At 71.7% G+C, this 55,930-nt stretch carries 53 protein-coding genes, 4 tRNA genes and 2 pseudogenes (2 of these 59 cut by a window edge); 36 read left to right on the forward strand and 23 right to left on the reverse strand.

The genetic code is table 11. The annotated features are described in order from the left end of the window. Together SD460_RS28290 and SD460_RS28295 are read right to left on the reverse strand one after the other, a co-directional pair. Positions 1-845, reverse strand: the 5' portion of a protein-coding gene (locus tag SD460_RS28290) for a sugar transferase (RefSeq protein WP_290056498.1). Its footprint begins 682 nt before the window's first position; only the first 845 of its 1,527 coding nucleotides appear in the window; its start codon is at positions 843-845; its stop codon lies beyond the left edge, outside the window. A 745-nt stretch (positions 846-1,590) separates the two neighbouring features. After that, a tRNA-Val gene (locus SD460_RS28295) sits at positions 1,591-1,662 on the reverse strand. Positions 1,663-2,054: 392 nt separating this feature from the next. Here SD460_RS28295 and SD460_RS28300 point away from each other — a divergent pair. The 4 genes from SD460_RS28300 (at position 2,055) to SD460_RS28315 (ending at position 2,835) form a co-directional block, all read left to right on the forward strand. Next, entirely contained in the window at positions 2,055-2,480 is a 426-nt protein-coding gene (locus SD460_RS28300) for an SsgA family sporulation/cell division regulator (protein WP_033293569.1), read from the forward strand. 112 nt (positions 2,481-2,592) lie between these two features. Next, a tRNA-Gly gene (locus SD460_RS28305) sits at positions 2,593-2,665 on the forward strand. A 23-nt stretch (positions 2,666-2,688) separates the two neighbouring features. After that, a tRNA-Cys gene (locus SD460_RS28310) sits at positions 2,689-2,759 on the forward strand. Between the two features lies 1 nt (position 2,760). Continuing rightward, positions 2,761-2,835: transfer RNA gene (locus SD460_RS28315), tRNA-Val, on the forward strand. Positions 2,836-2,883: 48 nt separating this feature from the next. Here the strand turns inward: SD460_RS28315 and SD460_RS47015 are convergent. Beyond that, entirely contained in the window at positions 2,884-3,036 is a 153-nt protein-coding gene (locus SD460_RS47015; RefSeq protein WP_438860615.1) for a hypothetical protein, read from the reverse strand. 399 nt (positions 3,037-3,435) lie between these two features. Here SD460_RS47015 and SD460_RS28325 point away from each other — a divergent pair. Together SD460_RS28325 and SD460_RS28330 are read left to right on the forward strand one after the other, a co-directional pair. After that, positions 3,436-3,567, forward strand: a pseudogene (locus SD460_RS28325) (Lsr2 dimerization domain-containing protein); the annotation flags it as partial. A 9-nt stretch (positions 3,568-3,576) separates the two neighbouring features. Continuing rightward, complete coding sequence (locus tag SD460_RS28330) at positions 3,577-3,963, forward strand: hypothetical protein (protein ID WP_318306967.1); 387 nt, start codon at positions 3,577-3,579, stop codon at positions 3,961-3,963. A gap of 97 nt (positions 3,964-4,060) precedes the next feature. Here the strand turns inward: SD460_RS28330 and SD460_RS28335 are convergent, their stop codons facing one another. Beyond that, a complete protein-coding gene (locus tag SD460_RS28335; RefSeq protein ID WP_290056496.1) occupies positions 4,061-4,375 on the reverse strand; it encodes an ArsR/SmtB family transcription factor in 315 nt (104 codons plus the stop codon). 104 nt (positions 4,376-4,479) lie between these two features. Between SD460_RS28335 and SD460_RS28340 the strand changes: the two genes are divergently transcribed. Beyond that, positions 4,480-5,331 (forward strand): NAD(P)H-binding protein, encoded by an 852-nt coding sequence (locus SD460_RS28340; RefSeq protein ID WP_290056495.1) that lies wholly within the window; start codon positions 4,480-4,482, stop codon positions 5,329-5,331. 16 nt (positions 5,332-5,347) lie between these two features. Here the strand turns inward: SD460_RS28340 and SD460_RS28345 are convergent, their stop codons facing one another. Next, on the reverse strand, positions 5,348-6,064 hold the full coding sequence (locus tag SD460_RS28345; protein ID WP_318306968.1) for an SDR family oxidoreductase: 717 nt from the start codon (positions 6,062-6,064) through the stop codon (positions 5,348-5,350). Between the two features lie 129 nt (positions 6,065-6,193). Between SD460_RS28345 and SD460_RS28350 the strand changes: the two genes are divergently transcribed. Then, complete coding sequence (locus tag SD460_RS28350; RefSeq protein WP_290056493.1) at positions 6,194-7,123, forward strand: AraC family transcriptional regulator; 930 nt, start codon at positions 6,194-6,196, stop codon at positions 7,121-7,123. A gap of 11 nt (positions 7,124-7,134) precedes the next feature. On the opposite strand, the gene SD460_RS28355 is transcribed toward SD460_RS28350, so the two are convergent. Together SD460_RS28355 and SD460_RS28360 are read right to left on the reverse strand one after the other, a co-directional pair. Further along, positions 7,135-7,383 (reverse strand): NAD(P)-binding domain-containing protein, encoded by a 249-nt coding sequence (locus SD460_RS28355; RefSeq protein ID WP_290056492.1) that lies wholly within the window; start codon positions 7,381-7,383, stop codon positions 7,135-7,137. Positions 7,384-7,634: 251 nt separating this feature from the next. Continuing rightward, complete coding sequence (locus SD460_RS28360; RefSeq protein ID WP_290056490.1) at positions 7,635-8,630, reverse strand: alpha/beta hydrolase family protein; 996 nt, start codon at positions 8,628-8,630, stop codon at positions 7,635-7,637. A gap of 151 nt (positions 8,631-8,781) precedes the next feature. Between SD460_RS28360 and SD460_RS28365 the strand changes: the two genes are divergently transcribed. Together SD460_RS28365 and SD460_RS47020 are read left to right on the forward strand one after the other, a co-directional pair. Further along, positions 8,782-9,387: a TetR/AcrR family transcriptional regulator gene (locus SD460_RS28365; RefSeq protein WP_290056489.1), complete on the forward strand. Its 606-nt coding sequence runs from the start codon at positions 8,782-8,784 to the stop codon at positions 9,385-9,387. Positions 9,388-9,608: 221 nt separating this feature from the next. Further along, positions 9,609-9,779 (forward strand): annotated as a pseudogene (locus tag SD460_RS47020) (IS5/IS1182 family transposase); the annotation flags it as partial. Positions 9,780-9,805: 26 nt separating this feature from the next. Here the strand turns inward: SD460_RS47020 and SD460_RS28375 are convergent. Both SD460_RS28375 and SD460_RS28380 read right to left on the reverse strand, forming a co-directional pair. Next, on the reverse strand, positions 9,806-12,907 hold the full coding sequence (locus tag SD460_RS28375; RefSeq protein ID WP_290056488.1) for an NACHT and WD40 repeat domain-containing protein: 3,102 nt from the start codon (positions 12,905-12,907) through the stop codon (positions 9,806-9,808). 434 nt (positions 12,908-13,341) lie between these two features. Then, complete coding sequence (locus tag SD460_RS28380) at positions 13,342-14,313, reverse strand: AraC family transcriptional regulator (RefSeq protein ID WP_290056487.1); 972 nt, start codon at positions 14,311-14,313, stop codon at positions 13,342-13,344. Between the two features lie 80 nt (positions 14,314-14,393). On the opposite strand from SD460_RS28380, the gene SD460_RS28385 reads away from it, so the two are divergent. Further along, positions 14,394-15,407 carry a zinc-dependent alcohol dehydrogenase family protein gene (locus SD460_RS28385; protein ID WP_290056486.1) on the forward strand — a complete coding sequence of 338 codons (1,014 nt, stop codon included), beginning with the start codon at positions 14,394-14,396 and terminating at the stop codon, positions 15,405-15,407. A 24-nt stretch (positions 15,408-15,431) separates the two neighbouring features. On the opposite strand, the gene SD460_RS28390 is transcribed toward SD460_RS28385, so the two are convergent. After that, positions 15,432-16,055: a TetR/AcrR family transcriptional regulator gene (locus SD460_RS28390; protein WP_290056485.1), complete on the reverse strand. Its 624-nt coding sequence runs from the start codon at positions 16,053-16,055 to the stop codon at positions 15,432-15,434. A gap of 103 nt (positions 16,056-16,158) precedes the next feature. On the opposite strand from SD460_RS28390, the gene SD460_RS28395 reads away from it, so the two are divergent. Beyond that, on the forward strand, positions 16,159-16,932 hold the full coding sequence (locus SD460_RS28395) for an SDR family oxidoreductase (protein WP_290056484.1): 774 nt from the start codon (positions 16,159-16,161) through the stop codon (positions 16,930-16,932). Positions 16,933-17,523: 591 nt separating this feature from the next. Here SD460_RS28395 and SD460_RS28400 read toward each other — a convergent pair. Then, positions 17,524-18,609, reverse strand: coding sequence for an alcohol dehydrogenase catalytic domain-containing protein (locus SD460_RS28400; RefSeq protein ID WP_290056483.1), 1,086 nt, complete (start codon positions 18,607-18,609; stop codon positions 17,524-17,526). 95 nt (positions 18,610-18,704) lie between these two features. Here SD460_RS28400 and SD460_RS28405 point away from each other — a divergent pair, with 95 nt between their 5' ends. Further along, positions 18,705-19,607, forward strand: coding sequence for a LysR family transcriptional regulator (locus SD460_RS28405; RefSeq protein ID WP_318306969.1), 903 nt, complete (start codon positions 18,705-18,707; stop codon positions 19,605-19,607). On the opposite strand, the gene SD460_RS28410 is transcribed toward SD460_RS28405, so the two are convergent. Further along, positions 19,570-20,736: an NAD(P)/FAD-dependent oxidoreductase gene (locus SD460_RS28410; RefSeq protein ID WP_290056481.1), complete on the reverse strand. Its 1,167-nt coding sequence runs from the start codon at positions 20,734-20,736 to the stop codon at positions 19,570-19,572. The two genes, SD460_RS28405 and SD460_RS28410, sit on opposite strands and share 38 nt — an antisense overlap. A gap of 85 nt (positions 20,737-20,821) precedes the next feature. Between SD460_RS28410 and SD460_RS28415 the strand changes: the two genes are divergently transcribed. From SD460_RS28415 to SD460_RS28425, 3 genes are all read left to right on the forward strand, one after another. Beyond that, positions 20,822-21,310, forward strand: a complete 489-nt coding sequence (locus SD460_RS28415) for a MarR family winged helix-turn-helix transcriptional regulator (protein ID WP_290056480.1) — start codon at positions 20,822-20,824, stop codon at positions 21,308-21,310. Between the two features lie 118 nt (positions 21,311-21,428). After that, a complete protein-coding gene (locus SD460_RS28420) occupies positions 21,429-23,360 on the forward strand; it encodes a LamG-like jellyroll fold domain-containing protein (RefSeq protein WP_290056479.1) in 1,932 nt (643 codons plus the stop codon). Between the two features lie 116 nt (positions 23,361-23,476). Further along, positions 23,477-24,988 carry an FAD-dependent oxidoreductase gene (locus tag SD460_RS28425; protein WP_318306970.1) on the forward strand — a complete coding sequence of 504 codons (1,512 nt, stop codon included), beginning with the start codon at positions 23,477-23,479 and terminating at the stop codon, positions 24,986-24,988. Between the two features lie 50 nt (positions 24,989-25,038). Here SD460_RS28425 and SD460_RS28430 read toward each other — a convergent pair whose 3' ends face one another. Next, positions 25,039-25,209, reverse strand: coding sequence for a hypothetical protein (locus tag SD460_RS28430; protein WP_318306971.1), 171 nt, complete (start codon positions 25,207-25,209; stop codon positions 25,039-25,041). 85 nt (positions 25,210-25,294) lie between these two features. Here SD460_RS28430 and SD460_RS28435 point away from each other — a divergent pair, with 85 nt between their 5' ends. Further along, complete coding sequence (locus tag SD460_RS28435) at positions 25,295-25,888, forward strand: GNAT family N-acetyltransferase (RefSeq protein WP_290061546.1); 594 nt, start codon at positions 25,295-25,297, stop codon at positions 25,886-25,888. A 231-nt stretch (positions 25,889-26,119) separates the two neighbouring features. On the opposite strand, the gene SD460_RS28440 is transcribed toward SD460_RS28435, so the two are convergent. Continuing rightward, complete coding sequence (locus tag SD460_RS28440; protein ID WP_290061544.1) at positions 26,120-27,238, reverse strand: acyl-CoA dehydrogenase family protein; 1,119 nt, start codon at positions 27,236-27,238, stop codon at positions 26,120-26,122. Positions 27,239-27,410: 172 nt separating this feature from the next. On the opposite strand from SD460_RS28440, the gene SD460_RS28445 reads away from it, so the two are divergent. The 14 genes from SD460_RS28445 (at position 27,411) to SD460_RS28510 (ending at position 39,878) form a co-directional block, all read left to right on the forward strand. Then, positions 27,411-28,520 (forward strand): LLM class flavin-dependent oxidoreductase, encoded by a 1,110-nt coding sequence (locus tag SD460_RS28445; RefSeq protein ID WP_290061542.1) that lies wholly within the window; start codon positions 27,411-27,413, stop codon positions 28,518-28,520. Beyond that, a complete protein-coding gene (locus tag SD460_RS28450) occupies positions 28,517-29,188 on the forward strand; it encodes an alpha/beta hydrolase (protein ID WP_290061541.1) in 672 nt (223 codons plus the stop codon). Before SD460_RS28445 ends, SD460_RS28450 begins: the two co-directional genes overlap by 4 nt. Positions 29,189-29,196: 8 nt before the next feature. After that, positions 29,197-29,619, forward strand: a complete 423-nt coding sequence (locus tag SD460_RS28455) for an RrF2 family transcriptional regulator (protein WP_290061540.1) — start codon at positions 29,197-29,199, stop codon at positions 29,617-29,619. A gap of 10 nt (positions 29,620-29,629) precedes the next feature. After that, entirely contained in the window at positions 29,630-30,058 is a 429-nt protein-coding gene (locus tag SD460_RS28460; RefSeq protein ID WP_290061539.1) for a cupin domain-containing protein, read from the forward strand. 3 nt (positions 30,059-30,061) lie between these two features. Continuing rightward, positions 30,062-30,787 (forward strand): DsbA family oxidoreductase, encoded by a 726-nt coding sequence (locus SD460_RS28465; RefSeq protein ID WP_290061538.1) that lies wholly within the window; start codon positions 30,062-30,064, stop codon positions 30,785-30,787. 101 nt (positions 30,788-30,888) lie between these two features. Continuing rightward, positions 30,889-31,857, forward strand: coding sequence for an ABC transporter substrate-binding protein (locus SD460_RS28470; protein WP_290061537.1), 969 nt, complete (start codon positions 30,889-30,891; stop codon positions 31,855-31,857). Further along, complete coding sequence (locus tag SD460_RS28475; RefSeq protein ID WP_290061536.1) at positions 31,854-32,627, forward strand: ABC transporter permease subunit; 774 nt, start codon at positions 31,854-31,856, stop codon at positions 32,625-32,627. The genes SD460_RS28470 and SD460_RS28475 overlap by 4 nt, the downstream gene beginning before the upstream one ends. Before the next feature lie 9 nt (positions 32,628-32,636). Then, positions 32,637-33,605: an aliphatic sulfonate ABC transporter substrate-binding protein gene (locus SD460_RS28480; protein ID WP_318306972.1), complete on the forward strand. Its 969-nt coding sequence runs from the start codon at positions 32,637-32,639 to the stop codon at positions 33,603-33,605. Next, complete coding sequence (locus SD460_RS28485; RefSeq protein WP_318306973.1) at positions 33,602-34,300, forward strand: ABC transporter ATP-binding protein; 699 nt, start codon at positions 33,602-33,604, stop codon at positions 34,298-34,300. The genes SD460_RS28480 and SD460_RS28485 overlap by 4 nt, the downstream gene beginning before the upstream one ends. After that, positions 34,297-35,766, forward strand: coding sequence for an FAD-dependent oxidoreductase (locus SD460_RS28490; RefSeq protein WP_318306974.1), 1,470 nt, complete (start codon positions 34,297-34,299; stop codon positions 35,764-35,766). The genes SD460_RS28485 and SD460_RS28490 overlap by 4 nt, the downstream gene beginning before the upstream one ends. Then, positions 35,763-36,116 (forward strand): 4Fe-4S dicluster domain-containing protein, encoded by a 354-nt coding sequence (locus tag SD460_RS28495; protein ID WP_290055628.1) that lies wholly within the window; start codon positions 35,763-35,765, stop codon positions 36,114-36,116. The genes SD460_RS28490 and SD460_RS28495 overlap by 4 nt, the downstream gene beginning before the upstream one ends. After that, positions 36,113-37,171, forward strand: a complete 1,059-nt coding sequence (locus tag SD460_RS28500; protein WP_318306975.1) for an LLM class flavin-dependent oxidoreductase — start codon at positions 36,113-36,115, stop codon at positions 37,169-37,171. The genes SD460_RS28495 and SD460_RS28500 overlap by 4 nt, the downstream gene beginning before the upstream one ends. Then, entirely contained in the window at positions 37,168-39,390 is a 2,223-nt protein-coding gene (locus SD460_RS28505) for a molybdopterin-dependent oxidoreductase (protein ID WP_318306976.1), read from the forward strand. The genes SD460_RS28500 and SD460_RS28505 overlap by 4 nt, the downstream gene beginning before the upstream one ends. Then, positions 39,390-39,878, forward strand: a complete 489-nt coding sequence (locus SD460_RS28510) for a flavin reductase family protein (protein ID WP_290055625.1) — start codon at positions 39,390-39,392, stop codon at positions 39,876-39,878. The genes SD460_RS28505 and SD460_RS28510 overlap by 1 nt, the downstream gene beginning before the upstream one ends. Positions 39,879-39,881: 3 nt before the next feature. Here SD460_RS28510 and SD460_RS28515 read toward each other — a convergent pair whose 3' ends face one another. The 5 genes from SD460_RS28515 to SD460_RS28535 form a co-directional block, all read right to left on the reverse strand. Continuing rightward, positions 39,882-41,591 (reverse strand): dipeptide ABC transporter ATP-binding protein, encoded by a 1,710-nt coding sequence (locus SD460_RS28515; RefSeq protein ID WP_318306977.1) that lies wholly within the window; start codon positions 41,589-41,591, stop codon positions 39,882-39,884. Then, a complete protein-coding gene (locus SD460_RS28520) occupies positions 41,588-43,258 on the reverse strand; it encodes an ABC transporter substrate-binding protein (RefSeq protein ID WP_290055623.1) in 1,671 nt (556 codons plus the stop codon). Before SD460_RS28520 ends, SD460_RS28515 begins: the two co-directional genes overlap by 4 nt. A 10-nt stretch (positions 43,259-43,268) precedes the next feature. After that, complete coding sequence (locus tag SD460_RS28525) at positions 43,269-44,264, reverse strand: ABC transporter permease (RefSeq protein ID WP_290055622.1); 996 nt, start codon at positions 44,262-44,264, stop codon at positions 43,269-43,271. Continuing rightward, entirely contained in the window at positions 44,264-45,187 is a 924-nt protein-coding gene (locus SD460_RS28530) for an ABC transporter permease (RefSeq protein WP_290055621.1), read from the reverse strand. The genes SD460_RS28525 and SD460_RS28530 overlap by 1 nt, the downstream gene beginning before the upstream one ends. A gap of 216 nt (positions 45,188-45,403) precedes the next feature. Next, positions 45,404-46,600, reverse strand: coding sequence for an acyl-CoA dehydrogenase family protein (locus tag SD460_RS28535; RefSeq protein WP_290055620.1), 1,197 nt, complete (start codon positions 46,598-46,600; stop codon positions 45,404-45,406). 380 nt (positions 46,601-46,980) lie between these two features. On the opposite strand from SD460_RS28535, the gene SD460_RS28540 reads away from it, so the two are divergent. After that, the gene (locus SD460_RS28540) at positions 46,981-47,523 is read left to right on the forward strand and encodes an SRPBCC family protein (RefSeq protein ID WP_290055619.1); all 543 of its coding nucleotides are present in this window, start codon (positions 46,981-46,983) and stop codon (positions 47,521-47,523) included. Further along, positions 47,520-48,695: a zinc-dependent alcohol dehydrogenase gene (locus SD460_RS28545; protein WP_290055618.1), complete on the forward strand. Its 1,176-nt coding sequence runs from the start codon at positions 47,520-47,522 to the stop codon at positions 48,693-48,695. The genes SD460_RS28540 and SD460_RS28545 overlap by 4 nt, the downstream gene beginning before the upstream one ends. Positions 48,696-48,880: 185 nt before the next feature. On the opposite strand, the gene SD460_RS28550 is transcribed toward SD460_RS28545, so the two are convergent. Then, positions 48,881-49,894 (reverse strand): AraC family transcriptional regulator, encoded by a 1,014-nt coding sequence (locus SD460_RS28550; protein ID WP_290055617.1) that lies wholly within the window; start codon positions 49,892-49,894, stop codon positions 48,881-48,883. Between the two features lie 107 nt (positions 49,895-50,001). Here SD460_RS28550 and SD460_RS28555 point away from each other — a divergent pair, with 107 nt between their 5' ends. After that, on the forward strand, positions 50,002-50,388 hold the full coding sequence (locus SD460_RS28555; protein WP_290055616.1) for an STAS domain-containing protein: 387 nt from the start codon (positions 50,002-50,004) through the stop codon (positions 50,386-50,388). A 4-nt stretch (positions 50,389-50,392) separates the two neighbouring features. Here SD460_RS28555 and SD460_RS28560 read toward each other — a convergent pair whose 3' ends face one another. Continuing rightward, the gene (locus SD460_RS28560; protein ID WP_318306978.1) at positions 50,393-51,514 is read right to left on the reverse strand and encodes a hypothetical protein; all 1,122 of its coding nucleotides are present in this window, start codon (positions 51,512-51,514) and stop codon (positions 50,393-50,395) included. Between the two features lie 108 nt (positions 51,515-51,622). Here SD460_RS28560 and SD460_RS28565 point away from each other — a divergent pair, with 108 nt between their 5' ends. Both SD460_RS28565 and SD460_RS28570 read left to right on the forward strand, forming a co-directional pair. Beyond that, positions 51,623-51,895: a hypothetical protein gene (locus SD460_RS28565; protein ID WP_290055614.1), complete on the forward strand. Its 273-nt coding sequence runs from the start codon at positions 51,623-51,625 to the stop codon at positions 51,893-51,895. 59 nt (positions 51,896-51,954) lie between these two features. Next, positions 51,955-53,544 carry an alpha-amylase family protein gene (locus SD460_RS28570; protein WP_290055613.1) on the forward strand — a complete coding sequence of 530 codons (1,590 nt, stop codon included), beginning with the start codon at positions 51,955-51,957 and terminating at the stop codon, positions 53,542-53,544. A 100-nt stretch (positions 53,545-53,644) separates the two neighbouring features. Here SD460_RS28570 and SD460_RS28575 read toward each other — a convergent pair whose 3' ends face one another. Both SD460_RS28575 and SD460_RS28580 read right to left on the reverse strand, forming a co-directional pair. Further along, positions 53,645-55,270, reverse strand: a complete 1,626-nt coding sequence (locus SD460_RS28575; protein ID WP_318306979.1) for a glycoside hydrolase family 13 protein — start codon at positions 55,268-55,270, stop codon at positions 53,645-53,647. 28 nt (positions 55,271-55,298) lie between these two features. After that, positions 55,299-55,930, reverse strand: partial view of a DUF2267 domain-containing protein gene (locus tag SD460_RS28580; protein WP_318306980.1) — the 3' portion only. 88 nt of this gene lie beyond the right edge of the window; only the last 632 of its 720 coding nucleotides appear in the window; its start codon lies off the right edge, out of view — the gene reads right to left on this strand; it ends in the stop codon at positions 55,299-55,301.

Raw genomic sequence — 55,930 nt, forward strand, 5'->3', positions numbered from 1 at the left:
ATCAGCACCGGCGCCACGACCATCTCCGCGCCGGTCCCCTCCATGTCCCAGGCCAGCCGCTGCAGGCGCTTCGGCGTCCAGTACTGGTCGGCGGTGATCGCCACGACCCGGTAGCCGCCGCGGCGCACGTGGCGGGACAGCTCCTCGAGCCGCCCGACGACCGGGACGCCGTCGATCTCGCCGCTGTCGCGCTCTTCGCCGTGGCCGCTGAAGGTGCAGGCGGCCTCGACGCGCCAGCCGACGTGCACTTCCGAGCGGGTGCGGGCGATCAGGTCGGCGACCGTCTCCGGGCTGCCCGCGGCCATCACCGGCAGCAGGCAGAGCCCCTTGGCGCGCTTGCGGTGCAGCACCTGGCGCAGCAGGTACCGCTGCGGGAACGCGACGAGCGCGATGGCGGGCACGACGACGAACACCCAGACCTGGACCTCGAGCGCACCGAACAGCAGGCCGCCGAGGGCGACCAGGACGGCGGCGGTGAGGAAGCCCCGGCCCAGCGTGCGGTACTCCTCCGCGCCTTCGCCGAGCACGCGCGGGCTCCAGGCCCGGCTGACCGGCAGCGAGACGAAGACGGCGAGCATGGTGCCGAAGGCGTGCATGTCGTGCGGGGCAACGCGATCGATGACGAACGCGCTGATCGCGATCACCAGCAGCGTGATGAACACGTCGCTGCCGATGACCCAGGCTCTGTATCTCGCTTCCCAGGCCGCGGGCAACGCCTTGGGGGACGGCGTCGTGGCCGGCTCGCCCGGCTGCTCACCCCTCTTGGCGGGACGCGGGATGGCCTGGAGGTCGATGTGCGGCGGTGGCTGGCTCACCGTGTACGAAGGCCGCACCGACTCTTCCATCTGACCTCCCGTGAACAAGGATTCGGTTGATCTCACAGGCACGCTGCGTCACCGGAAGTGATTTCGGAGCGTCATCACGACTCGGCTTTCGCGCGTGGCCCGGAGAGGCTTCACACGGCAAGGTATCGGCGACTCTCTCAGCATCGTTACAAGGATTTCCAGCCACATGCTGCGCCACTTCCCCGCCAGAAAATGGCCGCAAGATAACAAGATGATGACGATGGGTAATAGCGCGTATCCCCACAAAAATCACGTTCCGTAGCCAAAAAGGGCGATACCCGCACCCGGGTGGACCAGGCGCCGCCGAACGGCCGAGCGGCCCCGGGAAATCTACTGTGGACACTGCGCCCGCGCCGTGGTCCACAGTGGACCCGGCGGGCGGCGGGACGGCGTCGCGCGGACGGCCCGTGAGCGGACGGTCACGTTCGTCGCCGGACCGGGTCGCGCCCCGGTTTTTGTCGCACGTGCCCCGCCGGACCGGTCACCGGCACGTGCCGAGGATCACATGGGCCCTCCCGCGGGGCGTGGTTCGACAGAAATCCGCCGCGGCGGCAGGTTTCGGACGCAGTTCCGGCGCCCCCTCCCGACCGGGGGTCGAACCGCTCTACCGAACAGATACGGCCGGCCTGAACGGACCGTTCACTCCGGTTCGCCGTCCGACGGGAAAGCCGAGCCGACCTGCGGGCGCGAGAAACGCCGAAGGCCCCGGACGGGTGAGTCCAGGGCCTTCGGCGTCGCGCTGATGTGGGCGATACTGGGATCGAACCAGTGACCTCTTCGGTGTGAACGAAGCGCTCTCCCGCTGAGCTAATCGCCCGCTCGCGGTGTTGCCGGAACTTTAGCGTACGACTTCCGGGCGCCTGCAAACGGGTGGTCCTCGCCGACCACACTCCGCTTACCGGCGAGTACGGAACGAACAACCCCGAGCTAGCCGGGGTCGTCCGGACCGGGGGCCGCCCGACACCACGTTCGACACCCGTGCGACGGTGCTATCGCCCGGCGACTAAACCGCGCAGTATGGACGCGTGGGCCCTCGCGGGGCGCGCGGTCAGACGCGTGCCGCGAGGTGGTCACGGACGGCAGTACGGGGGCTCATGAGCCTGAACGGGTGATCTGCGGCGCACCCGCGACGGATCGGGCCTCCTCATGCGTCCCACTGGTGACGCCCTCGGCCGGGCCGGGCCGGGAAGGGAGACGAAGGGTAGGACGATGCGCAACGATCACGTGACGCTCCGCTCGACGGCGGTCTTCGACCTGCTGGCGCCGCGGACTCCCGCGGTTCCGGTCAAGGTGGAGCTGCGCTACGACACACGCGACCCGTACGCGGTCGTCGCCGCCTTCCGCACCGGCCGCGCCGGCTGGGTCGAGTGGGTGTACGCCCGCGACCTCCTCGCGGACGGCCTCCTGGCCGACGCGGGTGACGGGGACGTCCGCATCCGCCCCAGCGTCGAGGACCCCGAGTCCGTGCTGATCGAGCTGAACTCGCCGTCCGGGCACGCCATGTTCGAGGCGTCCGCCCAGGAGCTGGCCGACTTCCTCGACCGCACCTACGACGTGGTCCTCCCGGGCAACGAGCACCTGTGGGTCGACGTCGACGACGCGCTCACCCACCTCATCCCCCACGATCTGGCCTGATGACGGGCTTGCAACGGCGGAGTGACACCCCGGTGTCGCCGCCGTTTTCGGGGTCCGATATGGTTTTCCCACACCACGGCGACGGGGGAACACCTTCCCGGAGCTGAGGAGTGCGGATGTAGCGCAGCTGGTAGCGCATCACCTTGCCAAGGTGAGGGTCGCGGGTTCGAATCCCGTCATCCGCTCGGTAGGCTCTCGAGCCTGTCACGGTGGAGTGGCCGAGAGGCGAGGCAACGGCCTGCAAAGCCGTGTACACGGGTTCGAATCCCGTCTCCACCTCGCGCGATTAGCTCAGCGGGAGAGCGCTTCCCTGACACGGAAGAGGTCACTGGTTCAATCCCAGTATCGCGCACCATCTGTTTTGCAGGCCAGAAGCCCTGTCTCTCTTCGGAGGGACAGGGCTTCAGTCGTCAGAGGGCGACCGCAGGTGCGGGACATCAGCTTGGCCTGCTCCCCTGGCGTCCAGGATCCGGTTGACCATCGCCGGGGTCACGTGGTCGTAGACGCGGGCGATGCCCTTCAGCTTCTGGCCCAGCCGCGCCCGCCGGGATCCCATCCTCGGTCAGCCACGTGCGGTGCGTGTGCCGCCCCTCGTGGAAGGTCAACGTCGGCAGGATCGGCGGGCGCCGCTCCCCCGCACCGGCGTCGTCGAGTTCGTTGCCTTCCCACACCGGCCACCAGAAGCGGATCCGGAAGCTCGTAGAGACGCATCGCCGCCCGCAACGCCTGCACCGGCGTCGCCACTTGCTTCCCCACGTCCCGTCGGGACGTTCGTACCGGGCCCGCCACTCGTACTCCGCCCGCCTTACGCGGCGCGGAAGTCCTTGGCAAGGTCCTCAACGGACACCCGTCGTCGCGGCGGCCTCACCGGCGCCGCGCTAGGCCGTTCGATCTCGGCGACATCGGTGCGGGGTGAACATCACCCAACAACGGTGAACGGACAGCCGAGAGGGTCGCGATCGAGATACTCGACGGCACGGACAGCAGCCCGGCCGATCGGACCGTCCCCTTCGGACTCGACGGCGTCGCTTACGAGATCGACCTGTCCGCAACGAAGGCCACCGCACTACGCCGGCCCACGGAATAGACTCCGATCATGGGTTTCCTGCGGCGGCGGCGTTGGCGTGCACAGCGAAGTGCGCACCTTTCCGAAGTGGCAGAACAGATCGGCGCCAGGGACGGAGTGGTCCTCAAAGACCGGTTCTCCGGCGGCAAGGGCCTCAACGGTCCACTCACCCTGGGGGTTATTACCCTTCGAAACGGCTCTGCCGTCGAAATTGCACAAGCCCAAATCGACGCCGCCGTCGCCGCCGGTTACACCGATCCGCCCGAGCCTCCCTGCGCAAGCGGACGTGGGTGCGGGTTCGTCTCCACGCCGGGCCTGCCCATGGTGATCATCGTGACCTACGAAGCGGGCACAGTGATTCCGCATCACGGCGAAGTCCCCTCCGGACAGACCGGCGTATCGGTGAGCCTGACCTGACCGGGATCGGTCGCCGGGGATGAACGCACATGGTGACCGGCGGTTCTGGCGGGCCCTCAATGTCGGTGCGCGCCACGCCTCGTACCACGTTCCTGCGTCAGGCCCGGAGTATGGCGTTCAGCAGGCCGGGAAAACGGGCCTCCATCTCGTCGCGGCGTACCTCGACGATCCGCTTGCGTCCTTCCGCGAAGGTCCGGATCAGGCCTGCTTCTCGCAGCACGCGGTAGTGGTGGGAGATCGTCGGGTTGCTCAGGCCGAGGCCGGTCTTTTCCACCACGACGGCGCAGTCGACCGACTCCGGAACGCGATACAGCTCGGTCATCAACGCCCGTCTGCTCGGTTCGGCGAGCGCGCCGAGAATGACGGTCAGATCGAAGGCGGCGGCAGAAGGTTCGGGCAGTGCGCGCGACATCCGCTCCTCCGTCCTATCGTTTGACGCACATCGAATCATAGCCTAACGTCTGCCACCATGATGATTCGATACACATCGAACGATATATCGGGGCAGCTGCCCCGATGACCGGCGTTCTGGTGACCGGAGGGACCGGGAAGATCGGCCGAGAGCTGGTGAAACTGCTGCGCGCCAACGGCGTCCCGGTTCGGGTGGGCAGCCGGACGCCGGCCGCCGGCGACCCGGACGCGGTGCGGTTCGACTGGGACGACCTGGCGACCCATCCGGCAGCTCTGGCCGGACAGGATCGGGTTTTTCTCGTGCCTCCGACGCAGAGCGCGGACCCGTTACCGGCGGTCGTGCCGTTCCTCGGTCGGGCGCAGTCCCTCGGCGTGCGGCAGGTGGTGCTCCTCGGCTCCGCCATACCCCTTGCTCCCACGGCGCAGGAGCTGGCAGCCCACGTCCGGGCGCAACCAGGCGGGGTTGTCCTGCGGGCGTCCGGGTTCATGCAGAACTTCCTGAGCCCGCACCCGCTGGGCGAGCGGATCCGGCGCACCGGTCAGATCCGCACTGCCGCCGGTGATGGTCGGGTGGCGTGGATCGACGCGCGCGACATCGCGGCCACCGCCGCCGCGATCCTGATGTCCGACCTCGCCGTCGCCCGCGATGAGCGTGATCACCTGCTCACCGGTCCGGAGGCGCTGAGCTACCCGCAGGCGGCGGCGATCATCACCACCCGCACCGGGCGGCAGGTCCGGGTGGTGCACGTGAGCGCGGACGAGCAGGCGGCCGATCTGCGGGCCGCGGGCATACCCCCGGCGTTCGCGACGATCCTCGCCACCGCTGACGCCGGCGTCCGGCCCGGCCAAGAAGACCGGCTCAGCACCGCGGTCCTCGATCTGACGGGCCGTCCGCCCCGTACCTTCGCCCAGTTCGTGCGGGAACACGCGGCGCGATGGACGACGCCGACCGTGTGAGCGGCGTGCCCGCCCGCTATCCGTGGGAAACCGTCTCCAGGACGAATCCCCGGGGCGGCCCCGACAGCGCGGCCTTCGCCTCCGCACCGAACCGGTCGGCGATGATCTCGGTCGCGCCGGCCTCGATCCCGTCGAGCGCAGTCCGGACGATGTCCACCGGATCGTTCATCACCGCGTCGCTCGCGTGCGTGCGCATGGTCTCGGTCGCGGTGGGGCCGAAGACCAGGCCACTGACGAGCGTGCCCTGACCGGCCAGCTCGAGCCGGACGCCGTTGGTCAGGCTCCACTCCGCGGACTTGGCGACGGCGTAGGCGTTGTTCCCGTCGTAACTCAGCCACGACAGGTTCGACAGCACGTTGAGGATCGCGCCGCCGCCGTTGCCGCCCAGCACCGGCGCGAACGCGCGGATCATCGCCAGGGTCCCGTAGACGTGGACGTCGAGGGTGGCCCGGATCTTGTCCAGATCCCCGTCGACGAGGTTGACGCCGTAGGAGACTCCGGCGTTGTTGACCAGCAGGGTGACGTCCCCGGCCGCGGCAGCGGCCGCCGCGACCGACGCGGGGTCGGTGACGTCCAGCGGCAGCACCTCGACGCCCGGGAGATCGACCAGCTCCGGTCGGCGTGCCGTGGCGTAGACCTTCGCCGCGCCGCGCTTCACCAGCTCCCGGGCGAAGTCCCTGCCGAGGTCCCGGTTGGCTCCGGTGACGAGTGCGGTGGATCCACGCAGGTGCATTGTTCCCTCTCTTCGCAGTTGTGCCGTACCGCCAACGTATGGGACTGCGAAGCGACGAACGATGACTGATCGCGTCAGATTGTTAGCTATCTGCCTCACTCGGCGAGAGTCAGCAGTACAGTGCGGGTCATGGACGTACTGGCTGACGTGCTCGCCGTTTCCGGTGTCCGGGGCACGATCGGGACCCGCATCGAGGCCGGTGGCACGTGGGGCATCCGCCTGGAGGACTGCCCCGGCGAGACGATGCACGCCATCACGTCCGGCGGCGCGTGGCTGCTCGTGGACGGCGCGGAACCGCGCGAGCTCACCACCGGCGATGTCGTGCTGCTGGCGGCCGGGACCGTGCACACGCTGGCGAGCGCGCCCGGTGTCACGGCCCGGGCCTGCGACGCGGCGGGCGCCGCCCGTGCCCGCGAGTCCGGCGAGATGGTCACGATCGGGTCGGCACCCGCGCGGACCCGGCTGGTGACCATGCACTACGACCACGACCCGGCGGTGCGCACCCAGGTGCTCCGCGCGCTTCCGCCGCTGGTCCACGTACGCGCTGATGCCGGCGCGGCGTGTTTCGACGACGCGGTGCGCCTGCTCGGCCGCGAACTCGCCCACCCGCAACTGGCGACGGCGGCCGTGCTGAACAGCCTCGCCGACATCATGCTGATCCAGGTGCTGCGGGCCTGGCTGGCGACCTGGCCCGCCGAGCAGCCCGGGACGTGGCTCGGCATGCTGGCCGATCCGGTCGTCGGAGAGGCGCTGGAACGCATCCACCGCGAGCCGTCGCGACCCTGGACCGCGACCACCCTGGCGTCGGCGATCGCGGTGTCCCGCGCGACGCTCGCCCGCAGGTTCCCGGCCGCGATCGGGCAGAGTCCGGGGGCCTACCTGACGCAGTGGCGGATGGACCTCGCCGCGGTCCGGCTGCGCGACACCGACGACACAGTCGAAAGCGTCGCCGCCGCGGTCGGGTACACCTCGCTTCCCGCGTTCAGCAGAGCCTTCAGCCGGGCCCACGGCAACGCGCCAGGTCGCTACCGAGCGCGGGCACGCGAGGCATCGGCCTGAAGGCCCGCGGTCTACCGGGATATGGAGATGGCGAACTTCGCGGTTCCCAGCGCCCCGGCGGTCGCGAAGAACAACGGGGCAGCATGCTCGGTGGCCAGGGCGGTGTGGACGCCGCCCAGGTCCAGGACGCTGCTTTCGGGCCATCCCAGGTCACCGAGCAAGCCCGTGACCACGGTCTTGGCCGCGCTGTCGTCGCCACTGACGAAAACAGTCGCCTGGGACAGCGACGCCAGTGGGTCGACCATGATGGTGAAGTTCATCGTGTTCAGGGTCTTCACGACGCGGGCCCGCGGGAACCGTGCCTGCACCCGCTGGGCCACGCTGTCGCCGGGTAGGCCATCACGGCCAGCACGTCATCCCCGATGTCTTCCAAGGCACCGAGCACGGCCGTGCCGGGGATGGCGGTGACGATCACGTCGCTGGACGCGACGGCCTCGCGCGGACTAAGCGTTCCCGCTTCACCTGCGCGCGTCCGTGATCCGTAGACCACGTGGTGACCATATCGCGATTTTCATGAGTTCCTTCCGAGGTAGGCCGCGGCTACTTGGTTTCGACCGTCGCCAGCGGCGTCTTGCGGGTTTCGAGGACTTTCACGGCGATGTCCCAGGACGTGTCGCTGGGGAACAACTGGGAACGCAGGTAGGCCCACACCAACGCCCGCAGCGGCGACCCGCTCGGGGTTCTCGTCGGTGGTTTCCGCGGCGTCGTAGCCCGAGATCCCGCCGAACAGGTGCTGTGCGCCCAGGAAGGTCAGCAGCGTCTTATTCCCGCCGGGGCTGTGGGTGTAGGCGTCCCAGCGGTAGCTGAGCCGAGAGGAGAAGTTGGGGTTCAGGTCGTCGTCGCCGGCGATGACGAGCGCGGTACCGGTCATCGGCCCGAAGTCGAGGTACTTCATCATCGGGTAGTGCTCGGCAGCCCACGGCGAGAAGTACTCGTCGGCGATGCCCGGTCCCCCGATCACGACGCCGGCTTTGACCCGGGGATCGGAGAGGTCCTTCTCCCGGCCGTCATTCGGGTCGGACACCTGCATGCCCAACAGCAGTGAGACCGTGGTGCCACCGAGCGAGTGCCCGACCGCGGCCACCTTCTCGGTGTCGACCCGGCCCGGCAGCCCCGGAACCGCGGCGAGGACGTCCTCCAGGTGATCGAGGATGAAGTGCATGTCGACGACGCGGTCACGCCAGAACAGCGGCGCGTCCGGCAGGTCCTGGTCGCGCAGCCCGAGCACGGTGGAGTCCAGGTGCGTCGGTTGGACCACGACGAACCCGTGCGCAGCCCAGAAATCCGCGACCGGGCCGTAACCCCGCAGCGAGGAGAGGAAGTTGGCCATGCCGTGCCCGTGCGAGAGCAGTATCACCGGCAGGTCGGTCCCGGTCACGGGCGCCGAGATCTTGAGCTCCAGCGGCACGGGCCTGCCCGGCACCTCGAGGGAGACGGGACTGCAGCTGACGATGGGGGTGGGGTCGCTGACCGGGAAGCCGGCGGCGTCCGCGTAGGACACGCTCATGGTTGTTCCTCTCAGGCTGTTCGGACATGGAGCCGGTGACCGGCGAAAGATTGCCATGCATAGCAAGTTTGCACAAGCAGGTATTTTTGTCATGAGCCGCATGTATGCTGGCCCGCGCAGGCGGTGATCAACGGAGTGCGGGAGAGTACGGGTGACCAGTGACGGTCCGGGGCTCCGGGAACGATCCAAAGCACGACGACGGCGGCTGATCCTGCACACGGCCCTGCGCCTGTTCACCGAACGCGGGTACGAGCGGACCACGATCGCCGACATCGCCGAGGCGGCCGAAGTCGCGCCGCGGACCGTGACGGGCTACTTCCCGTCGAAGCTCGACTTCATCACCGAATGGCCGGCGTCCATCGAGCAGCGGATCATCGCGCTGTACCAAGAGGATCCCAGCGTGGAGTTCATCGATCTGGTGGACAGGTGGTGGCACGACCTGCGCGACAACGTCGACCACGAGGAAGCCTTGCTCACCCGCGGCATGGCTCTGGCCAACCCCGCCGTGGTCGCCATGGCGGAGGCTGAGGTCTCCCATCGAACCCCCGGAACCGGCTTCCCCTTCGACGGAACCGATCGCGACGACCTGTTCGGAGCCGCCGGCCGAGCCGCGATCCGGGGCGTCAACCACGTGTTCCTCCGCGGCGTCGCCGAGGACCGCATGACCGACGAACTCCACAACGACCTGCTGCACCTGATCCGCGCCATCGCCGACAGCACCGACGTCGGCCACGGCTCACTCAAGCTGGACCCGTAGTGATCAATCGGGACGTGGTCGTGGCGATGCGCAAGCACATTCCCGGGCTCGGCTCCATGGAGACGGGTGGCGCATGCGAAGCCCGCCGGGCAGGTCCGGAAACCTCAGCAGGTCGGCGAAAGGGTCGGCGACGACCACACTGAACGCGGTGCTCGACGCGACCGCCCGCTGCTGCAGAGCCTCGAGCGCACGCAGTCCGGCCGAGCAGAATGCCGGCCGGCAAGGGCCACTCCAGCCGGGCCATCCGGTCCTGCCTGCGCCGGCGGCACATCCCGGCGACGATTCCCGAACGCCGGGACCAACGAGCCGGCCGGCTGCGCCGTGGTCGGGCCGGTGGTCGCCCACCGGCCTTCGACCGTGTCGCCTACCGGCGCCGCAACATCGTCGAACGCTGGTACCGGGCGAATCCGGCCCGACGTCAAGATGTCGGTGTGTCCCACACCTGCGCGAGGTCGCCCGTCGACGTGGCGGCCAGGGACCGGTCGTCCGGGGCGAACACCATGTGGTCCGGCCGCCAGAAGGAGGCCCTGACCCCTCCCACCGCAGGCCGGAGGGTTCCCTTGACGTCGCCGGTGGCCAGGTCGGACAGTTCGATCGTGCCGTCGTGTTCGCCGATCGCCATCGTCGAACCGTCCGTGCTCAGCGCGATCGACATGAACCCGCCCGGCCCCGTATCGAACTGCCGCACCCGCACGCCGCTGTCGAGGTTCCACAACCCGACCACGCCGCTGCCGTCCACCGCCGCGAGCGTGTGACCGCCGTTGCCGACGCCGAACAACCGCAGGCCGTCGCCGTCCGCCGGGTAGATCGTCCCGGCGGGAAGCGTCCGGGTCACCGCGTGGGTCGTCACGTCGACCACCGCGATCGAGCCGTCGTCGAGCAGGAACGCCAGCGAGCGGCCGTCGACGCTGTAGGTGAGGTTGCGGATGGCAGGAGTCGCCGGCCCGTACGGCTGGATGCGCTGCCCTACGCCGCGATCGCCGGCCAGGTCCCACAACTGCACGGATCCGTCACGTCTCCCGATGGCGGCGGTGTTCCCGTCGGGGCTGAAACTCGAACCGACAACGGAGGGATCGCTCTCCTGGCTGGCCGCGCCCGGGAGCAGCCGGGCCTCTCGATCCTGCTCGGTTCGCCATCGCCACACCGAGCCCCTGAGCGCGCGGCCCCCGAGCGGGCCGTCGTCGGCATCACCGGTGAGCATGGTGAGCTCGGTGCCGTTCGTGGTGAGGACGATCGCCGCGATGACGCGCACCCTCGGATCGGCTTGGAGGGTGGCCTTGAGGCGGCCGCTGCGCACGTCCCACAGCCGGACGATCGGCGAGCCCCTGTCCGAGTCGAAAGCGGCCAGGGTGCGGCCGTCCCGGCTGAGGGCCATCCCCCGGCCGTCGGTGACCGGGCCGTCCATGCGGTACGGAGCGTTCGCGAGGTAGATGGCCGGGACGAGACTCGCCAGCATGGCGATCGAAATGGCCAGGACCACCAGCGACGGCGGTTTCGGCCACCGCCGCCGTGCCCAGCGATGCAGCGGGCGTGAACCGGCCGTGGCCGGGGAAGGATGCCACCGGTCGGCGAGGTGGTCGGTGAGCAGGTCGTGGCGGAGTTGATACGCCGGGCCGGTCTGGCGCAGCACTCCCACCGCGTGCGCCTCGCGCAGGAACCGGTTAAGCCGGAAGGGAAGCCGGCCCGTCACGGCCAGCCACACGCGGGCCACGGTGTAGGTCAGCCATGCGGCGCCCGAGCCGATCAGCACCACGCCACCGATGACCACCCCCATCACCAGGCTGATCGGCAAGAGCGGCGGCTGGTCCCTCGCCGGGAAGGTCAACGAGGCCAGCGCGGTCGCGCCCGCACCGAACACGGCGGTGGCGGCGACGGTGACGAGAAGCGCTCGCCGATCCCAGCGCAGCAGGTTTTGCGGCGAACTCGACTCCTGGTGTTCCGCGGGTGTGGCGAGCCAGCGCGCCAACCCGATCGGGACACCCACGGAACTGGCGACGAGCGCCCAGAGCCCGAAACCCGTTCCCGCACCGACCGAGGTGGCCAGCCCCAGCGCCAGGAAAGGGAGCGCGACGGCCATGCCGATCGCGAGACCGACCGCCAGACTCGGCACCAGCAGCCGCAGCCGAGGTGTGCTGCGCCGCGGCAGGCCGCCGTTGAGCGCGCTGAGGGCGTTGGTCACCGTGATCACGCCGAGCACGACGAAAACGATCGACAAAGTGGGAATGCTTGTTTGCGAGTCGCCCGTCCACAGCCCGCGCAACCACCCGACAACGCCGAAGTCGGTGGCGACGATCGCCGGTTCGGCGACCAGGTAACCGATCCCCAACGCGGCGGCGCTGATCGCGGACACCGCCTGCAGCAACGTCCCGATGTCTTGAGCGACGCCGGAGCAGATCGTGCGCAGCAGACGAGGGCCGGCGGCCTGCTCGTCCGCTGTTGCCGTGCGGGTCGAACGAGGCGCGGCCATGACACCGGCGATCAACCCGATGACCACACCCGGGAGAAGGAGCTGGGCGAAGGTCTTGGAAGAACCGAGGGCGAGGGCCAACGCCGGAGTGAGTGTGGCACCCAGAACGGTACCGATCACGACGATCGTCGTCGCGATCACCGCGCTCGGCACCGAACGGGAAAGCCGCCACCACTCGTAGTTGGGGTCTGCGACGCGATCTCGGAGGTGGTGGGCCAGGAAGCTCAGCCACCGCGTGCTGCGGACGCACTCACGTTCGCGGGGATAGCTCGTGGGCAGGAACTGGGTGAGCAGGTGTTGCCCGGCGGCGTCGGCCGTGGCGAACCGGGTCAGCTCCGTGGGGTCGCTGGCGGGATCCCGGTAGATCTGGCGGGCGAGGCTGATCATCAGCGGCGTCGACAGTGCGGTGGCGAGCGGTCCGCCCGGCTCCCGGCGCATCTCCGCCACCGCCCCGTCCCACCGCGGGGACTGGGCGATCTCGCGCTGGGTGAGGTAGACGGCGGCGTCGTCGACACTGACCGGTTCGATGTCGACGACTGCCGCGTGCGAGAGCAGGCTTCCACCGGCCGAGCCGCGTTCGTACTCGATGGTGCGGCAGGTGAGCACCATGTCCAAGCCGGCGCCGGCCGAGCGATCCAGGTCGGCCAACGCGTGCGGGAGCATCGACTCGGGCATCTCGTCCAGGCCGTCCAGCACCGGTAGCAGCCGCTTGCCCGCCCACAGCCCGTCGGCGCCGGTGGCGAGTTCGGGGTGGTCATCGGCGATTCTGCGGGCCACCCACGTTTCGATCGGTTCGCCGGTCGCGTCGCGGGGGTTCCGCGGCCGCCACCCGGCGATCGAGAGCAGGAGCGGCACCGGGTGGTCCCGGTGCGCCGCGGCGGCGAGCGTGTAGAGGATCGCGAGGGTCGTCTTGCCCGCGCCAGGTGCGCCCAGCACCACCAGTTGCCGGCGAGGATCGACGCGGAACGCTTCGACCAGTTCGTGGGCGAACGGAAGCTCGTCGGTGAGGTCCTGCCCCAGGGCTCCGCGCAACGGCTTCCACGGGCCGGCCACCTCGCCCCCCCCCGGCCGGCCGGCCGCCAGCGCAGCCGGACGGGGCGCGGCTGGCGCAAGCCGCGGTTGCCGACTTCGTTGCGCCACTGCGTGAACACCTTGGCCCGCACCCCCGCCAGGCTGTCCTCGACCGAGGCCGCGTGGCGTCGCTGTCGCAGGCCGACCGACTGGTTGATGGTCACGGAGCCGATGTCGTGTGCCTGGATGACGTGGCCGCCGACCGTGCCGGTGACGACGTTGGACGTCGGCCCGCCCGGTGCGCCGGCCGTGGTCCGGACTCCGCCGATACGGTTCGCGCTCCGCCGAGACCTCCTGAAGAGATTCACCCGGCTCCCACGACCTCCACTGGTTTCGGAGCCCGCAACGGCCCCGGCACGATGCCGACGTGGTGGCTAGTCGCTCCGAGCTCGAGCACCGTTACGAGCGCAGGCGGGCTACTCCTTCGCGGTGCCGCCGGGCTCGATGCTTTCCGCGGTCCCGGTCGCCGCGCGGTCGCGCGCCAGCTTCCGCCACGTGCCCGGCGTAACGCCTTCCCTGCGCAGGAATACCCGGCTGAGCGCGGTGCTGGTGTGGTAACCGACCCGCACGGCGATTTCCTGGACGCTCAGAGAAGTGTCCCGTAGCAGCGTCTTGGTCCGGTACACGCGCCACGACGTGAGGTAACCCAATGGCGTGTCGCCGGTCTTCTCCTTGAACGCGGCGGCGAACGCCGAGCGCGACATGCCGGCGGCGAGCGCGAGCGCCTCTACCGTCCACGGGTGGTCGAGGTTCGCGTGCAGTTCGTGGATCGCCGCGGCCAGCTGGGGGTCCCGCAGGGCCGCGAGCCAGCCGATCGTGCCGCTGCCCACGTCACTGCAGCACGCGCGCAACGCCTGGACGAACAGCACGTCGGACAGGCGGCTCGTGACGAAACCCGCGCCGAGGCCGTTCACCGCGGACTCCTGGGCGATGAGCTCGAACGTCGTGCGCAGGAGACGACCGGAGGTCGTGCCGGGGCTCAGCCGCAACAGCGGCGGCAGGAGCGCGAACAGCGTCTCCGCCGCCACGGCGTCGAAGGTGAACCGCGTGGAGACGATCTCGGTCAGCGCGCCGTCGCCGCCGACCTCCGCGCCACGCGGTTCGCCGCCGGCCACGCCGTCGCAGTCGACGAGTACGCGGCCCTGCTCGTCCTGCAGCGCGAACTCGACACCCGCGCGGACCAGGAAGCAGTCGTCCGCCGTCAGGTGCTGCGGCTCGGCCAGCCCTGCTCCGGTGAGCCAGCACGACCCACTCGAAATCAGCACGAGCCTCGCGACGTGCCGGGCGGGGAAGGCGATGCCCCACGGCGCGCGGGCGCTCACCCGCACGTAGCGCGAGCTCTCGATCTTCATCGTGGCGAGCAGGTCGTCCACCGGGGCGACGGTCATACGCACTTCCTGGACGATCGGCCGGATATCGCGGACGAAATGATACAGCGCGTCCAAGCCGGGCGACCTACGGTCGACTCGTGGAAACCAGCGAGGAAGAAACAGTGGCGCGGACGTACGAGGTGCGGACCGACGGCCGGCCGGTCATCGAGAAGAACCGTCCCGTACCCGCTCCGGCGGCGGGTGAGGTGCTGGTGCGGGTGAAGGCCAGCTCGCTCAACGCCCGGGACCTGCCGATCGTCAGCGGCCGGTACTCGCGCCCGGTGCCACCCGGACGCGTACCCCTCTCCGACGGCGCCGGCATCGTCGAGGCGGTCGGCGCCGGGGTCTCGCGGTTCCGGGCCGGGGATCGCGTGACGAGCAGCTTCCACCCCAGCTGGCTCTACGGCTCCCTGGACGGGTGGGATGAGCTCTACGGGGTGCAGCTCGACGGATGGCTGACCGAATACATCGCCGTGGGCGAGCAGAGCCTGGTCCCGGTACCCGAGCACCTGTCGTTCGAGGAAGCGGCCACGCTCCCCTGCGCCGCCCTCACGGCCTGGTCCGCGTTGTCCGGCGTCGGCCCGGGCGACACCGTGCTCCTGCAAGGATCCGGCGGGGTGTCGATCTTCGCGCTGCAGTTCGCCCGCGTGGCCGGCGCACGAGTGCTGGTCACCACCTCCAGCGCCGGGAAGGCGCAACGCCTGCGCGCCCTCGGCGCCTCCGACGTCATCGACTACGCCGGCACTCCCGAATGGGGTGCGCGGGTCCGCCAGCTGACCGGCGGCCACGGCGCCGATCTCGTCGTGGAGATCGGCGGAGCCGGAACGATCGCCCAATCGATCACCGCCCTCGCCCAAGGCGGCCGGATTTCGCTCGTCGGCAACCTCGCGGACGGCGACGGCATGGACCTGACTCAGTTCCTGAACCGCGGCGCGACGCTGCGCACCGTCACCGTCGGCAGCCGCAGTGATTTCGAGCGGATGAACCGGGTCATCAGCCGGCACCGGCTGCGGCCGGTCGTCGACCGCGTGTTCCCGTTCGCCGAAGCACCCGACGCGTTCACCTACTTCGCAACGGGAACGCACTTCGGCAAGGTCGTCATCCGCCACTGACCGGCGATTCAGTCGTCGAGGGCCTTACCCAGTCGTGGCGTACCGGGCGGCGGTGGTACGGACGGCCTCGTCGACCACCTGCGCGACGCGTTCGGCGCTCACCTCCCAGCCCGGCACCAGGAGTGCCGGCCAGAAGACGTAGTTGGAGATCATGCCCAGGAACTGGGTGGCGGCCAGGTCGACGTCCTCGATCCGCACCGTTCCCGCCTCGTGCTCGGCCAGCAGGTAGCCGCGCACGGACTCGAAGTAGGGCATCTTCCCCTGCGAGAACTGCGCATGGGCCAGCTCGGGGAACCGCGGCAGCTCGGCGATGACGATGCGGAACAGGTCGGTCATCCGGGCCCGGCCGAGCAGCTCGGCGTAACGGCGGCCGATGGTGGTGAGCCCGTCGACGACGTTGCCCGCCGGCGGCGGGGTTTCCTCGTCGGCGGTCGACCAGGACTCGGTCACGATGGCGTCGAACAGGGCGGCTTTGGTCGGGAACTGCTTGAACAGGGTGGCCCGCGAAACGCCCGAGCGCTCGGCGATCCGCGCCAGCGACGTCCGGTCGTAGCCCAGCTCGAGGAACAGTGCGGTCGCGGCCGTCACGATCAGCGCGCGCTTCTCCTGGGCGACGCGCTGGTGGTACGGCGTCACGACCTTGCTCATGGACCGAGCATACGAGGTGAGTGGCTTGACTCGCCACCGCCGCCGCCCTAATGTCGAGGGCATGGTGAGTCGACCGGCTCACCACCTACCGAAGGACCATCCCATGCCCCGCTTCGACAACCAGACCGTGCTCGTGACCGGCGGGACCGGCGGCCAGGGCTCGAGCCACGTGCGCGCCTTCCACGCGGAGGGAGCGAACGTCGTGATCGGCAGTCTCGACGCACACCGCGGCGCCGCTCTCGCGGGCGAGCTGGGGGCTCGCGCTCGCTTCACCCGCCTCGACGTCACCGACGAGAGCTCGTGGTCCGCCGCGGTGTCGGCCACTGAAAGCGCTTTCGGCGGCTTGGACGTGCTCGTCAACAACGCGGGCGTGCAGAACCCGCCCGCCACCATCGAGCACACGGATCTGGCGACGTGGTCACGCATCCTGGACCTCAACCTCACCGGGACGTTCCTCGGCGTCAAGGTCGCCGCTCCCGCGCTGCGCCGCGCGGGAGGAGGAGCCATCGTCAACATCGCCTCGACCATGGCGCTGGGTGGCACCGCGCACTACGCGCCGTACGTCGCCGGCAAGTGGGCCGTGCGAGGCCTGACCCGGACGGCGGCGCTCGAACTCGGCCGCGACCGGATCCGGGTGAACACCATCCATCCCGGCGTGATCTCGACGCCGTTCATCCACGAACCGGCAGCCGGCGCCACGGCGGCGATCGCGGAGTTCTATTCGCCGGAGCCGTTCGCCGTCCCCCGGCTCGGGGAGCCGGCCGAGGTGACGCGGTTGCTGCTGTTCCTCGCCTCGTCGGAGGCGTCGTTCGTCACAGGCTCGGAGTACGTCATCGACGGCGGACTCCTCCTCGGGCCCGCGCTTCAGGCCGCATGAGCACGTTGCCGCACCTGCCCGGCCCCATCCGGCGAGCCATCGAGATCACCCCGGCCGCACCGGCCGGCCACGCCGCATCGAGATCTTCTTCTACCGAGCCGCGGGCAGCACTTACCTGTGCAGCGGCGCCGGCGGTGCGGCGACCGGCTGGCACGCGAACCTGCTTGCCCACCCCGACTTCACTTTCCACCTCAAGAACGGGATTCGTGCGGACCTGCCCGCGGCCCACCCGGCTCGAAAACTGGGCCGAGAGCCGGCTGATGCGCATCACCTTCCCCCAGCCCCCGGGAACACCGGCATGAGGGAGGAAGGAGCGCCATCGCCTCGTAGAGAGCCGAACCGAGAAAACCCGGCGATTTGCGGACGACCTCGGCGGCGCGGCTGATCGCTTCGATGAGGTCTTGCGCCCCGGCCGCCGTACGACTCCGGGCCGTGCGCCGGGGGCGATGACGCCGGCCGGGACGGGCACATCAGGGCTGGAGTGGCGGGCGACGGCCGCGGACCGGGCGGGCAACCGCTTGTCCCGACTCGTTCAGCCAGGGACGCCGCCCGGAATCGTCGCTCGTTGCCGCCCTGTTCGCGCGTCGTGAGTCACGCCGCCGGCGTGAGCACGGTGCGGTCGAACGGTCCACTGTGGACGGCGGCGTGGGCGATCGCGTCGTTGACCTCGTCGAGGGTGAACCGGGTGACCTGCTCCGGGGCGAGGTCGAGGGCGCCCGAGGCGATCAGGCGGATCATCCCGGTGTTCGCCGTGCGCGGATACATCCATTGGCCGCGCACGGTCACCGAGTTGCGCATGATCCACGGGTACGGGAGGGCGAGGTCGGCGCCGCCGAGCATGCCGACGCCACCCATCAGCACCACCCGCCCGTACTCGCGGACGGTCATGGCCGCCGCGCGGGTCGCCGAGCTCGGCGCGTGGGGCGGCAGCAGGTCGAGCACGACGTCGATCGGGCCGTCGGCGGCGGCGATCATCGCGCGGTGGTCGGCTTCTTCGTCGCCGGTGAGTTCGACCGTGCTCACCCGGGGCCCGAACCGGTCGGCGAGCCGGGCGAGCACCGCCCGGTTGCGTCCGGCGGCGACCACCCGCGCGGCTCCCATGGCGAGCGCGACCACCACCGCGCTGCTGCCGAGGTTGCCCGTCGCGCCGCTGACCAGCAGCGTCTCCCCCGCCTCCAGCCGGCCGGCCAGGAGTCCGCCGTAGGGAATGGTGTGCACCCCCAGCGCGGACCACCGCGCCGGGTCGGCCGCCGCTTCCGCGGGCAGGCGGTGGGCGTTCTCGGTGGGCAGCCGCATGAGCTCGGCGAACGACCCGTCGTGCAGGTGGCGGGACAGCCGGGCGCCGCCCTCGCCGCGGGAGCTCCAGCCCTGCAGCGTGATGTCGGGGGTGCGGGCGTCGTCGCGGGCGCGCACCGTCGGGTCGCACCAGACCAGGTCGCCGACGCGCAGCCGGGTCGAGTCGGGGCCCACGTGCGCCACCCGGCCGATCCCACCCGGACCCGGCACGACCGGTGGTTCGAGCGGGTAGCGCCGTTCGCCGCTGAACACCTCGGCCGTGTAGGGCAGCACGCCGGTCGCGAGAACCTCGACCAGTACCTCGCCGCCGCCGGCTTCGGGATCGGGTACCTCGTGGACTGTGAGCGGGGCGCCGAACGCGGTCAATGTCGCTGCACGCATGGAAAGCCTTTCGTGATGCGGTCTCCCGCCCACGGTAGAAGCGGAACAACCATGCGGGAAGCGAAGATCAAGCATTTCTGATATGCGTAGCAGGCATGGACGTGTCGAGCGCGAACCTGCGGGTGCTGTGTCAGATCGCCGAGTCCGGCAGCTTCACCGCGGCGGCCGCGCAGCTGGGCTACACGCAGTCGGCCGTGTCCCGCCAAGCGGTCGCCCTCGAACGCAGCGCGGGAGTCGCGCTGTTCGAGCGCCGGCCCGACGGAGTACGGCTCACCCGGCCCGGGCTCACCCTGCTGCGCCACGCCCGGACGATTCTGGCGTCGGTCGACGCGGCCGGCCGCGACCTCTCCGGCGACGGTCCGCGGACCGAACACGTACGGCTGGGGATGTTCCTGAGCGCGGGACCCGTGATCCTGCCGGCCACGCTCGCGCGGCTCGGCGCCACCGCGCCGTGGGCCAAGATCACCACCCGCGAAGGCACGACGCCCGGCTTGGCCCGGGCGCTGCGCACCGGCTCACTCGACCTCGCCGTCCTGACGTCCCGCCCGCCGCACCGCTCCCCCGACGGGGAGACCCCGCGCTTGCACGTCACCACCGTCCAGGACGCCGAACTCCTCGTGGCGGCCTCGGCGAGCGGCTCGTTCGCCGGGCGCACGGCCGCGCACCTCGACGAGCTCGTCGACGCTCCCTGGATCGCCGCGCCGTCCTCGAGCTCCGAGCCGCTGCTCGGGGTGTGGCCGGGCCTGCCGGGGCGAGCACGTGTCGTGCACGGCACGCGGGACTGGTTGACGAAACTGCACCTGGTCGCCGGCGGGTTCGGTCTCACCACGATCCCGGAAGGCCTGGTGCCGGTCCTGCCCCCGGGCGTGACCGCATTGCGTGTCGAGGGCGCCCCGCCCGAGGTTCGCCGGGTGCTGGTGGCCCGCCTGCCCGGCCCCACCACGCCCGCGATCACCGCGGTCACCCACGCGATCGTGGCGGCCGGCCGGTCGAGCTGAGGCGAAGCTGCGCACTCGCCGGGCCCGGGGCAGCCGGGGCGAACCGTTCCGCGAACCGGGCGGTGAACAGGTCGGCTCCCTTGCGCTGGATGACGGTTTCCAGCGGGGCCGCGATGGCGCCGCCTTCGGGCCCGGGGAGCTGACCCACGCCGGCTCGGGTGCCCAACGGCAGGAAGATCCGCGGAACCGAGCCCGGCTCGTACACGGCTCCGGGCTGCTCACCCCGCAGCTGGGCCCGGATGTTCTCGACGACGACCGGCGCCTGCGTCTGCGCGTGGGTGGCCATCTTGGCGTCGGGCAGGTCGGCGATGTCGCCGAGCGCGTAGACGTTCCGGTGGCCGGCCACGTTCAGGTGGTCGTCGACCGGAACCGTGCGACGCTCGGTGAGCTCCACGAGCGCACCGTCCGCCAGGTAGCCGGTGTTGACCCGCGCGCCGAAGCTGCGGAACCAGATGTCGGCGGTGATCGGCTCGCCGGTGTCCGTCCGCACCGTGAAGGTCGACTCCGTCGCGGGTTCGACGGGCGGCAGGGTGGTCAGGGACGTGCCGAGACGCAGCTCCACCTCCAGCTCCTCGAGCTGGCGCCGGAGCTCCTCGCGCACCTCGGGGAGGAAACCGGGAAGGAGCTCGGACGACGGATCGACGACGGTGATGCGCTTGTCCGGCCACACCTCGCGGATCTCGCCCGCCAGCTCGAGCCCGACCGGGCCCGCCCCCAGGATCAGCACCCGTCCGGCGCGCCCGAGCTGGGCGTTCGTGACGTGCAGATCCGCCACGGCCTGGGCCGCGCTGGTATTCGCGTGCCGGGGGTGCGCCGGGTAGGAGTGGCGCGACCCGGTCGCCAGGACGAGGTAGCCGGCGGCAACGCGGCCACCGGTGGCCAGGGTGACGCCGGTGGCATCGGCCGACGTCACGGTGTCCCGGAGCACGTCGCCGTGTTCGAGCAGGGTGCGGTAGGCGAAGAACGGGTGGTGCGCCCAGCCGGGCCGCGCCGCCGCCCGCAGCGAAGCCGAGAAGTTGACGAACGCGTCCCGGGGATCGATGAGGGTGACCTTGGCGTCGCCGTCCAAGGACTTCGCGACGAGGGTGCCGGCATACCCGCCTCCGACGACCACGACTGCTGAGCTCATGCGCTGCCCCTTCCACCGAACCAGAGTTGACGCGACAACTCTAACAGAAGAGTTGAAGTGTCAACTTGGGTGATAAGGTGCCGGGATGGCCGATGCCGCGTCCTTGTCGACGGAGGAATGGGCGTTCTGGGACGCGTGGATGCGGGCTCAGCGCCTGCTGGCCGGCGAGGTCGACCGGGTCCTCCAGCGCGACTTCGGCATTTCCAAGGCCGAGTTCAGCATCCTGGTGACACTGCGAGCGGTTCCCGGCGGACGGCTGCGGGTCACCGAGCTGGCCGGCTCGCTCGGCTGGGAGAAGAGCCGCGTCGCGCACCAGCTGACGCGGATGGAGCGTCGTGGCTTGCTCGAGCGGAGCGAAGCGGGCGCGGCCGGCCGCAGGACCGGGATCGCGCTGAAGCCGTCGGGCGAGGAGGTCGTCGAGCGCGCGATCCGCGGGCACGCCCGCACCATCCGCCGGCTCGCCCTCGATCGGCTGTCGGCGGAGCAGATCGCGGCGATCGGCGCGTGGAGCAACGACCTGATCGATCACCTCGCAGCGGCCTCGTCCGAGCGCGGCGCGGCCGCCGACGCCTGAGATCCCGGCGGTAGACGGGACAAGAATTGTCGACGTGCGCACGCCATCTGGTGTTCGCACGGACTCAAGCACGCGCGCATAACGTCCGGGGCGCTCGAGAAATCTCCCCGGAAACCTGATGAGGACGATCATGCGCGAAAACCAGGCGGGCCCCAACCGACGGTCCTTCCTGCGCAACGCGGGGCTGGCCGGTGTCGGCGCGACGGCGCTGGGCGCGCTCGGCGTCACACCGGCCGAAGCGGACCCCGCGGAGACCACGAACCGGGGCGGCGGCCGGTGGAACCCGGACGGCGAGAGCCGCCAGTTCACCGTCGCCGTCATGCCGGACACCCAGTACCTGTACTGGGGCAGCCAGAACAGCATCAACCCGGAGCCGCAGGAAGCGTCGCTGCGGTACGTGATCGGCAGCAGCGGCAAACCGGACGCCAACATCGTCTTCCTGGCTCACCTCGGCGACCTGACGCAGGACGCGGACGTCACGTCGTTCCAGGCCGTGGACAGGACGTTCAGAATCGCCGACTCGGCCGGCGTCGCCTACAGCGTGCTCGCCGGCAACCACGACGTGTCCGGTGACGACACCCGCGGGACCACGCCGTACCTGCAGACGATGGGCCCGCAGCGGTTCCGGCGGCAGAAGTCGTTCCTCGGTTCGGACGCGAGCGGGTACAACACCGCGCACGTCTTCCGCGCCGCCGGGCGGGAGTGGCTGCTGCTGGCGATGGACTGGCGCACCTCGGCGGCCGGCTTCGCGTGGGCGAACGACGTCATCGAGAAGCACCCCGAGATGCCGGTGATCCTCACCTGCCACGAGATCGTCGCGCCGACCTACGGCGACGAGGTCTACCCGTACGAATCGGGCGACGCCGAGAACAACGCCGAGTTCAGCGGCTACGGGCAGACCGTGTGGGACTCGCTGGTCAAGGACAACGACCAGATCTTCCTCACGCTCAACGGGCACTACTGGCCTTCCGGCCGCATGACGAAGAAGAACGCCGCCGGCCACGACGTGCACCTGCACATCGCGAACTACCAGAACCGCTACATGAGCGGCGGCGGCATGCTGCGGCTGTACCACTTCGACCTGGACCGGAACACGATCGACGTCGAGACGGTTTCGCCGTGGATCCTCGAGAAGGACCCCGCGAAGCGCAACCGCATGGAGGTGCTGGAAGCGCGGCTCACCACGGCCGTCGACCGGTTTTCGATGCCGTTCGACTTCGAGCAGCGCTTCGCCGGCTTCATCCCGGTTCCGGTCCGCCCGGCGCGCCCGGCGGGCAAGGTGCTCGTGCCGGGCACGCTGGCGTACTGGCGCTTCGACGGCGTCGGCGCGAACGGCAGCCCGGTCACCGGCACCCAGCGGGTGCGCGACCTGTCGGGCCGCGGCAACGACCTGACGCTGCAGTCCGTGGCCGGCACCGCCCCGGACGCCCTCACCTGGACCGACGACCACCACCCCGACCAGCCGGGCCACGCCAGCCTCCGCTTCGCGGGCGGCAAAAGCCCGCTGCACGGTGCGTACCTGACGACGGGCCCCGGCGCGCCGCTGAACACCGAGACGTTCCAGCGCGGCTACACGATCGAGACGTTCGTGAAGATCCCGCGCGACTGGGACGGCGGCACCAACGGCAACATGCCGGTCCTGGTCCGCCGCGGCGCGTCCGGGGACGCGGGCAAGCACGGCAAGAACACCGACCCGAAGGAGCCGGTGGCCCAGCTCATGACCACGAACAACGGCCGTGAGGTCCAGTTCAACTGCTACCCGCTGAGCCAGACCTACCCGACGACCAACTGGAGCCACGGCTTGGCCGAAGACCAGTGGTGGCACATCGCGGTGGTCAACGACGGCCACCGCACGAAGGTGTACGTCGAGAGTTCCCCGGTGGCGGACAACCCGTTCACCGACTCGGTCGGAATCGCTTCACTGGGGCTGACCTGGCTCCTGGGCGGCCACGAATACGGCGGCGCGCTGGACAACGTGTTCCACGGGTGGATCGGTGACGTGCGGATCGTCGGCCGGGCGTTGCGGACGGACGAGTTCATGACGAAGTGAACCACGGCGGCGTGTGCGCGGCTGTGCGCGCCTGACATCCCCGTGCCAGCGCCGTGTGCGCGGCCTGCCGCAGCCTGAACCGGTCGCCGAGATCCGGCTGCGGAAGGGGATTTCTCATGCATGACGTGGTGATCGTGGGCGCCGGGCCGGTCGGGCTGTTCCTGGCCTGCGAACTGGGCCTCGCGGGCTGCTCGGTCCTGGTTCTCGAGCGGGAGCCCGAGCCCGGCGCCCCGTGGCGGACGGCCCCGCTGGGGCGGCGCGGCCTGTTCGCCGCTTCGCTCGCGGCGTTCGACCGGCGCGGGCTGCTGGAGCCGCTGCTGGCCGAGGCCGGCCCCGCGTTCGGCGCCGCCGAAGACGACGACCCGGCTCGGCCGCGCTTCGCGGGGCACTTCGCCGGGATCGCGCTCGACGGGGCCGGCATCGACGTCGCCGCCCTGCCGTTCCGGCTGCCCGGCCCGGTGCCGGACGCCGTCATGACCAGTCTCGACACGCTCGAGGCGGTGCTGTCCGAGCGGGCGGCCAAGCTCGGGGTCGAGATCCGCCGCGGGGTCGCCGTGGACGGCCTCACCCAGCACGACGACGGCGTCGTCGTGCGCGCCGGCGCGCGGGAGTACCCGGCGCGCTGGGCCGTCGGCTGCGACGGCGGGCGGAGCGCGGTGCGCCGGCTCGCGGGCTTCGAGTTCACCGGCACCGAGCCGCAGTTCACCGGGTACGTCGCACTCGCGACCATCCCCGACATCGAAAAGCTGAAGCCGGGGTTCACCCCGACCCCGCGCGGCCTGTACCTCCGGATGCCCGCGGACGGGCACATCGGCGTGATGGACTTCGACGGCGGCGCGTTCGACCGCTCGCGGGAAGTCACCCGCGAACACCTCCAGGAAGTGCTGCGCCGCGTCTCCGGCACCGACGTGACGGTGACCGAGGTCCACCTCGCGTCGAGCTACACCGACCGCGCGATGCAGGCGACGACCTACCGGCGGGGCCGCGTCCTGCTCGCGGGCGACGCCGCGCACATCGTGTCGCCCCTCGGCGGGCAGGGGCTCAACACCGGCATCGGCGACGCGGTCAACCTGGGCTGGAAGCTCGCGGCGAACCTGCGCGGCCACGCGCCGGACGGGCTGCTCGACACCTACACCCGCGAGCGCCACCCGATCGGGGCTTGGGCGCTCGACTGGACGCGGGCCCAGGTGGCGTCGATGCGGCCGGATCCGCACGCCCAGGCCGTCCAGAGCGTGCTGCGCGACCTGCTCCGGACCCGGACCGGGACGACCTACGTGTTCGAGAAGCTTTCCGGCATGTCGGCCCGCCACGACCTCGGCGACGACCACCCGCTGGCCGGCCGCGTCGCCCCGGACTTCCGGCTGGACGACGGCACGAGCCTCGCCGACCTCATGCGCGACGGCCGGGGTGTCGTCCTCGACTTCAGCGCCGACCATGACTTGCGCAGTTCCGCGGCGGCTTGGGAAAGCGAGCTGCGGTACGCCGCGGGTATCGCGGAGGACGACCTCGGCTTCGGCGCGGTCCTGGTCCGCCCCGACGGGGTGGTCGCTTGGGCGGGTGAGGGCGTGCCCGATCGCGGCTCGTTCGAGCGGGCGGCCCGGCGCTGGTTCGGCGGCGCGAGGGTCTGATGTGGACTGATCGGCGTCCGGGTCCGCCGGACGCCGGTCAACCGCTCGGATCACCCGGGGTCTGCTCGCTCCAGATCCGCCGCCCCGGCGACGAATCGGGCCACCGTCTCGCCGGTCCGAGGATCCGACACCTCGATCTCCCAGGCCTCGCCGTCGTACTTCTCGATCACGTAGCCGATCGAGCCGCCGAGGGCTCCCTCGCCGGCGAACCGATCCGTCACGAGCCGCACCCGATCGTAGAGTTCGAATTCTTTGGTCATTCGCCGATCCGGAGAAGCCGCGCCGCCAGTCTGCAACAGTGGCCTCATGACCGATCACCCGAAGCCTCAGGTAAGGATCGTGCACCTCACCGGCCCGGTGTTCAACGCCCTCGCCCGCGGCGACCTGGCGGCGGCGAATGCGGTCAGCCCGGTGCCCGTCTCCGCCTACTTCGCCGGCCCGGACTGGCGCGGGGTGTGGCAGGAGCGCAGCAGCCAGGTGGCCGAAGACCCGGCCAGCGCGGCCTGGGTCACCGGCGTCATCTGGGACCAGCAGCGGCAGCTGGCCGTGGGCCGGGCCGGCTACCACGGGCCTCCCGGCCCGTCGGGAACGGTCGAGATCGGCTACGCCGTCGAACCGGTCCACCGGCGCCGCGGCTACGCCCGTGCGGCGCTGGAAGCCCTGCTGCGGCGGGCCGCCGACGAGCCGCGCGTGCGCAGCGTCCGGGTCACCATCCGCCCTGCCAACCTGGCTTCCTACGAGCTGGCGTCGCAGTACGGCTTTGCCGAGATCGGCGAGGACTGGGACGACGAGCACGGACTGGGCATCGTCTACGAGGTCGCCGCGGGGCAGCTCCAGACATCCGCACGGGCCGCTGAACGCATTGAGGCGGGAACTCCGACACCTCCCGTCGAGGCGTGAGTCCCCCGGACCCGGCCCGGCTCGAACGGGCTGCCACCCCCACCATGCGACGGGCAGGACGCACCGTTACCGGGTAGATGTGCCTTGGGCGGGCTCGTTGAGATGGTAGGTCGACGGCACTGGCCACAGCCATCGAGTTTCGCCCGTGGTGATACCCGCCGCGGCCGGCGCGCTCTTGTCGAGTCCTACCGCGCCGGCGTCAACCACCCGCGGCCTGGGACGCCACCGTCGTCAGTCCAAGGTGGACCGACCCAGTGCGGTGAGCACCGCGTCGTCCTGGGGGGTGTGGACGCGGCTGCACAGGACGTCGCGGTAGTGGCGCTGCAGCGGGTTCGCCCGTGTCAGGCCGGGATTCCCGGCCAGGGCGGCAGCTTGCTCGACCGCCTCGATCAGCGCGCGGGTGGCGAGCACCTTCGCCACCCCTGCGTTCGCCGGTGCTTCAGGGTCGCCCTCGTCGATGCGGCGGGCGAGGCCGAACAGGATCTCCTGCGCGCCCGTGATGCGTGCGGCGATCTCGCCGACGCCGGTCTGGAACCTCGGCAACGTCGACAGGGGCTTGCCCAAGCCGCTCGGGATGCGGTCGCGCAGGAATCCCGTGAGCCAGTCCAGTGCGTTGCGGGCCACGCCGAGGTAGAGGGCCGGGAGCGCGAGCTGGAACGCCAAAGCGGCGGGCCGGCGGGTGGTGTCCGGTGTGGACAGTCCGGTGGTCGCCTCGGCCGGGACGGGTACGTCGGTGAAGACGACGTCGTGGCTCGCGCTGGCTCGGAGACCCAGGTGGTCCCACGTCGGCTCGATCGCGATGCCCGGGCTGCCGCTGCGCACGAGGAAACCGCCGACGCGCGGGGACGGCTCGTCGGTCCGGGCCCACACCACCATCCAGCGCAAGCCTTCCGAGCCGGTCGAGTAGATCTTGCGGCCGGAGAGGCGCCAGCCGTCCGCGGTCCGGCGGGCGATCGTCGCGGGCAGGCCGCCGCGGGTCGGCGAGCCCAGCTCGGGCTCCACGCGCAACGCGTTGATCAAGACCGGACCGGGTTCGGCGAGCGCTTCGCGGTAGAGGTCTTCCGGCCACGTCGGATCCGCGGCCTCCCCCGCGTGGACGAACAACGTCATCGCGGTCACCAGGGCCACCGACGGGTCGCCGCGGCCCAGCTCCGCCAGCAGCCGCGCGGTGTCGAGAACTCCGGCGCCGGGGCCGCCGTGGCGCGGGTGCACGGTCGTCGTCAGCAGGCCGGCCTCGTGCACCAGGGCGACGCCCTCGTGCGGGAACGTCGCGTCGCGGTCGTGCTCACCGGCGCGCCCGGCCAGTTTCGCGACGAGGGAAGGCAACGCGGCCAAATCGGGTGGGGGCACGGGCACGAGTTCCTCCGGTTCGCTCGCCGGTCCTGGGGCGGACTTTAAGGGGGCTCGCCAGACACGACCAGGGCCGTCCACCAAATGGACACCCCGGGATGCCCAATTGACAGCGCACCACCCGGTGCCGTTACCTGGCGGAGCGTTTCCCCTGCGGCGAAAGGAAAAACCGATGCCCGTCGAGTTCGTCGGCATGATCGGCACCCGGGACGCGAGCGAAACCCGCCCGGCCAGGGGCCCGGTCATCGACCCGGCCTACGTCCGGCGGTTCGCCCGGGCGCACGAAGACGGCGGGTTCGACCGCGTGCTGATCGGCTACGGCGCGGGCTGGCCCGAGGGCCAGCAGGTCGCCGCCTACGCGGCCGCGCACACCGAGCGGCTCGGCCTGCTGATCGCCCACCGGCCCGGGTTCGTCGCGCCGACGCTGGCCGCACGCGCCTTCGCCACGCTGGACCACTTCAGCGGCGGACGCGTCGCCGTGCACACGATCACCGGCGGCAGTGACGTCGAGCAGGCCCGTGACGGCGACTACCTGACCAAGGACGAGCGGTACGAGCGCACCGACGAGTACCTGGAGGTGCTCAAGCGCGCGTGGACGTCCGGGTCCGCGTTTTCCCACCACGGCAAGCACTACCGGCTCGACGACTACACGCCGCAGGTGCGGCCGCTGCAGAACCCGCGGATCCCGCTGTACTTCGGCGGCTCGTCCGAGGCGGCCTACCGCGTCGGCGGCAAACACGCCGACGTCTTCGCCCTGTGGGGCGAACCGCTGAAGGAGACGGCCGAACAGATCGCGTCCGTCCGGGCGGCGGCCCAGGCCGCCGGACGGCTCACCCCGCCGGGGATCAGCGTGTCCTTCCGGCCGATCCTCGCCCCGACCGAGGAGCTGGCCTGGGAACGGGCCGAGCGGATCCTCGACACGATCACCGCGTCCGGCGCGGCCAAGGCGGCCCGCGAGTGGCGCGACGGCGGCCCGCCCACCAACGCGGGCAGCGTGCGCCTGCTCGCCGCGGCCGCGAAGGCCGACCGCCACGACCGGGCACTGTGGACGCCCACCGCCGCGGCCACCGGCGCCGCGGGCAACTCCACGGCGCTGGTGGGCACGCCCGAGACGGTGGCGCAGGCCCTGCTGGACTACGTGGACATCGGCGTCACGACGCTGCTGATCCGCGGCTACGACCCGCTCGACGACGCCATCGACTACGGCAGGCACCTGCTGCCGCTGGTCCGTTCGGAGCTGGCCCGGCGCGACCGGCGGCCCGCCGCGGTGGCCGCCGTATGACGCTCGCCGGCCCGCTGCACTGGGCTCCGCCCGAGGGCGTGACCGTCCGCGGCACGGTCGTGCTGCTGCCCGGCCGCGGCGAGCACCCCGGCGTCTACGCCCGGCTGGGCGCCCGCCTGGCGTTCGACGGCTACCGGGTCACCGCGGTGGCCTCCGCGGCCGAGGTCGAGGGCGCGATCCGCGGGGGCCCGGTCCCGGTGGTCCTGCTCGGCCACGACACCGGCGCGATCCGGGCGCTGGCGCTCGCCGCCGAGCTGCCGGTGCACGCGGTGGTGGCCGCGGGCCTGCCGTTGTCGGCCGAGCACGCCGCCTTCCGGACCTGGGAGGAGGAGCTCGACGCGCGGACGGCGTGCCCGGTGCACCGCACCCTGCTCGAGGCCGACGACCGGCTGGACCGCGGCGCGCTGCTCGCCGACCCCGCCGACCTCCCGGTCGTGATCCCGCAGAGCCCGGTGCTCGTGCTCCACGGCGGCGCGGACGCGGTCGCCGGCCCGAAGGCCGCCCGCGCCTTCGCCGAAATGCTGCCGTCGGGCCGGTTCGTGCTGGTCGACAGTGGCCGGCACGACGTGCTCAACGACGTCGCCCACCGCAGCGTGGCCGCCGAGATCGTCCAGTTCCTGGAGTGGCTGCGCGCCGGGACGCGCGGGCCGGTCCTGGTGCGGGGATGATGGCGGGCATGCGCATCTCGGCCAGGGCGGACTACGCGATCAGGGTGCTGCTGGAGCTCGCCGCGGACACCTCGCGGCCGATCACCTGCGAAGCCGTCGCGTCCACCCAGGGCATCCCGGCCCGGTTCATCAAGGCGGTCATGCGGGACCTGCGCCAAGCCGGGCTGGTCCGCAGCCAGCGCGGCTGCGAGGGCGGCTACTGGCTGGCCAGGCCGGCCGGAGAGGTGACCGTGCGGGACGCCGTCGTCGCCGTCGACGGCGAGTTCCTCTCCGTCCGCGGCGAACCGCGGCCCGCGCTGGCCTACCACGGCACCGCCGCCGGGCTGACCCCGTTCTGGTCCGGTGTCGAAGCCGGCCTGGACGCGCTGCTCCGCGCGACGACGCTCGCCGACCTGCTCACCGGCGCGGCCGCGGCCCGCGTCGCCACCTGAAGGGACTTCCATGAGCGACCTCTGGCACCAGCCGCTGCGCCACATCCGCGGCGCCGACCTGACCGGCGACACCAACCAGACGACCGGGATGAAGCGCCTGGAGGCCATCTCCGGCAAGACCGTCGGGTCGTCGAAGGTGTGGATGGGCGAGACGCACGTCGCGCCGGTGACCAACTCCGGCGACCACCACCACGGCGAGGCCGAGACCGCGATCTACGTCAAGTCGGGCCACCCGGTGTTCGTCTTCGCCGACGGCGACGAGGAAATCCGCATCGAAACCGGGCCCGGCGACTACATCTTCGTGCCGCCGTACGTGCCGCACCGCGAGGAGAACCCGACCGACGAAGAGGCGGTGGTCATCATCGCGCGCAGCAGCCAGGAGGGCATCGTGGTCAACCTGCCGAGCCTGTGGTCCCCGGTCGACGTGCCCGAGGACTGAGGCGTGCCGCTCGACGTCGTCGAATACACCGATCCCGCCTGCCCGTGGGCGTGGGGATCGGAACCGAAGTTCCGCCGCCTGCGCGCGGAACTGCCCGGCGCCCGGTGGCGCCGGGTCTTCGGCATCCTCTTCGACGACGACGAGGACCCCGCGCCGGATCCGGCCGCGGAAGCCGCGTGGTACGCGAAGTTCATCGACGGCGTCACCGAGCACACCGGCGCCCCCAAGCCGCCCCGCCTCGCCTGGGTCGCCCGGACGAGCTGGCCGGCCTCACTGGCCGCGAAAGCCGCTGAGGCACAAGGGGAAACCGTCGCCGAGCAGGTGCTGTGGCGGCTGCGCGAGACGACGTTCGTGCGCGGTACCCCGGCCGACGACACCGAGCGCGTGCTCGCCGCGGTCACCGGCGTTCCCGGCCTCGACCTCGAGGCGTTGCGCGCCGCCATGACGAGCGACGAGGTCCGTCAGGCCGTGCGTGACGACTGGCGCGAAACGCGGAACCCGTGCCCGGAAGTCCTCGACATCACCGCGCCCGGCCCGCACAGCGGCCGCGCGAAGCACCTCGAACACCACGTCCGCTACGCCCTGCCCACACTGACCTTCACCGGTCCCGGCGGCCGGTTCGTCGTCCCCGGCTGGCGTCCGCTCGGCGAATACTTCGACGCCGCACGGGCCGCGACGGTCCACAGTGGATCTCTTCCCGGCTCGTGGGAACCCGCGCGGGAGCGTTGACTCTCCCCGGGCGCCGGGGAAAATAGACACATGCCGGTGACAGATTAGCCCGGCCCCCACCACCGATCCTCCGCGCCCGATACCGCATTGGGGAGTTCCACATGCCCTCGAAACCCCGGCTCGCCCTGCTCGTGGCCGCGCTGCTCGGCCTCACCGCGCTCACGGCGTGCGGAACGTCCACTTCGGACGCTTCCGGCGAGGTCTTGCTGCGCGTCGGCGACCAGACCGGTGCCACGCAGTCCCGGCTGAAGGCCGCCGGACTGCTCGACAACCTGCCGTACAAAATCGAGTGGTCGCAGTTCGCCGCCGCGGTCAACCTGCACGAAGCCCTGCGCGCCGACGCGATCGACATCGGCGGCGCCAACGATTCCCCGACGGTGACGGCGATCGCCGGCGGCTCGAAGATCAAGGTCGCCGCGGCCTGGAGCAACGGCGGCAAGGGCACCTACCTCCTGGTGCCCAAGGACAGCCCGGCCCGCACGGTCGCCGATCTCAAGGGCAAGCGGGTCTCCCCCACCACCCGCGGCAGCGTCGCGCACTACCTGGTGATCGGCGCGCTCAAGCAGGCCGGGCTCTCGGACAAGGACGTCACGCTGAACTTCCTCGCCCCGTCGGAAGCGAACGGCGCGTTCTCCACCGGCAACATCGACGCCTGGGCCACCTGGAGCGTCTACGCCGCCCGCGCCCGCGGCGAACTCGGCGCGCGCGTCCTGTCCGACGGCGCGGGCATCAACTCCGGCCTCAACGTCCTTTCGGCCACCGACAAAGCGCTGGGCGACCCGCGCAAGCGCACCGCCATCCAGGACTTCGCGAGCCGCGTCGACAAGAGCTACGCGTGGTCCAAGGACAACCCCGACGCCTTCGACAAGTGGTACGCCGGCTTCGCGCACCAGCCGATCGAAATCGCGAAGCAGGTCCGCCCGGACGAGACGACCTACCAGCGGATCCCGGTCGACGCCGCACTGGCCGCCCAGTTGCAGAAGACCTACGACACCTGGGTGCAGCAGGGCCTGTTCCCCGGCGGGAAGAAGCTGAGCGACTACGTCGACTCCGGGCTCGATCCGCGATGACCCGCTTCCCGTACCGCGCGGTGTCGTGGCTGACCCCGGTCGCCCTGCTCGTCGTCTGGGAACTGCTGGCGCGGACCGGGATCCTGCCGAAGCAGGTGCTGCCCGCCCCGAGCGGCGTGCTGGTCAAAGCGGGCGACCTGCTGGCCGACGGCGAGCTGGTGACCAACCTGCTGGCCAGCCTCCAGCGCTCGGCCACCGGGTTCGCGATCGGCGCGAGCCTCGGCCTCGGCGCCGGGCTGGTGGTCGGACTGTCCAAAGTGGCCGAAGCACTGCTGGACCGCAGCATCCAGATGGTCCGCGCGGTCCCGTTCCTGGCCATCCTGCCGCTCGTCATCGTCTGGTTCGGGATCGGCGAGGCCGGGAAGATCTTCCTGATCTCCCTCGGCACCGCGGTCCCGCTGTACCTGACGACCGTGCTGGGCATCCGGCAGATCGACCCGAAGCTGCTGGAGATGACCGACGTAGTCGGCCTCGGCCGGGCCGCGCAGATCCGCTGGGTGGTGCTGCCGGGCGCACTGCCGTCGATCCTCGGCGGCCTGCGGCTGTCGCTCACCGCCGCCTGGCTGGCCCTGGTCATCGCCGAAACCCTCGGCGCCGACGCGGGACTCGGGTTCATGGCCACCAACGCCCGCGAGTTCCTGCAGACCGACGTGATCGTGCTCGTCGTGCTCATCTACGCCGTGATCGGGATCCTCTGCGACCTCGTCACCCGTCTCCTCGAACGCCGGCTGCTGCGCTGGCACCCCACCTACGCCCGCCTGACCGCCTGAGGACCCGCCATGACGCTCTCCCGACGTACGTTCCTGACCGCAGCCGGCCTGACCGCGCTGGCCGCCCCGCTCGCCGCGTGCGCCGCCGGCTCGGCCGGCGGCGCCACCCAGGGCAAGGTCCGGCTGACCTACAGCACGATCTCCGTCCCCAAGGCCCGCGGGGTGCTGGAGAAAACCCTGAAGGAGCAGGGCATCGCGGTCGAATGGGTGGGCCCGTTCCCCAACCACGCGCCCACCCTGCAGGCCGTCGTCGGCGGCACCGCCGACTTCAGCTTCGGCGGCAGCACCACCCCCGCCGACCAGGCCATCCTCTCCGGTGCCGACCTCGTCTACGTCGCCTGGGCCGCCTCCACCCCGCGCACCACGGCGATCGTCGCGGGCGCGCACACCGGCATCGAGAAGGTCGCCGATCTGGCGGGCAAGACGGTCGCGGTCAACAAGGCCGGGCTCGGCGAGTTCCTGCTGGTCGCCGCGCTGGAGAAGTACCAGGTGCCGCGCGAGTCGGTGAAGATCACCTACCTCAACCCGCCCGAGGCGTCCGCGGCCTTCGGCGCCGGCAAGATCGACGCCTGGGCCATCTGGCAGGGCTTCCGCGAGATCGCCGAGGTCCAGTACGGCGCCAAGCCGATCTTCGTCGACGGCGACGAGCTGGACTTCCAGATCGACTTCACCAGCTACCTCGTCCGCCGCGACTACGCCGAGCAGAACGCCGACACCATCCGCAAGGTCGTCGCCGCGTTCCAGGCCGACTACGAGTGGCAGAACCAGCACTACAAGGAATCCCTGGACATCGGCAACGCCGTCTCCCACTACCCGCAGGCCGTGCTGGACAAGATGTCGGCCAAGAACGTGCAGACGAAGCTGTCGCTCATCACCGACGACGGGATCGCGCAGCTGCAGCGCGGCGCCGACTGGCTCACCCAGCGCAAGATCCTCAGCGGCCCGATCACGATCGCCGACCACGCGGTGAAGCTGTGACGACCGCCGTGCGCGTGCGCGCGCTGACCAAGAGCTTCGGGCCGCGGACCGTCCTGGACGGACTCGACCTCGACATCGCGCCCGGCGAGTTCGTGGCTCTCATCGGGGAAAGCGGCTGCGGCAAGACCACGTTGCTGCGCTTGCTCGCCGGGCTCGACCAGCCCGAAGCCGGCGAGCTCGAAGCCCCGGCCGAGCGGATGGTGGTGTTCCAGGAACACCGGCTGCTGCCGTGGCGGCGGGTGTGGCAGAACGTCGCCGTCGGTCTCCCCCGCGAGGCCGCCGCCCGTGCGCTGACCGAAGTCGGCCTGGCCGGGCACCTCGACGCCTGGCCCGTGACGCTCTCCGGCGGTGAGGCCCAGCGCGTCGCCCTCGCCAGGGCACTGGTGCGCGAGCCGCGGCTCCTGCTGCTCGACGAACCCTTCGCCGCCCTCGACGCGCTCACCCGGATCAAGATGCACGCGCTGGTCCGGCAGCTCGTCGCCGTGCACCGCCCGGCGGTCCTGCTGGTCACCCACGACGTCGACGAGGCCATCCTCCTGGCCGACCGCGTGGTCGCGATGCGCTCCGGCCGGCTCGCCGCCGAGCACCGCGTCGACTTCGACGGCGAACGCAGCCGCAGCAACCCCGGGTTCGACGAGCTGCGCCACCGGCTGCTGGCCGAACTCGGCGTCGCCGAACTGGCCGAGACCCGGTGAACGCCGACGTGCTCGTCATCGGCGGCGGCCTCGCCGCGACCTGGACCGCCTTGGCCGCGGCCCAGGCCGGCGGCGACGTCGTGCTGGTGGACAAGGGCTACTGCGGCACCAGCGGCGTCACGGCCACCGCCGGGGTGACGCACTGGTTCGTCCGGCCCGAGGACCACGAGCGCGCGGTGACCGAGCGGCACGCGCACGCCGGCGGGCTCGCCGACCGCGAGCGGGCGCTGCGGGTCCTGCGCACGACGTGGGACCGGCTGCCCACGTTGGACCGGTACTACCCGTTCCCGGTCCGCGACGGCGAACCCGACCGCGGCAACAACGTGCGCGGACCCGAGTACCTGCGGGCGATGCGCGGCCTGATCCACCGCGCCGGCGTCCGGATCCTCGACCACCACCCGGCACTGGAACTGCTGCTGCGCCCCGACGGTTCGGTGGGCGGCGCGGCCGGCGTCCGGCGCCAGGCGGGCGGCACCTGGGAGGTCCACGCGGGCGCGGTGGTGCTGGCCACCGGCGGCACGGCGTTCCGCTCGCACCTGCTCGGCTCGCGCGGCAACACCGGCGACGGCCACCTGATGGCCGTCGAAGCGGGCGCCCGCCTGTCCGGCATGGAGTTCTCGAACTACTACACCCTGGCCCCGGCGTTTTCGACGATGGCGCGCTCGATGTCCTACCTGTTCGGCACCTTCACCGACGCCGATGGCCGGACCATCGAGCTGCCGTCCGGACCGGACCGCAACCGCGTCCTCGGCGCGGCGCTGCTGCGCGGCCCGGTGTACACGACGCTCGACCGCGCGCCGGAGTGGGTGCGCCGCAAGATGCCCGTGGTGCAGCCGAACTTCCTGCTGCCGTTCACCCGCCGCGGCATCGACCCGTACACCGACCGGTTCGAGGTCACCTTGCTCGGCGAGGGCACCATCCGCGGCGTCGGCGGACTCGTCACCGGCGAAGACTGCGCCACCGGCGTGCCCGGCCTGTTCGCCGCCGGCGACGTCGCGAGCCGGGTCCCGGTGGTCGGCGCGATCTCCGGCGGTGGCTCGCCCAACTCGGCGTGGGCGGTGTCGTCGGGCACCTGGGCCGGTCGCGCGGCGGTCCGCCACGCCCGGTCGGCCCGGCCCGCGCCCCTGCACCCGGCCGGCCGCGCCGGGATCCGCCCCGGCGGGCGTGCGGCCACAGTGGACACCGCCGCCGTCGTCGACGTCGTGCGCGAGGAGCTGAACGCCTACGACAAGAACATGTTCCGCGACGAGCCGGGTCTCCGCGCCTCGCTGTCCACATTGGATTCCCTGTGGACGGAAGTCGAGTCCTCGCTCACCGGAGAAGGCCGGGACGCCGTGACGGCGCGCGAGACGGCGTCCCTGGTCGCCATGGGCCGCTGGGTCAAGGAAGCCGCGCTGCGCAGGCGGGAAACGCTCGGCATGCACTGGCGCACGGACGCCCCGGACGGGCAGGAGGCCGCCGCGTGATCGAACTCGTCCTCGCCGACCGCTGCATCGCCTGCGACAAGTGCGTCCAGGTGTGTCCCAGCGACGTCTTCGACGCCGTGCCCGACGCCGTGCCGGTCATCGCCCGCCAGAGCGACTGCCAGACCTGCTTCCTCTGCGAGCTGTACTGCCCGGCCGACGCGCTGTTCGTCGATCCGGACTGCCGCACCCCCGTCAGCGTCGACGAAACGGCCGTCCGCGCCACGGACTGGCCCGCGCAGTACCGGCGCGACTCCGGCTGGGGCCGGGCGCGCCGCACCCACGCCAACGAAAGCTGGCGGATGAGCGACATCTTCGCCGCCGCCCGCGCCCTCGGACAGGAGACCCCGTGACGCTCGAATTCATCGGTTACGCCGCCGGCCGCCAGGCCAGCGAGATCGTCGCCCCCGAGGGCCCGATCATCCAGCCCGGCTACCTGCGCGAAGTCGCCCGCACCCACGAGGAGGCCGGGTTCGACCGCGTCCTGATCGCGCAGTCGGCGAGCAGTCCGGACGGCTTCGTGCTCGCCGACCAGGTCCTCTCCGCCACCGAGCGGCTCGGCGTGCTGCTCGCCCACCGGCCCGGGTTCGTCGCGCCGACCCAGCTGGCCCGCAAGTTCGCCACGCTGGACGCGTTCCACCCCGGCCGGATCGCGCTGCACGTGATCACCGGCGGCGACGACGCCGACCAGGCCCGCGACGGCGACTTCACCGACAAGCCCACCCGCTACCGCCGCACCGACGACTTCCTGTCGGTCGTGCGGCGGACGTGGGAGTCGGCCGAGCCGTTCGACCACGAAGGCGAGTTCTACCGCGTCCGCGGCGCGCTCTCGGACATCCGGCCGGAGCGGCCGATCCCGGTGTACTTCGGCGGCGCGTCCGAGGACGCGATCCGGGTCGGCGGCAGGCACGCCGACGTCTACGCGTTCTGGGGCGAGCCCCTGGCCGGCATCGCCGAGCGCATCGGCCAGGTCCGGGCCGCCGCGGCCGGCCGGGACATCGCGTTCAGCGTCAGCCTGCGGCCGATCCCGGCGGCCACCGAAGCCGAGGCGTGGGAGCGGGCCCGCGACATCCTGCGGCTGACCCAGGACCGCGTCGGCGAGTTCAAGGGCCGCCGCGACTCGAGCGAAGCCGTCGGCTCACGGCGCCTGCTGGAAGCCGCGACGGCCGGCGAAGTGGTCGACGAGCGCCTGTGGACGGCGGTGGCCAAGACGACCGGCGCCGCCGGGAACTCCACCGCGCTCGTCGGCAGCTACGAGCAGGTGGCCGACTCGCTCCTGGACTACGTCCGGCTCGGCGTCGGCACACTGCTGATCCGCGGGTTCTCGCCACTGGCCGACGCCCGCGACTACGGCACCCTCGTAAAGCTCGTCCGGGAGCGGGCCGGCGCGGTTACCGTCGGGGCATGAAGCCGACCACATCGCACTGGGGAGCCTTCTCGGCCGAGGTCGGCCCGGACGGCCGGGTGCGCGTCGAACCGCACCCGGCCGACCCGGCGCCGTCACCGCTGCTGGGCAACCTGGCCGCCGCGCTGGACCACCCGAGCCGGGTCGCCCGGCCGGCGGTCCGCCGCGGCTGGCTCGAGAACGGTCCGGGCCCGGACGAGCGCCGCGGCCGCGACGAGTTCGTCGAGGTGCACTGGGACGACGTGCTCGACCGGCTGGCCGCCGAGCTGGCGCGGGTCCGGACCGGGCACGGCAACCAGGCGATCTTCGGCGGCTCCTACGGCTGGGCCAGCGCCGGGCGGTTCCACCACGCGCAGAGCCAGCTGCACCGGTTCCTGAACACGATCGGCGGGTTCACGTCGTCGCGCAACAGCTACAGCAACGGGACGTCGTCGGTGCTGCTGCCGCACGTCGTCGGCGACACGCACGCGGTGCTGCGGCAAGCGTCGACTTGGCCGACCGTCGCCGAGCACACCGAGCTGATCGTCGCCTTCGGCGGCGTCCCGGAGAAGAACGTCTTCGTCACCCCCGGCGGCGTCACCGTGCACGGGACACCGGGTCACCTCGCGCGGCTGCGGGCCCGCGTCGCGCTCGTCAGCCCGCTGCGCGACGACCTGCCGTCCACTGTGGACGCCCGCTGGTACCCGATCCGGCCCGCCACCGACACCGCGCTGATGCTCGCGCTGGCCCACACGCTCGTCGGGGAAGGCTTGCACGACCGGGAGTTCCTGGACCGCTACTGCGTCGGCTACCCGGAGTTCGAGCACTACCTGCGGGACAAGGACCCCGACTGGGCGGCCGCGATCACCGGCATTCCCGCCGCCGACATCGTCGCGCTCGCCAGGGAGATGGCCGCGCACCGGACGTTGATCACCGTCACGTGGTCGTTGCAGCGCACCGAACACGGCGAACAGCCGGTGTGGGCGGGCATCGCGCTGGCCGCGATGCTCGGGCAGATCGGCCTGCCCGGCGGCGGGTTCGGGCACGGCTACGGCTCGATGGGCGACGTCGGCGACACCGGCCCCGAAGAGCGCGTCCCGCACTTGCCGCAGGGGGTGAACCCGGTCGGCGAGTTCATCCCCGTCGCCCGGATCGCCGACCTGCTGCTCTCCCCCGGCGCCGAGTACGACTACGACGGCGAAGTCCGCCGCTACCCCGACACCCGGCTCGTCTACTGGGCCGGCGGCAACCCGTTCCACCACCACCAGGACCTCAACCGCCTGCGCCGCGCGTTCACCCGCCCGGACACCGTCGTCGTCCACGAACCGCACTGGACGGCCACGGCCCGGCACGCCGACATCGTGCTGCCCGCGACGACCGCACTGGAACGCGAGGACCTCGGCTCGGGCCGCCGCGACACCCACCTGATCGCGATGCACCGGATCGCTTCGCCGGCCGGAGAAGCCCGCGACGACTACGCGATCTTCGCGGCGCTGGCCTCCCGGCTCGGCGTCGGCGACGCGTTCACCGAAGGCCGCACCGCCCGGGAATGGCTGGCCCACCTCTACGGCGGCTGGCGCGCGGAACCGGCGTTCGAGCGGTTCTGGGCCGACGGCGAGCTGCGCCTCCCGCCCGGCCGCGAGCACCACACGCTGTTCGCCGACTTCCGCGCCGACCCGGTGGCGCACCCGCTGCGCACGCCCAGCGGCCGCATCGAGATCACGTCGGCGACGATCGCGGGCTTCGGTTACCCGGACTGCCCCGGGCACCCGGCCTGGCTGCCGCCGACCGAGTCCGGCCCGCTGTGGCTGATCGCCAACCAGCCGCACACCCGCTTGCACAGCCAGCTCGACGCCGGCGACGTCAGCCGCGCGGGCAAGGTGGCGGGCCGCGAGCGGATCCGCCTCAACCCGGCCGACGCGGCGGCCCGCGGCATCACGACCGGCGACGTCGTGCGGGTGTTCAACACCCGCGGCGCCTGCCTGGCCGGCGCGGTCCTCGACGACGCCCTCCGCCCCGGCGTGGTCCAGCTCCCGACCGGCGCGTGGTTCGACCCGGTCGACGACCACGCGAGCGGGCCGCTGTGCGCGCACGGCAACCCGAACGTCCTCACGGCCGACATCCCGTCGTCACGGCTGTCCCAGGGCTGCGCCGGCCAGCACGCCGCCGTCGACGTCGAACTCTTCACCGGTCCCGTCCCGCCCGTGCGGGCCCTGGATCCCCCGCTTCGGGAAGGACGCTGATGATCGACCTCCAGTCCGTGACGTCCGAGAGCCACCTGCGCGAAGCGTTCGGCTGCTTCCCTTCGGGCGTCACCGCGGTGTGCGCCCTCGACGACGGCGTCCCCCGCGGGATGGCCGCCAGCTCCTTCACGTCGGTGTCCCTGTCGCCGCCGCTGGTGTCGATCTGCGTCCAGCGGACGTCGTCGACGTGGCCACTCCTGCGGAACCGGCCCCGGCTGGGCCTCAGCGTCCTCGCCGAAGGCCAGGACGACGCCTGCCTCAGCCTCTCCGCCCGCGGCGGCGACCGCTTCCGCGACGTCGACTGGGAGCCCGGCCCGCACGACAGCGTGTTCATCAGCGGATCGAGTGCCTGGCTGGAGTGTTCCCCGTACGACGAGGTCCTGGCGGGCGACCACGTGATCGCCCTGCTGAAGATCCACCGCCTGCGCACGGCCGCCGCTCCACCGCTGGTCTTCCACGGCAGCCGATTTCGCCGGCTCGCCGCTTGACCCTCAACGCAGCTTGCGCCAGGCTTCGCGGCGCTGTCGCTGGGCTTCCGGGTCGGCGATCGGCGCCGCCGAAAGCAGCCGGCGCGTGTACGGGTGGGCCGGGGCGGTCAGGACCTCCTTGGCCGGCCCCTGTTCGACCACGTGCCCGCGGTGCATCACCGCGACACGGTCGGCGAGCTGCTCGATCACCGCGAGGTCGTGGCTGATGAACAGGCACGCGAAGCCGAACTCGTGCCGCAGCTCGCGCAGCAGGGTGAGGATGCGGGCCTGGATCGTGACGTCGAGCGCGCTCGTCGGCTCGTCGGCCACCAGCAGGTCCGGGCGCAGCGCCAGGGCCCGCGCGATGCAGGCGCGCTGCCGCTGGCCGCCGGACAGTTCGTGCGGGTAGCGCGAAGCCAGCGCCGGGGACAGCTGGACGGCTTCGAGCAGCTCACCGACCCGGCGGTCCACTTCGGAGCCGCGGGCCGCGCCGTGCAGCCGCAGCGGGGTCGCGACGCTTTCCCCCACCGGCGTACGCGGGTTGAGCGACGACAGCGGGTCCTGGAACACCACCCCGATCCGGCGCCGCAGCGCCTTCGCCGCCCGGCCGCGCAGCCGGGTGATGTCCGCGTCCCCGATGCGCACGGATCCCGCCGTCGGCGCGAGCAGCCCGGTGACCGCCCTGGCCACCGTGCTCTTGCCCGAGCCGGACTCCCCGACCAGGCCCAGCACCTCCCCCGGCTCCACGTGCAGGCTCACCGCCGAGGCCGCGTGGACGGCCATCGCGCGGAAGCGGCCGCGGTAGGTCACCGACAGGTTCTCCACGCGCAGCAGCGGCGCCTCCGCGGGGACGTCCGGCACCGACGCCACGGCGGGGTGCTCTTCCGCGGCGACGTGGCCCGGCCCGGCCGTGACGCCCGCGGCCGGCGCGTGGTCGAGCCCGGTCGCCGCCGCGGTGCTGAGCGAGACGACCGAGCCGAGCAGCTGCCGCGTGTAGTCCTCGGCCGGCGCGGTGAAGATCGTCCGGACGTCACCTTGTTCGACGACGCGCCCGTCGTGCATCACGACCACCCGGTCGGCGAGGTCGGCGACCACGCCCATGTCGTGCGTGATCAGCAGGATCGCCGTGCCGAGCCGGGACCGCAGGTCCCGCAGCAGCTCGAGGATCTCGGCCTGCACGGTGACGTCCAGCGCGGTTGTCGGCTCGTCGGCGATCAGCAGCTTCGGCTCGTTCGCCACCGCCATGGCGATCACGACGCGCTGCAACTGCCCGCCGGACAGCTCGTGCGGGTACGCCCGCACCCGCTCGCGCGGGTTCGGCAGCCCGACGACGCCCAGCAGTTCGATCGCCCGCTCGCGGGCCGCGGCCGCGGTCAGCTCCTGGTGCGTGCGGATCGCCTCGACGACCTGGTCGCCGATGGTGAACACCGGGTTCAGCGCGCTCATCGGCTCCTGGAACACCATGCCGACGTCACCGCCGCGCACCGCGCGCAGCTCGGCCGGCGTCATCGCGTAGAGGTCCCGCCCGGCCAGCTCCGCCCGGCCCGTCACGCGGGCCGTGGGCGGGAGCAGGCCGAGCAGGGACATCGCGGTGACCGTCTTGCCGGAGCCGGACTCCCCGACCACCGCGACGACTTCGCCCGCGGCGACCTCGTAGCCGGCCCCGCGCACGGCTTCGACGTCCCCGAACGAGACCGCGACGTCGTGCAGCCGCAGGAGCCCGGCTCCGGTCACTGGACGATCCCCAGCTTGCGGTAGTCGACGTACGCCGGGAACCGGCCGATCTCGACGCCGCCGACCTGCGAGCCGTGCAGGAACGAGTTGCGCGTGTAGATCAGCGGCACGACGGGCGAGTCGGCGAGGATCTTCTTGTCCAGCGCCGCCCACTTCTTGCCCGCTTCGGCCGGGTCCACAGTGGCCTGTGCCTCGCCGATCAGCTTGTCGACCTCGGGGTTGCTGTACCGCGACTCGTTGTACCCGCCGTTGCCGATCTCCGTGGACTGGAACAGCGGCTGGATGTTCGCGTTGGCCGACGGGATGTCCGGCTGCCACGAGGTGAGCGTCAGGTCGTAGTCCGACAGGCCCTTGGTGTCCACTTCGGACGTGTAGGTGTCGTCGTCGAGCGGCTTGATGGAGACCTTGATGCCCGCGCGTGCCAGCGACGCCTGGATCGCCGCGGCCTTCTCCGGGAAGCCCCGCTCGTTGTGGGTGGCCAGCGCCAGGCCGTCGAGCCCGTTCGGGAAGCCCGCCTCGGTCAGCAGCTGCTTCGCCTTCGCCACATCACCGGACGGCGGCGCCGGGTACAGGTCGTACTGCTCGCGGCCCTGCAGGCCCGGGGTGATGAGCGTGGTGGCGACGTCCCCGGCCAGCTGGGCGCTGCCGGCGCTGGCGACCTGGTAGGCGGCCTTGTCGACGGCGTACTGGAACGCCTGGCGCACCTTCGGGTTGGTGAGGTTTCCGCGCTGGGTGTTCAGCGAAAGGTAGGCCAGCGCCCCGGATTCCGACGTCACCAGCCGCGACTTCGCCGAGGCGTTGCCCTGGATCTGGGCCAGCTGGGCCGGCGAAGCGAACGACATGCCGAACGCGGCGCGGTCCTTGCCCGTGTCGTCGACCAGGCGCTTGGAGATGACGCCGGTGTCCTGGCCGAGCTCGAAGTCGATGGTGTCCGGTTCGGCGAGCCGCGTCTTGTCTTCCACGCGGCTCCAGTTGGGGTTGCGGGTGAGCTTCGCGGACTTGCCGCGCTCGTAGCTCGCCAGCTGGTACGGGCCGGACGCGACCGGGTGGTCACCGTAGTTGGCCTCGGCGCCCTTGCCCCGGGGCACCGGGGAGAACGCCGGGGTGCTGGCGACCCAGTTGAAGTCGCCGTACGCGCGCGCCAGGTGGAAGACGACGGTCTTCGCGTCCGGCGTCTGGATGGTGTCGAGCTCCTTGCCGCCGTCGAACGGGCCCTTGTACGCCAGCCCCGGCGAGAGCAGGTCCTTGTGGTAGGCCAGGCCACCGGAGAAGGCGGGCGCGAACGACCGCTCCAGGCCCCACTTGACGTCCGCCGAGGTGATCGGCGTGCCGTCGGCGTACTTCAGGTTGTCCTTGAGGGTGAACGTCCAGGTCTTGCCGCCGTCGCTCGGCCGCCCGGTGTCGGTGGCCAGGTCGGGCACGATCGTGGTGTCCTTGCCCGGCGCGACGTCCCACGACGTCAGCCGCCGGTGGATCAGGCCCAGGGTGGTGACGACGAGGTTCGAGCTCTTCGCCGGGTCCCAGGTGATCGACGGCGCGTCGTTGAGCAGGACGAGGTTCCCGCCCGGCTTGACCGCGCCGCCCTGCGAAGCCGGTGTGTCGTTGGCCCCGCACGCCGTCAGCAGCGTGACGGCGGCCAGCACCCCCGCGAACCGCAGCTTTTTCATCGTGTCCCCTTCAGACGAGGCGGGCTCGCGGATCGAGCGCGCCGTAGCAGAGATCGACCAGGAAGTTCAGGACCGTGACCAGCAGGGCCGAGAACAGCGTCACGCCCAGCAGCACCGGCAGGTTGAGCGAGGCGATCGCGTCGACGAGCAGCCGCCCGACGCCGGCCATGCCGAAGATCCGTTCGGTGATCACGGTGCCGGCCAGCAGCGCGCCGAGGTCGACGCCGAAGACCGTGACGACCGGCAGCAGGACGTTGCGCAAGGCGTGGCGCCCCACCACCTTCCGCTCGGTGAGGCCCTTGGCCCTGGCCGTGCGGATGTAGTCCTCGCCGAGCGTCTCGAGCATCTGGCCCCGCGTGAGCCGCGCGTAGATCGCGGCGTGCAGGAACGCCAGCACGAACCAGGGCAGCACGAGGTGCCACGCCCACTGGGCGGGATCCTCGGTCAGCGGCACGTAACCGGACTTCGGGACGACGTCGAGGGCGAACGCGAAGATCGTGATGCCGATCATCCCGGCCAGGTAGGCGGGCATGGACACCCCGGCCATCGCGGCGGCCATGGTGATCCGGTCGGTGGCGCTGCCCCGGCGCAGCGCCGAAAGCACGCCGAGCCCGACGCCGGCGACGATCCAGATCGCGGCCGCGCCCAGCGCCACCGAGAAGCTGACCTCGATCCGGCCGCCGATCTCGCTCAGCACGTCCACGTTGTTCTGGAAGTCCCACCCGAAGCACGGCGCCGTGCAGTGGATCGCCGCCGCGCCGGTGCCGAACGTGCGGCCGCCGATGATGCCGCCGAGGAAGTCGAAGAACTGCCCGTACCACGGGACGTCGTAGCCCATGAACTCCCGCGCGAGCTGCAGGCCTTCCGGCGAACACGGACGGCCGCACGCCATCCGCGCCGGGTCGGCGGGCAGGACGTAGAACACCACGAACGTCACGAAGGCGACGACGAACAGCACGAGCAGCATCCCGGCGAACCGGGTCGCGACGAAGCGGGCGGTGCGCATCAGGCCGCACCCCCGGACCGCGGGTCGAGTGCGTCGCGGATCGCGTCGCCGACGACGTTGAACGCCAGGGTGACCAGGAACAGCAGCGCCCCGGGGAAGACCAGGTACATCGGGTCGGTCTCGAAGAAGTCGATGGCCGTGCTGATCGTGCGGCCCCAGCTCGGCGTCGGCGGCAGGACACCGACGCCGAGGAACGACAGGGCGGCCTCGCTGCCGATCATCGACGGGATGGCGAGGCTCGCCACGACGATGACCGGCGCCCAGAGGTTGGGCAGCAGCTCCTTGGTGAACACGTGCCACGGGCCGCCGCCGATGACCCGGGCCGCGGCGACGAAGTCGCGCTGGGCCAGGGTGAGGGTCTGGGCCCGGACGATCCGGGCCACGCGCGGCCAGCCGAAGAGCCCGAGGACGACGATCAGCGTGACCTGCCGGGGGAAGTCGATCGGCAGGACCGCGCCCAGCGCGATCATGAAGATCAGGTACGGGAAGCCGAGGATGACGTCGGCGGTCCAGGTGACCAGCCGGTCCCACCAGCCGCCGAGGTAGCCGGCGCTGACCCCGATCACGACGCCGAGCGCGGTGCCGAGCACGGTCGCGCCGAGCCCGACGAGCAGCGACGTCCGGGCGCCGCGGGCGACGAGCGCGAAGAGGTCGACGCCGGTCAGCGGCTCGACCCCGAACCAGTGGGCGCCGCTCACGCCGCCGAGCGTCCCGGCGGGCAGCCCGGTCGGGCCGAGCGTGCCGATGTCCGGCACCAGGCTCTGCCCTTCGGCCAGCACGAACAGGTCGGCCGCGGCGGCGAGCAGCACGATGAGGACGATCAGCACCACGCAGGTGGACGTCCACCACCCGGAACGGACGGCACGCCACACCGCGGCGGGCAGGGAGCGCGCCGCGAGGGGCGGCAGGGCAGGGGCGGACACAGCACCTCAAGGTTCAGCCGATCGAGTGACAATCGGGGACCTTAGGGAGATTCCGCGGTGATCGATCCACCGTCTCACCATGTGGACGGCAAGTAACGTCCGCCAGGCGGGATCCGGGTACTTCGCCAACGACGTGAATGACTCATTCCTGTCGTCGGACGACAGGAATGAGTCATTCACGTCACTCGGCGGCGGTCGGGCGGCCCCCGAGCCGGCTCACGTGTACCAGGTCGGCTCCGGCAGCTCGCCGCGCAGCGCGTAGACGCCGACTTCGCGCCGCTTGTAGGCCACCGGGTCGTGCAGCGAGTGCGTGCGCAGGTTCCGCCAGAACCGGTCCAGGCCGTACTTCGACGCGCTCGCGCGGGCGCCCGCCAGCTCGAAGATCTTCGTCCCGATCTCCAGGCCCGTCTCGATCACGCGCTGCTTGGCCGCCGCGATCAGGACCGCCAGCTCACCGCGGGCCTCCGGCGTCAGCTCCTCGCGCGGCGCGTGCAGCACGGCCGAAATCGCCGCGCCCGCCTTGTCCGTGAGCGCCTCGGCCGCCCACAGCTTCGCCTGCAGATCGCCGTAGCCGTCGAGGATGTACCACTCGTCCGCGGCGGCCTCCTTGTCGTCGCCGCCGTACGGCCAGGGGCGGGTGCGCTCGCGCGTGTAGGCCAGCCCCGCGTCGAGGGCGCCCTGGGCGATGCCGAGGTAGAAGTTGGTGAACACCAGCTGGATCGCCGGGACGTTGAGCGTGTTGTAGGTCAGCGGCCGGAACGTCCGGCCGACGTAGCCGGCGGCGCTCGCCCACGGCACTCGCACGTCGGTGATCGTGACGCTGCCGGACTCGGTGAGCCGCTGGCCGAGGTTGTCCCAGTCGTCGTGGAAGACGATGCCGTCCTGTGCGGACGGGACGATGGCGAAGATGTGGTCCCCGGCCCCGGAAAGGACACCTTCGAGCACGGTCAGGTCGGAAACCCTGCTGCCGGTGGAAAACGACTTGTGTCCGTTGTAGACGAGCTCGTCGCCGTCCTCGGTGATGGTCAGGTCGGAGTCGCGGGGGTTGACCGCGCCGCCGAAGAAGAAGTTGTTGCCGGTGTAGAGCTCCTCGACGGCGGCGATCTGCTCGTCGGTCCCGACCAGCCGGGCCGCCCAGGCCCAGAGGTAGTGGTAGCCGAGCAGCTGCCCGATCGAACCGTCGGCGCGGGCGACTTCCCGCGTCACGCGGTAGGCGGTGTCCCAGGTCTGCCCGCCTCCCCCGTGCTCGGCCGGGCCGAGCAGGGTCACCAGGCCGGCGTCCTTGAGGAGCTGGACTTCTTCGTACGGCGTGGCGTTGCGGCGATCCCGTTCGACGGCGTCGACAGCGAGCTTCGCGGCGACGTCCTTCGCGGCCACGAGCCACTCGGCCGCGGTCTTTTCCGTTGTGGTCACAGGGTTTCCCTTCGGGTGTGCGGGCAGGACGGACCAACCCTGGTGCAGGGCATGGCGAACAGGGGTGATCAGCGGGGAATCGTCAGGCGGTACAGCGCGAACCGGCGCCGCGGACGAAGTCGACGTGGCGGCGGCGGGTGAGCTGGATGCCGTCCATGATCCGAGTACACCGGGTGCCCGCGGGGGTGTCAACGCGGGTCCGCGCGCTGGGACCGGCGCGGCCGAATACCCGCAGTTCTTCCTCTGCGTCTTCGCCGGTTCCCGGCGCGCGGAAGCCTCGGGGTTAGGCGGATCGCCGAGGGGTAGCCGCCCCTGATCGGACACGTCCCGGGGTCAGGCACGCCGGGCCGTTCGGCAGCGCGCGACGCAAAGGAGATTTCGTGGAATTGACAGCAACGACCACCATTCGCCAACCCGTGCCGGACGTCTTCGCGTTCTGGCGCGCCCTGGAGAACCTCCCGACGTTCATGGCGCACCTCGAGCAGGTCCGCGTCACCGGCGACCGGACGAGCCACTGGTCCGCCAGTGCCCCGTTCGGCAAGGACGTCGGGTGGGACGCGGAAATCACCGAAGAGACGGCGGGCGCGCTGATCGCGTGGCGGTCGACCGGGAAAGCCGACGTGCCGAACGCCGGCGTCGTCCGGTTCGCGCCCGCCCCCGACGGGGAGAGCACCGAGGTGCACGTCGCCATGACGTACGAGATCCCCGGCGGCGCGCTCGGCAAGCTGGTCGCCAAGTACTTCGGCGAGGAACCGCACCAGCAGCTCGACGACGACCTGCGCCGGCTCAAGCAGGTGCTGGAGACCGGCGAGGTCGTCCGGTCCGACGGCGCCCCGTGGGGCAAGCGGGCCCGCAAGGAGTTCCCGCAACGCCCGGCACAGCCGCTGTCGGACGCCGAGCTCGAGAAGGGACCGGACGCATGAGGGCCAACACCTGGGCGGGCCGCAACAAGGTCGAGGTCCGCGACGTCCCGGACCCGAAGATCCTGAACCACCGCGACGCGATCGTCCGGATCACCTCCACCGCCATCTGCGGCTCGGACCTGCACCTGGTCGACGGCTACATCCCCACCATGCAGGACGGCGACGTCCTCGGCCACGAGTTCATGGGCGAGGTGCTCGAGGTCGGCCCGGGCGTCGATCCGGGGCGGCTGCGCCCCGGCGACCGGGTCGTCGTGCCGTTCCCGATCGCCTGCGGCGCGTGCGCCGCCTGCGCCGCGGAGCTGTACTCCTGCTGCGAGAACTCCAACCCCAACGCCGGGATCGCGGAGAAGATGTTCGGGCACCCGACCGCCGGGATCTTCGGCTACTCGCACCTGACCGGGGGCTTCGCGGGTGGTCAGGCGCAGTACGCGCGGGTGCCGTTCGCCGACGTCGGCCCGATCAAGATCGAGTCGGACCTGACCGACGAGCAGGTGCTGTTCCTCTCCGACATCCTGCCCACCGGGTTCATGGGCGCCGACATGTGCGACATCCGTTCGAGTGACGTGGTCGCGGTCTGGGGCGCCGGCCCGGTCGGCCAGTTCGCCATGGACAGCGCCCGGCTGCTGGGCGCGGCGAAGGTCATCGCCATCGACAAGGAGCCGTACCGGCTGGAGCTGGCGGAGCGGGCGGGCCACATCCCGGTGAACTTCGAGGAGGTCGACGTCCGGTCCCGGCTGCTGGAGCTGACCGGTGGCCGCGGACCCGACAAGTGCATCGACGCGGTCGGCTTGGAAGCCACCCACGGCAGCGCGCACGTCGCGACCTACGACCGGGTCAAGCAGGCGCTGCGATCGGAGACCGAACGCCCGCACGCGCTGCGCCAGGCCATCCTGTCGTGCCGCAGCGGCGGCGTGGTTTCGGTGATCGGCGTGTACGGCGGCCTGCTGGACAAGTTTCCCGCCGGCGCGTGGATGAACCGGTCGCTGACGCTGCGGACCGGGCAGTGCCACGTGCAGCGCTACATGGAGCCGTTGCTGCGGCACATCGAACGCGGCGAGCTGGATCCGACCCGGATCATCAGCCACACGCTGCCGCTGGATGAGGCCGAGCGCGGCTTCGAGCTGTTCAAGAACAAGCAGGACCACTGCGAGAAGGTCGTCCTCAAGCCCTGACGGGTACCCCGCGTCCGGCCACCGGCGAGCCCGGTGGCCGGACGCGGTCCGCCGTCACCGGCCGGCACCTTCGCCAGCCGATCACGGGCAGACGCGGTGGCGGGTGGAGCGCGAGGTCGACGAGCCTGCTGCGGCACGCGCGCCGCCGACCCGCGCGCAGTGCGGCAACCGGTGGCCGGTCGCGGTCAGCCGTTCGGCCCCGGTGCCGGGCGACGGCCGTGCAGGGTGTCCGAGGGCAGGGTGCCGAACTTGCGTCGGTAAGCGGTCGAGAAGCGGCCGGCGTGCAGGAAGCCCCAGCGCGCCGCGACCGCGGCGATCGTCGTCGCGGCGGGGTCGGATACCGCGAGTTCGCCGTGCACCCGGGTCAGGCGGACGTCGCGCAGGTACGCCATCGGCGGCAGGCCGAACCAGCGCTGGAACCCCTCCTGCAGGGCCCGGACGCTGACCGAGACCTCGCGGGCCAGGGTGCTCGACGTCCACGGCCGGCCCGGGTCGTCTTCGATCAGCTCGACGGCGCGGCGCAGCGCCCGGGGCGGGGCCGGGGCCGCCGGCGCGTGGAGGAGGTCGCTGTAGTTGTTCGGCTGGGCCAGCAGCAGACCGGCGATCACCAGGTTCTGCAGGTGCGCGGCCGCCGCGGGGTGGTGCGTGATCCCGCCCGGCCGGCCCGCGTCACGCTCCAGCAGCGCCAGTACGTCGAGCCACGACCGGGCCGCCGGGGTGTCCAGGTCCATCGTGGTGGTGAAGCGCAGCCGCTCGCCCAGCGGCCGCCCGAGCTGCCGTTCCAGCTCCAGTTCCAGGTCGCGCCGGTCGATCATGAGGCAGAGCTGGGCGCACCCGGCTCCCCACCGCAGGTCGGCCGGGTAGCCCGGCATGAACACGGCGGCCCGCCCGGGTGCGGCGAACACCGGCTCCGCCGAGCCGCAGCGCTGCTCGCACCGGCCGGTGACCGGGATGTTGACGTGGTAGTTGCCGGCGTCGGCGGTCCCGAGCCGCACCGCGCTGCCGTAGCACAGGTAGCCCGCGGTCACCGCGCCCACCCGGACCGCGTTGAGCCGCATGTCGAAGCCGCTCCCGCGGTCCAGCAGTTCGAGCCGGTGAGGCAGGTACGTCCGGGTCACGGCTTCGTGCGCTTCGTCGACGTCCCTCGCGCGAGCGACCGGGTGCCCGGACAGCAGCTCCGTCTGAGGCAGACCCGTCACGAGCCGAACGGTAATCGTGTCGTCACGCTCGCGCCAACGCGGGCACCGGACAGGGTGCCGCGTGAATCGGCTGTTCAGGAGAGGCGCCGGGCACTTCACTGGAACGGGTGGGAGACGTGCAGGTGATGGACCAGGGCCCGGCGATGACGCGGCCCGTGCGGGTCGAGCCGCTGGACCACGTGCGGCCGGGAGCTCGGCTGCTGCGGCCACGCGGCCGGTTCCACGCGCGGACCGGGATCGAACTCATGGCCGTCATCGACGGGCAGCGAGCACATGCCCTCGACCTGCTGATCCTCGATCTGACCGAAGTGGTCACCTTCGGCCCGCTGGCCCTCCAGATCGTCGTGCAGATCGCGACGGAGCTCCGCCGCGTCGGCATCGGGCTGCGGCTGGTCGGCTCGGAACAGGCCGTCGGCTCGGCCTTGGCCGTGGCGGGGGTGCGCTCCCTGGTCACCCTGCACGGCACGGTCGGCGAGGCCCTCGCCGGCCGGTGACCGCTCAGTCGTCGTCTTCGGTCTCCTCGGCGCGCTCGCGGTTGCGCTCCTGCCGCTCCCGCTCACGCCGGCTGTAGGTCGCCCGGCGGACGCGCTCCTCGTCCTCCAGGTTCGAGCCCATCGCCCCGGCGACGATGCCCACGGAACTCGCGAGCCACACCAGCTTCAGGTACGAAGACGGTCCGGCGGGATGGCCGAGGACCTCTCCCAGGTAGGTGCCTTCGACCAGGACGACCGACGCCAGCAGCGCCATCGCGAACAGGATGGCGTACATGCACGCCACACCGATCGACAGCGTCAGCGCGGTGGAAGCGTTGTACAGCACCGCTTTCCGCCGGTCGAGGTGCCCGGACGGCTTGTCCCAGAGGTGGTTGTGCACGATCAGCCAGCCCGCCATGACCACGATCGCCAGCACCATGATCCCCGCCAGCCGCAGCGTGGACAGCGCTTCGGCGAGCTTCCAGAACGACGTCGTGATGATGCCGTACGCGGCGGTGGCCGCCGCGGCCGCGGTCGCCCCGGCGAGGTTGGGCACGAGCCGCCACGGCCGGTTGTCCCGGATCATCCCGGCCAGCAGCCGCACCCGGCCCCGCACCCCCACCAGCGCCAGGTGCTCGTCGGCGGTGCCGCGCCCCCGGATGTGCTTCGTCGGCGCCACCAGGTCCCGCAGCCGGTCGACGATCCCCCGCGGCGGATCGGCTTCCTTCGCCGCGCGGCGCGCCACCAGGTGCCGGACCAGGTGGACGATCAGCCGGGACACCCGGCCGCGCAGCCGCAGGGCGCCGAGCGCGGGCAGCGACACCATCGCCACGCCGTGGTCGGCGTTGTAGTCCGACGCGATCGGGACCGTGCCCGAGCGCCGCGGCAGGTCGGTGATGAGCACCAGCAGGTCCCAGCCGTTTTCGGCCCGGCGCTCTTTCGCCAGTGCCAGCATGGGGATGTCACCGTCCTCGTTCAGCGGCAGGGGCTGCGTCTCCTGCTCCACGCGCCAGTCCGTCTCCTCGCCGAGGTCGCGGGCCAGCCGGTCGGGCAGGTCGTCCGCGATCCTCCCGGCGAGCTGCCCGGGCAACCCGTCATCGGTCAGCAGCCCCACCACCAGGGCCTCCGGCGTGCGCTGAGCGGTCATACTCGAACCCTTCCTGGATCTTCGAGGTGCAAGCCGTCCGGTTTCCCGGCTCGACCACCGGTAAACGGCCGTAAGTTTGCCGTCCGGGAGACGGGGTAACGCCGTTCCATGACCGAAAAGGACGACGATCTTCGCGCCGAAGAGTTCGACCGCGCCGCGGTGGGGACGGTCCTGGCGGCCGGCGACTGGGCCGGGTGGGACGACCTGCTCGAGTGGCTGCGGACCGACGGCCCGGGCGTCCCGGAGCTGTCCCCCGGCGCCCTGCGCGGCATCCGGCAGGACGCGGAACGGGCCTGTGCCATGGGATTCCCGTTCCCCCACGACCCGGACCACCTCTACGCCATCCTCCGCGGCCAGCACCTCGCGCGGGCCAACGACTGAGTTTGTCCCGGGGGGCGGCGGGTAGCCGCCGCTCCGTGAATCGGTGGTATCGCAACGGGGTGATCTACTCCCTCGACATCGAAACGTTCCAGGACTCGGACGGCGACGGGGTCGGGGACCTGCGCGGCCTCACCGACCGGCTGGACTACCTCGGCCGGCTCGGCGTGGACACGATCTGGCTCAACCCGTGCCACCCCTCGCCGCGCCGCGACGGCGGCTACGACATCACCGACTACTACGGCATCGACTCCCGCTTCGGGAGTCTCGGGGACTTCGCCGAGCTCGTCAGCCAAGCCGACGAGGCCGGCATCCGGCTCGTGCTCGACCTGGTCGTCAACCACACGAGTGACGAGCACCCGTGGTTCCGGTCGGCCCTCTCCGGGCGGTCGGCGCCGCACCACGACTGGTACGTGTGGGCCGACGACGAACCGGCCGACCGCTGGGACGGCGCCGTGTTCCCCGGGTCCGAAGAGGAGACCTGGACCTTCGCCGAGAGCGTCGGCCGCTGGTACCGGCACCGCTTCTACCGCTTTCAGCCCGAGCTCGACGTCGAACACCCGGCGGTGCGGGCCGAGCTGGCCAAGATCGTCACCTTCTGGCTGCGGCTGGGCGTCGCGGGTTTCCGGATCGACGCGGCCCCGTTCCTCATCGAGTCACACGGGCGGCGGGACTTCGCCCTCCTGCGGCAGCTGCGGGAAACCGTTTCCTGGCAACGCGGGGACGCCGTGCTGCTGGCCGAGGCGAACGTGCCCGAGGACGAGCTGCTGGAGTACTTCGGCAGCGCGGACGACGAGGCCAGCCGCGCGACGATGCTCTTCGACTTCCGGCTCAACCAGGCCTTGATGCTCGGGCTGGCCCGCGGTGACGCCGAGCCCGTCCGGGAGCGGCTGCGGCGCTCGCCCCGGCTGCCGGGCCAGGCCCAGTGGGCCACGTTCCTGCGCAACCACGACGAGGTCGACCTCGGCGGCCTGTCCCCCGAAGAACGCGGCGACGTGATCGGCGAGTTCGGGCCGGAGCCCCACATGCAGCTCTACGACCGGGGCATCCGGCGCCGCCTGGCCTGCATGCTCGACGGCGACCGGCGGCGCCTGGAACTGGCCTACAGCCTGCTGCTGACCATGCCGGGCAGCCCCGTGCTGCGGTACGGCGACGAGATCGGCATGGGCGAGGACCTCACGCTGCCCGAGCGCACCGCGATCCGCACGCCGATGCAGTGGTCCGACGGCCCCAACGGCGGGTTCTCCCGCGCGCCGGCCGACCGGCTGGTCGCCCCGCCCGTCCAAGACGGGCCGTTCGGCTACGAACGGGTCAACGTCCTCGGCCAGCGCCGTGATTCGAACAGCCTGCTGACCTGGTTCGAGCGGGTGCTGCACACCCGCAAGGAGTGCCCGGAGATCGCCGTCGGCCGCCACGAACCCGTCGACGGCGGCCCGACGGCGGTCCTGGTGCACCGGGCCGAAACGGCGAAGGGCCGCATGGTGTTCGTGCACAACCTGGGACCCGCCGACTGCCACGTCCGCATCCCGGCCGAGCCGGACGACCTCGCGCTGGCGGTCTTCGAGGACGGCGCCTACGACGACCGCATCGACCCGGCGGACGTGACCGTCGCCGGCCACGGCTACCGCTGGATCCGGCTGGTCACCGCCTGACCAGCCAGACCGCGCCATCCACCGGCACCCGGTTGCCTTCCGGCGGCACACTGGCCAGCGGCACCCGCGCGCCACCCGGCAACTTGACGAGCTCGGCTCGTCACCGCCTGACCAACCACACCGCGCCATCCACCGGCACCCGCCCGTCCTCCAGCGGCACACTCGCCAGCAGCACCCGCGCGCCACCCGGCAGCTCCACCGGCCCGCCCGACAGGTTCACCACGCACTCGAAACCCGGCTCGCGCGCGAACCACAGCACGCCCTCGGGCGCGGGTACCCACGTCATCGTGCCGTCGCCCAGCGCGGGGTGCTCCCGCCGCGCGGCGAGGGCGGCTCGGTACAGGCGGAGCATCGATCGCGGGTCGTCGTTCTGCGCCTGTGCGGTCAGCTCCCGCCAGCGGGCCGGCTGCGGCAGCCAGGTCGGCACGTCGGTGTCGGTGAAGCCGAACGGCGGTGCCGTTCCCGACCACGGCAGCGGCACCCGGCAGCCGTCGCGGCCGCGCTGGGTGTGGCCGGAGCGTTCCCACGTCGGGTCGGTGAGCACGTACTCCGGCAGGTCCTCGACCTCCTCCAGCCCCAGTTCCTCGCCCTGGTAGAGGTAAGCGCCGCCGGGCAGCGCCAGCATCAGCAGCAGCGCCGCACGGGCCCGGCGCCTGCCCAGCGGGAGGTCGGCCGGCTCGGACGGGCACGGGTGGTCCTCGACCCGGGTGTTCTCGCGGCCGAACCGCGTCACGTGGCGGACGACGTCGTGGTTGGACAGCACCCACGTCGCGGGCGCCCCCACCGCGTGCAGGGCCTCCACCGTGCAGTCGATCACCGAACGCAGCGCCCCGGCCTCCCACGAACAGCGCAGGAAGTCGAAGTTGAACGCGGTGTGCAGCTCGTCCGGGCGGACGTAGCACGCCAGCCGGTCCGGCCTCGCGACCCAGGCTTCGGCGACGAACACCCGGTCCGGGCCGAACTCGTCCGCGATCTTGCGCCACGACCGGTAGATGTCGTGCACGCCTTCGAGGTCCCAGTGCGGGTGCCGGCTGCGGTCCGGCGGCTGCATCAGATCTTCGTGGCCGGACTGCAGGTCCGGCAACGCCGGATCCTTCACCAGGCCGTGGGCGACGTCGATGCGGACGCCGTCGACCCCGCGGGAGAACCAGAACCGCAGCACGTCTTCGAATTCGGCGCGCACTTCCGGGTGGTCCCAGTTCAGGTCCGGTTGCTCGGGGGCGAACAGGTGCAGGTACCACTCGCCGTCCGGCACCCGCCGCCACGCGGGGCCGCCGAAGACGCTGCGCCAGTCGTTGGGCGGCAGCTCGCCGTCGTCGCCCTGCCCGGGCCGGAAGTGGTACCGCGCCCGTTCGGGCGAACCGGGCCCGGCGGCCAGCGCCGCCCGGAACCACCGGTGGCGGTCGGAGGTGTGGTTCGGCACGACGTCGATCAGCAGCCGCAGCCCGGCCCGGTGCACTTCGGCGATCAGCTCGAGGGCGTCCGCGTCCGTCCCGAACAGCGGGTCGACGGCCCGGTGGTCTTCGATGTCGTAGCCACCGTCGACCATCGGCGAGCGGTAGAACGGCGTCGTCCACACGGCATCGACACCCAGGTCGGCCAGGTGACCCAGACGTGCCCGCAAGCCCGCGAGGTCTCCGGTGCCGTCCCCGTTCGCGTCGGCGAAGCTGCGCGGGTAGACCTCGTAAACGACGGCGTCACGCCACCAGTTTTCGGAGTTGTCCATGGGAGCCGGGTAGCCGCTCCGGCTCCGCTCAACCGGGCCGGCCACCGGAGCCCACGGCGGCGACGGCTTCGTCGATCCGCTCGGCCAGCCACAGATCCGGTTCGGTGACGACGCCCTCGCGACCGGTCTTCAGCCGGAACGTCACCGCGCCGTCGGCCCGCTCGACGTGGGCGTGGTCGTTCATCCTCCGCGCTTCCCGCTGGACGCGCTCGACCAGCGGCGTGATCCGGTCGGCGGGCAGCTGCACGGTGCGCTCGATCCCGTGGCGGTCCCCCGACCAGCCGGTCAGGTGACGCAGGCCGCGGGCCACCTCCTCGTCCGTCAGCCGCGTCGGGACTTCCGGCCGGTGGCTCGCCGCGTCCCGGGGCGACTCGCCCGCGGGCTCGAGCACCTCGACGACGGCGCGCGGGAGCCGGGCGCGCAGCTCGCCGGCGAGCCCGGGATCGGTCCGGGTGAGCGCGGTCAGGACCGCCTGGGTGAGGTAGCGGCCTCGCTCGGGCGAGGTCCGCAGCCGCCGGGCCACCGCCGCTTCGACGTCGGTGCCCGAGACCAGGTTCGCCGGTCCGGGATCGCGCACCGGTCCGGCCTCGGGACTGGGCAGCCGGTCGGCCAGCCACTCGCGCCCGGTGTCCGGCAGGCACCGGGCGAGGGCGGCCATGA

Source organism: Amycolatopsis solani (assembly GCF_033441515.1).
GTDB lineage: Bacteria > Actinomycetota > Actinomycetes > Mycobacteriales > Pseudonocardiaceae > Amycolatopsis > Amycolatopsis solani.

Excerpts from the sequence above, each read along its gene's own strand:
- SD460_RS28300 (WP_033293569.1), top strand. The coding sequence starts at position 2,055 with ATGCGCAACGATCACGTGACGCTCCGCTCGACGGCGGTCTTCGACCTG.
- SD460_RS47015 (WP_438860615.1), bottom strand. The coding sequence starts at position 3,036 with ATGGGATCCCGGCGGGCGCGGCTGGGCCAGAAGCTGAAGGGCATCGCC.
- SD460_RS28330 (WP_318306967.1), top strand. The coding sequence starts at position 3,577 with ATGGGTTTCCTGCGGCGGCGGCGTTGGCGTGCACAGCGAAGTGCGCAC.
- SD460_RS28335 (WP_290056496.1), bottom strand. The coding sequence starts at position 4,375 with ATGTCGCGCGCACTGCCCGAACCTTCTGCCGCCGCCTTCGATCTGACC.
- SD460_RS28340 (WP_290056495.1), top strand. The coding sequence starts at position 4,480 with ATGACCGGCGTTCTGGTGACCGGAGGGACCGGGAAGATCGGCCGAGAG.
- SD460_RS28345 (WP_318306968.1), bottom strand. The coding sequence starts at position 6,064 with ATGCACCTGCGTGGATCCACCGCACTCGTCACCGGAGCCAACCGGGAC.
- SD460_RS28350 (WP_290056493.1), top strand. The coding sequence starts at position 6,194 with ATGGACGTACTGGCTGACGTGCTCGCCGTTTCCGGTGTCCGGGGCACG.
- SD460_RS28355 (WP_290056492.1), bottom strand. The coding sequence starts at position 7,383 with ATGAACTTCACCATCATGGTCGACCCACTGGCGTCGCTGTCCCAGGCG.
- SD460_RS28360 (WP_290056490.1), bottom strand. The coding sequence starts at position 8,630 with ATGAGCGTGTCCTACGCGGACGCCGCCGGCTTCCCGGTCAGCGACCCC.
- SD460_RS28380 (WP_290056487.1), bottom strand. The coding sequence starts at position 14,313 with ATGACCGTCGCCCCGGTGGACGACCTGCTCGCCACGATGAAGATCGAG.
- SD460_RS28390 (WP_290056485.1), bottom strand. The coding sequence starts at position 16,055 with ATGAGCAAGGTCGTGACGCCGTACCACCAGCGCGTCGCCCAGGAGAAG.
- SD460_RS28395 (WP_290056484.1), top strand. The coding sequence starts at position 16,159 with ATGCCCCGCTTCGACAACCAGACCGTGCTCGTGACCGGCGGGACCGGC.
- SD460_RS28400 (WP_290056483.1), bottom strand. The coding sequence starts at position 18,609 with ATGCGTGCAGCGACATTGACCGCGTTCGGCGCCCCGCTCACAGTCCAC.
- SD460_RS28405 (WP_318306969.1), top strand. The coding sequence starts at position 18,705 with ATGGACGTGTCGAGCGCGAACCTGCGGGTGCTGTGTCAGATCGCCGAG.
- SD460_RS28410 (WP_290056481.1), bottom strand. The coding sequence starts at position 20,736 with ATGAGCTCAGCAGTCGTGGTCGTCGGAGGCGGGTATGCCGGCACCCTC.
- SD460_RS28415 (WP_290056480.1), top strand. The coding sequence starts at position 20,822 with ATGGCCGATGCCGCGTCCTTGTCGACGGAGGAATGGGCGTTCTGGGAC.
- SD460_RS28420 (WP_290056479.1), top strand. The coding sequence starts at position 21,429 with ATGAGGACGATCATGCGCGAAAACCAGGCGGGCCCCAACCGACGGTCC.
- SD460_RS28425 (WP_318306970.1), top strand. The coding sequence starts at position 23,477 with ATGCATGACGTGGTGATCGTGGGCGCCGGGCCGGTCGGGCTGTTCCTG.
- SD460_RS28435 (WP_290061546.1), top strand. The coding sequence starts at position 25,295 with ATGACCGATCACCCGAAGCCTCAGGTAAGGATCGTGCACCTCACCGGC.
- SD460_RS28445 (WP_290061542.1), top strand. The coding sequence starts at position 27,411 with ATGCCCGTCGAGTTCGTCGGCATGATCGGCACCCGGGACGCGAGCGAA.
- SD460_RS28450 (WP_290061541.1), top strand. The coding sequence starts at position 28,517 with ATGACGCTCGCCGGCCCGCTGCACTGGGCTCCGCCCGAGGGCGTGACC.
- SD460_RS28455 (WP_290061540.1), top strand. The coding sequence starts at position 29,197 with ATGCGCATCTCGGCCAGGGCGGACTACGCGATCAGGGTGCTGCTGGAG.
- SD460_RS28460 (WP_290061539.1), top strand. The coding sequence starts at position 29,630 with ATGAGCGACCTCTGGCACCAGCCGCTGCGCCACATCCGCGGCGCCGAC.
- SD460_RS28470 (WP_290061537.1), top strand. The coding sequence starts at position 30,889 with ATGCCCTCGAAACCCCGGCTCGCCCTGCTCGTGGCCGCGCTGCTCGGC.
- SD460_RS28475 (WP_290061536.1), top strand. The coding sequence starts at position 31,854 with ATGACCCGCTTCCCGTACCGCGCGGTGTCGTGGCTGACCCCGGTCGCC.
- SD460_RS28480 (WP_318306972.1), top strand. The coding sequence starts at position 32,637 with ATGACGCTCTCCCGACGTACGTTCCTGACCGCAGCCGGCCTGACCGCG.
- SD460_RS28505 (WP_318306976.1), top strand. The coding sequence starts at position 37,168 with ATGAAGCCGACCACATCGCACTGGGGAGCCTTCTCGGCCGAGGTCGGC.
- SD460_RS28510 (WP_290055625.1), top strand. The coding sequence starts at position 39,390 with ATGATCGACCTCCAGTCCGTGACGTCCGAGAGCCACCTGCGCGAAGCG.
- SD460_RS28520 (WP_290055623.1), bottom strand. The coding sequence starts at position 43,258 with ATGAAAAAGCTGCGGTTCGCGGGGGTGCTGGCCGCCGTCACGCTGCTG.
- SD460_RS28525 (WP_290055622.1), bottom strand. The coding sequence starts at position 44,264 with ATGCGCACCGCCCGCTTCGTCGCGACCCGGTTCGCCGGGATGCTGCTC.
- SD460_RS28545 (WP_290055618.1), top strand. The coding sequence starts at position 47,520 with ATGAGGGCCAACACCTGGGCGGGCCGCAACAAGGTCGAGGTCCGCGAC.
- SD460_RS28560 (WP_318306978.1), bottom strand. The coding sequence starts at position 51,514 with ATGACCGCTCAGCGCACGCCGGAGGCCCTGGTGGTGGGGCTGCTGACC.
- SD460_RS28565 (WP_290055614.1), top strand. The coding sequence starts at position 51,623 with ATGACCGAAAAGGACGACGATCTTCGCGCCGAAGAGTTCGACCGCGCC.
- SD460_RS28575 (WP_318306979.1), bottom strand. The coding sequence starts at position 55,270 with ATGGACAACTCCGAAAACTGGTGGCGTGACGCCGTCGTTTACGAGGTC.